The organism is Brevibacterium sp. UCMA 11754, from assembly GCF_021532275.1.
Lineage (GTDB): Bacteria > Actinomycetota > Actinomycetes > Actinomycetales > Brevibacteriaceae > Brevibacterium.
In genome coordinates, this window is record NZ_JACBOT010000024.1 from 230,686 (window position 1) to 288,356 (window position 57,671).

A 57,671-nucleotide genomic window follows, 5' to 3' on the forward strand; every position below is an offset into this window, starting at 1 on the left:
CAGGACTTCGCCTGCTGCTTCGCGTTCCTGCTTGTCAGCGATCTGGAAATTCTCGGTCTGCTTGGCTTCGGCGAGTTCGCGCACAGCCTCGTAGACGTCGTCCTGGAAGTCCTTGAAGACAGGGAACTCGACGGTGGGCTTGGCTGCACTGTCGGCCAGCTCCTGCTGCGCACGGCAGAGTTCGCTGATGAAGGGCTTCGCGGCTTCGAGTCCCTCGGCCACGACCTCTTCTGTCGGTGCGGTGGCACCGGACTTGATGCGGTCGATGGCGTTGTCGGTGGCTTCTGCCTCGACCATCATGATGGCAACGTCGTCACCGACGACACGGCCGGCGACGACCATGTTGAAGACGGCGTCATCGAGCTGCGAGTGGTTCGGGAAGGCAACCCACTGGCCGTCGATGAGTGCGATGCGCACGCCGCCGATGGGGCCGGAGAAGGGCAGTCCGGAGAGCTGAGTCGACATCGAGGCCGCGTTGATGGCCAGTGCATCGTAGATGTGGTCGGGGTGGATCGACATCACTGTGACGACGACCTGCACCTCGTTGCGCAGTCCCTTCACGAAGGAGGGGCGCAGAGGGCGGTCGATGAGGCGGCAGGTGAGGACCGCGTCGGTCGAGGGGCGTCCTTCACGGCGGAAGAACGAACCGGGGATGCGACCCGCGGCGTACATGCGCTCTTCGACGTCGACGGTCAAAGGGAAGAAATCGAAGCCCTCACGGGGGTTCTTGCCCGCCGAGGTGGCCGAGAACAGCATGGTTTCGTCGTCGAGGTAGGCGACGGCAGAACCGGCGGCCTGCTGTGCAAGCCGTCCTGTTTCGAAGCGGATGGTGTGTGAACCATAGCTGCCATTGTCAATGTGCGCTACGGCGGATTCAGGGTTGAGTCCCACGTATTCTCCTTGTTTGTAACCGGCACGCGGACACCTTCGAAGAATGAAGGCGAAAGAAGCCCGCGTCGATCCGGTGGATATTGGCTCGGACAACCCCATGGATCCAAGCCGGTCATCGATCGGGGCCCACGGAAACAGCATGCACATGCGTGCTGTTCCGGAAGCCACTACCGAGGACCGAAACGTCCATGACATGGTTGTCCACGTTGAAGTCTACCGCAGTTGCCTCTGTGAGCCATTGCCTCGCATTCCACCCGGGCATGCCGGGGATTGAGCTCCCGGAGAACTGAGCCGCCGGGGACGACGAAGAAGCGCCCTGCATGATGCAGGACGCTTCATTTCGTCTGAGGTGTCTCGTTCGAGTCTGTGTCAGTTCGTCCGAGTCGCGCTCAATGTCATGGGGCTGGTCTCAGCGACGCAGGCCCAGGCGCTTGATGAGCGAGCGGTAGCGCTCGATCTCGACGCGCTGCAAGTACTTGAGCATCCGGCGGCGCTGGCCGACGAGGAGCAGCAGGCCACGACGCGAGTGGTGGTCGTGCTTGTGATCCTTGAAGTGTTCGGTGAGCTCGGTGATCCGGCGAGTCAGCAGCGCAACCTGAACCTCGGGAGAACCGGTGTCGCCCTCGTGAGTTGCATATTCCTTGATGACTTCTTGCTTTTCAGCAGTACTGAGAGCCATGGACTTCTCCTTTTGATCGTTGCGCGGCGCCGAAACCTGTCAGTCTCAGCACTATCGAACCGCGGCCGGTGAAAACGGCAAGGTTCAGTTTATCAGGTGTGGAGCACCTCGCGCACATCAGCAATGTCCTCGTGCATCTTCACGACGAGCTCGTCCATGCCGGTGAACGTCACCTGTCCACGGATTCGTGAGACGAACTCGAGAGTCATGTGCCTGCCGTAGACGTCGAATTCGCCGAACTCCTTGTCGAGGACATGCGCCTCGACCCGTCGGACGCTGCCTTCGAACGTGGGGTTGGTACCCACCGAGATGGCTGCGGGGTACGCCTGATCCTCATCGGAGAATGTCGCCCACCCGGCATAGACACCATCGGCGGGAATGAGGCCCTCGGCATCTTCGGACAGGTTCGCAGTCGGGAATCCGAGGTCGCGACCGCGGGCGTCGCCGTGGACGACGGCCCCTTCGACCCGGTGATAGCGACCCAGCTGATCGGCAGCCTCGGCGACATCTCCGCCGATGATCTGCTCCCGGATCCGCGAGGAGGAGTACCGTCCCCCACGTCCGACTTCTTCGATCGTCTCGGTCCGGAATCCGTATTTCTCGCCGAGGTGGCGCAGAGTCTCGATGGTGCCTTCGTTGTCCTTGCCGAACCTCACGTCATCACCGACGACGACGATCTCACAGCCCAGGGCCTCAACGAAGTAGGTGCGCACGAACTCCTCGGGACTCTGGGCCGCGAAGTCGAGATCGTAGTGCTGGACGAACAGGGCGTCGATGCCGGTGTCCGCGATGAAGTCGGCCTTCTGCTCGGTGCTCGTGATCATCAGCGTCGGCTCATCAGAGCGGTGGACCGTGCGAGGGTGCGGGTCGAAGGTCATGGCCACGGAGCGCAGAGAGCGCTCCCTGGCCAGTGCCGCTACGGCTTGGAGAACAGTCTGGTGACCGCGGTGGACCCCATCGAAGTTGCCCAGGGTCACGACGGTGCCGACATCGTCGGTCCCGACCTCATTCAGTCCGTGATAAAGCTCCACTCGACGTTTGCTCCTTCCGTGCACCGACTCAGGTTATCGCAGAGATGTTCTCACGTGCTAACCCACGCACGCCTCAGGAGATGACGGCCCAGCCGATCACGCCGACCAGGGATGCGATCGCGATGGAGAGGAACGTTCCGATGATGAATCGCTCGCCCGCCGCCGCCGAGGATTTGATCTCCGCGAAGCGCCCGAGCCCCTTGACTGCGACGACGACGGCCATGAGTTCGGGCCTGCCCAGCACGATGGCTCCGGCGATGAGGGCGCGCTCGACGATCCCGATCCACATTCCGCCGCGCAGGACTTCGATGTCCTCACTGCCGGTGCGTCTCGGCTTCGAGCCGGGCCCGTCGTGGGTCATCCGCAGGAACAGCGGAACGAGCAGGTAGCCGCCCGCCGCGGACACGATCGCCGCAATGACAGCGATGAGTACGTCAAACCACATGGTCACCTGCCTGAGAGTCGCTGTCCCCGGTCTCTCCTACATGGGCCAGCTCTCCTACATGGGCCAGGTGGAAGGTCGACAGTGCGCAGGCACCCTCGATGAGTTCCACACCGCCCGGGGAGAGCACCCTGGACACAGCCTGTTGGGAGACGTCGAAGTGTTCAGCGATGTCGTGCTGAGTGGAGTCGGGGTGGTCGAGCCTGCGGTCGATGTAGCGCCGAGACTGGGACCGGATGTTCTCGAACGTCCAGACCACCAGGCGCAGAGCGCTTTCAGCCAGGCTCGAATGCACTGTCTCCGGGTCGACGACAAGATGAGCGGGGGCACCCTTTGCGGCCTCGACCGCGCGCCTGGCTGCATAGAAGGCCTCCCCCCTGCCCTCGGCGGTGGAAGCTGGCAATGGGGTGTCGACCGGGCCGACTCCGATTCCGATATGCCACCCGGTCCGTGCGGCCAGCAGACGGACGGCCAGAGTCACCTGCTCGGGTGAGTCGAGAACGCCCTGCACCTCATCGCCGATCGTACGCTCGAAGCCCCGCTGGGTCTCAACGCGGGCCAGAACGTCGAGCAGCCCGGGCACCTCATCAGTGCGCTCACGAGACCCTCGCTGGTCGATGGTCATGACGTACATGACTCAAGTACACCAAAGTCCACCACGATAGACAACCGTTTCAGTTGTATCTATCGAATACAAGCGATTACGTTGTATTTCCCGCATCGTCGTTGCGCTCTTAGGCGAGGTCGATGGCGAAGGCCGTCTGGGATTTCAGCACTCCCCCGGCACGCACCTCGGCGATCGAGACGAGCTCCTCGCCGACGATCACGGCCACCTCATCACCCTGATCCGGGCTCCGATCGGTGCCGATCGTCTTGCCCTGCATCAGGGCCTTGGCCTCCGCGGAATCGACGTGCACGGCCGGAAGCAGGGTCCGGGCCACCTCGGCGAGCGAGGTCAGCGCGGGTGCTTCGGTGTCGAGATCATCGGGGATCGTCACCGCTTCGTCGAGGCTGAAGGCTCCCACTCGAGTGCGCCGCAGAGCGGTGAGATGCCCATAGACGCTGAGGCTGCTCCCGAGGTCTCGCGCCAGTGCACGGACGTAGGTGCCCGACGAGCAGTCGACTTCGACGTCGACATCGATGTGGCCCTGTGCAACGGAGTACCGGGTGGCGAGGATGGTGAAGTCTGAGATCTCGACTCGGCGCGCCTTGAGCTCAACGTCTTCACCGGCACGGACGCGGGCGTAGGAACGTTGGCCGTTGACCTTGATCGCGGAGACCGCGCTGGGAACCTGGTCGATGGAGCCCCTCAAAGCTGAGACGCCGTGGGCGATCCCGTCATCGGTGACTGCCGACAGTGCCGCAGGATCGGCGAAGAGGTCCGGCTCGGAGTCCGCGTCATCGGTCGGCGTGGCCGAGCCGAGACGGATCGTGGCCAGATAGGTCTTGGACACACCGGTGATGTAGCCCAGGAGTTTGGTCCCGCGGCCCAGCCCGAGGACGAGCACGCCCGTGGCCATAGGGTCGAGGGTTCCGGCATGCCCGACCTTGCGGGTGCCGTACCAGCGCCGAATCCGAGAGACGACGCCATGGGAGGTCAGGCCTTGGGGCTTGTCACAGACAAGGACACCCTGTGGGGAAGTATCACTCACGTGTCAGGTTCGATCAGTTGAACGAGGCGTGCACGTGGTCGAAGTGGTTGTCCGTGGGTGAACCACGGTCTTCCATGCTGCTCCAACCGCTGCCTGGGTTCCAGATGCGCTGCTTCCAGATCACGTACTTGACGTTGAGTGCTCCGGAGTTCTGGATCAGGTACTCGGCGATGCGGTCGCCGGTGGCGCCGGTAATCATGATGTCGACGGCCTCGCCGGTGTAGTGGTCCGAGGTGCCGGAGCCCGGCCGAACGCCGCCGTAGGTCTTGACTTCGGGGAACTTCGCACACACGGCGCGGTAGCCGTTGACGGCGTTGGGCTGCAGTCCGGATTCGATCGAGGACGAGACCGAGCACGGTTCGTTCGAGATGCCCTCTGGAGTGTCTCCACCCTCAGACGACTTCTCATCCGAATCGGAGGACTTCTCGTCAGATGACTTCGCACCGCCGGACTCCGTCTGCGCCTTCTCCGTCGTCGGGGACGGCTTGGGCTTGGGAGTCTTGACGTCGAGTGTCGTCTTCGAGGTCTTGTTCTTGTACTTGGGATCGTCCTTGACGTCTTTGAGGTACTCTTCGCCGGCCTTCTCGCGCTGGGCGTCGATCTCATCCTGGCTGACGGCCGAGGGGCTCGACTTCGCCTGCTGCGCAGAGGTGTCAGCGGCCTCGGTCGTGACATTGCCGGCCTCGGGCGGGCTCATGACGACAGTCGAGCCGACGACAGCAGCGGTGGCTGCGGCCGGAACCGCGATCGCGGCAACGACGGGACGCTGCCTGACAGTTGCCAGCACGGAGGTGGCGGTCGACGGTGCTTCCGAGGAGTGCCGACCGGAAGAGCGCTTGCTGGCGGGGGTCAGATCCCGGACCAGCTGCTTAGCAAAGCCAGGCTTTGGCGAAGAGTGCTTACCCAATGCAGAAATCCCTTAACAGAGTCGTAATCATTTCGTTACCAGAAAAAGTCTAAACCAGAAGTGAAAGATTACAAAACTGTTACGTGATGTTTTTCGCGAGAGTGACAGAGATCGCGGTTGCGCGCACGAGGCCCACTGTACTCAGCCGAGCGGACACAGCCGGAGCACTGTCGCATCGGTGCTTCGTTATAGCGCTGTGACCAGTCAGTCTTCCTCGTCGGCCTTCTTGTAGGGGTCTTCGTCTCCCGCGGGCTTCGCGTCCTTGGCCAGTCCGGCAACCCGTGCGTCATCTGCTGCGGCTTTGGCGAGGAGACCGTCCAGGTGAGCGGCGGCCTCCGGCACGGCGTCGGCAATGAATTCGAGGCTGGGAGTCAGTCGGATCGTCAGGCCCTTGCCGACCTCTGACCGGATGAAGCCCTTCGCGGACTCCAGTGCTTTGCCTGTGGCTTCGAGATCCTGCCCGTCGCCGAAGACAGTGTAGAAGATCGAGGCATGCTGCAGATCTCCGGTCACGCGCACATCGGTGACCGTGACGAAACCGAGACGGGGGTCCTTGAGTCTGCGTTCGATCGTGCTGGCGACGATGACCTTGATCTGGTCGGCGATCTTACGCGCCCGAGTTGCATCTGCCATGGTGACTTCCTTCTTCGTCTGAACTGTGACAGTGACTGAGTTCTGTTGGAACTGCCACTTGAGTATCTGTATCTGTGTGTCTGGGGTGTACCTGTGTCTGGGTGAAGCTGCAGCCGTGTGTGTGTATCTGGGTGGAGCTGCGTCCGTGGAGAACTCCCCCGGCACATTCTCTCATCGCCGGGGACGCCAGTGCGCAACAGCGCAGAGGCCTGCGAACCGCAGACCGGGTCCTGCCCGGGAAGTGCGCGGGCGAGTGGACTCATGCCACCCGCTCGCACATTCCCCGTTCAGAACCCGGTATGGGAGAGCGACGTGTCGATCAGTCGCGAGGCTTCTCACGCATCTCGACGGTCTCGATGATGTCGCCGACGCGCAGATCGTTGAAGCTGCCCAGGCCGATGCCGCACTCGAATCCTTCGCGGACCTCGGTGGCATCGTCCTTGAAACGACGCAGGGATTCGATCTTGACCTTGTCCCCGACGACCACTCCATCACGGGTGACGCGAGCAGACGCGTTCCTGGTGATGTGACCATCGCGAACGATGGAGCCGGCGATGTTGCCGAACTTGGAGGACCGGAAGACTTCGCGGATCTCCGCGGTGCCTGTCTGGACCTCTTCGTACTCCGGCTTGAGCATGCCCTTGAGCGAGCTCTCGATGTCGTCGATCGCCTGGTAGATGACCGAGTAGTAGCGGACATCGACGCCTTCGCGCTCGGCCAGGTCGCGAGCCTTCGCCTCCGGACGGACGTTGAAGCCCAGGACGATCGCGTTGTCGACCGTGGCCAGGTTGATGTCGTTCTCCGTGATCGCACCCACACCGCGGTGGATGATGCGCAGGTCGACGTCGTCGCCCACATCGATCTTGAGGAGCGAATCCTCCAGCGCCTCGACAGCACCGGACACGTCGCCCTTGAGGATGAGGTTGAGCATGTCGACCTTGCCCTCGGCCAGTGCCTTGGTGAAGTCCTCGAGGCTGATGCGCTTGCGACCGCGAGCCTGAGCAGCATTGCGCTCGATGGCGTCACGCTTCTCAGCGATCTGACGGGCGGTGCGATCATCATCAGTGGAGATGAAGGTATCGCCTGCACGAGGCACCGACGACAGACCCAGCACCTGGACGGGACGGGACGGTCCCGCCTCCTCGACGAGGTTGCCGTTCTCATCGAACATCGCACGCACACGTCCGTAGGCGGTGCCACACACGATGGCATCTCCCTGACGCAGGGTGCCGGAGTCGACGAGCACGGTCGCAACCGCGCCACGGCCCTTGTCCAGCTTGGCTTCGATCGCGATGCCGCGAGCGGACTTGTCCGGATTGGCCCTCAGGTCCAGCGCAGCATCAGTGGTCAGCAGCACGGATTCGAGCAGCTGGTCGATGCCCTCGCGCTTGAGCGCGGAGATCGGCACGAACATGGTCTCGCCGCCGTATTCCTCGGCAACCAAGTTGTACTCGGTCAGCTGCTGCATGACCTTGGCGGGGTTAGCGCCTTCCTTATCGGTCTTGTTCACTGCGACAACGATCGGAATGTTCGCCGCCTGAGCGTGGTTGAGTGCTTCAACGGTCTGCGGCATCACGCCGTCATCGGCCGCGACCACGAGGATCGCAAGGTCGGTCGACTTCGCACCACGGGCACGCATAGCGGTGAACGCCTCGTGACCTGGGGTATCGAGGAAGGTGATCTTGCGTTCGATGCCTTCGTGTTCGACCTCGGCCTGGTAAGCACCGATGTGCTGGGTGATTCCGCCGGCTTCGCGGGCAGCGACGTTCGCAGAGCGAATGGCGTCGAGCAGCTTGGTCTTACCGTGGTCGACGTGACCCATGACCGTGACGACCGGTGGACGTGCTGCGAGATCCTCGTCGCCCTCATCCGCGGCTTCCGCGTCGAGGTCGAGCCCGAAGGTCCCGAGCAGCTCACGGTCTTCGTCCTCGGGTGAGACGATCTCGATCTTGTAGCCGAGCTCCTCGCCGAGGACCTCGAATGTGCCCTCATCCAGAGACTGGGTGATGGTCGCCATCTCGCCGAGGTGGAAGAGCACCGTCACGAGGTTCGTCGGATCGGTGTTGATCTTCTCAGCGAAATCGGCCAGCGAGGATCCGCGACGCAGACGCAGAGGAGTGTTGCCGTCGCCGCGTGGAACAGAGACGCCACCGACCGACGGTGTCTGCATCTGCTCGAACTCGGCGCGCTTGGCCCGCTTCGACTTGCGTCCCTTCTGACGGGGACCGCCTCCACGGCCGAATGCACCCTGGGTGCTTCCGCGACCGCGACCTGAACCACGACCGCCTGGACCGCCGCCGGGTCCGCGACGACCTGCAGGTGCGCCGCCTGGAGCTGCACCTGGCGCACCGGGTGCACCGCCGCCGGCGGGCGCGTTGCCGCGTCCCCCGCCGCGACCGCGGCCTGGAGCCGGCTTGTTCAGCGCAGAGTTCTTCATCATCGATGGGTTGGGGCGAGGTGCGCCCGGACGTGGTGCCGGACGTGGACCTGCTGCGCCTTCCTCACCGGATGCACGAGGTGGCTTCTGACCTGGCTTCGGCATCCCCTGCGAGTTTGCGAACGGGTTATTGCCCGGGCGCGCACCTGGACCGCCTTGGCCACCCTGGCCGCCGGGACGATTGCCGGACTTGGGTCCGCCGCGTCCTGCCGGTTTGGGCATACCCTGTGCTGGGGCGAAGGGGTTGTTTCCGGGACGGGCCGGCGAGCGACCGCCCGGTTTCGGAGCAGAGCCAGGCTTGGGTGCCGAACCTGGCTTAGGAGCCGCAGCGGGCTTCGCAGCAGCACCAGGCTTCGGCGCGTTCGAACGCGCCGCAGGCTTGGCCTGCTCAGCAGGGGCATCAGCAGACTTGGTGTCTGCAGCGGACGCGTCCGTGTCAGCAGGCTTGGCATCTGCAGCGGGCTTCGCATCTGCAGCAGGCTTCGCATCTGCAGCAGGCTTCGCACCGGCCGGCGTAGCTGCGGGCTTCGCCTCTGCAGGCGTGGATTCAGCTGCTTCGGTCGGTGCCGAAGCTGGCGCCGCGCCGGGCTTGGCTCCTGGCTTGGCCGAAGTCTTTGCACCGGGCTTGGGAGCTCCGGGCTTCGCGGCAGGCTTGGCGCCTGGCTTAGCAGCCGGCTTCGAGTCGGCGGATGCGCCGGATGTCTTGTCGCCGGAGCCGGCCGGACCGGACTCGGCGAATGCTTCCTTCACCTTGCGCACAACGGGTGCTTCGAGGGTCGAGGAAGCAGAGCGAACGAATTCGCCCAGGCCCTGGAGTTTCTCGAGGACGTTCTTACTTGTAGTGCCGAGCTCTTTTGCGAGCTCATGGACACGGGGCTTTGCCACAGTTCTCCTGTCCGGGTTCTTTCCCGGTCAGGAAAGAACCTCATCAATGAAGAGCAGTTCTCATTTCACTGCTCTCTCGAATTCCGATAGCGGTGTCATCGCACGACACTCACAACTTGTCATCCATTCGGGCTACCCGCTCTTCTTGGGTTCGGTATCCATCCTCGGCAGGTCCGAGGCGGTGACCTTCGTTCGAAAGGCTCGAGCGAAGGATGCGGTCGTCAATGCCCTCTTCAGGCATGTGGCGTCCGGGTGCACCCAGGCTCCTCGTCCCGGAAGTGTCGCTGACACGTCATGGACGATGGCTGGATGCTGATCGGGTCGAATCACAAATCGTGTGAGTTCGTCCCGGTCGGCCTTTTGCCTGCAGGCGATGCACGTCCTTCGAGGTGCCGCGCCCACAATCACAGTACATAATTCTACAGCACTTCCATCCCCACCCGTGCCACACCCCGGGTGGTTCAGATCACGCCCGATGCCTATTCGCCTGGGATGATGTCGATCTTCCAGCCGGTGAGCTTGGCCGCCAGGCGCGCGTTCTGCCCTTCCTTGCCGATGGCCAGGGAGAGCTGGTCACGGGGCACGATGGCGCGTGATTCCTGCAGATCGGCATCGAGGATGTCGACCTTCGTCGCCTTGGCTGGTGAGAGTGCATGGCCGATGAACTTGGCCGGGTCGTCGCTGTAGTCGACGATGTCGATCTTCTCCTGGCCCAGCTCGTTCATCACGGCCCGCACGCGGGAACCGAGTTCACCGATGCATGAGCCCTTCGCATTCACGCCGGGCTTCGTGGCGCGAACTGCCAGTTTGGTTCGGTGACCGGCCTCACGAGCCAGGGAGACGATCTCGACAGTGCCGTCGGCGATCTCCGGTGCTTCGTGCGCGAACAGCCGGCGGACGAGGTTCGGGTGCGTACGCGAAACAGTGACCGACGTTCCCTTTGGCCCCTTGTGGACGTCGGCGATGTAGACGCGCAGGCGGGTTCCGTGACGGTATGACTCGCCGGGAGTCTGCTCGTGCGGCGGCAGGACTGCCTCGACATCACCGAGGTCGACCTGCACCATCTGCGGGTCCCGGCCCTGCTGGATGGTGCCGGAGACGATCTCACCCTCGCGGCCCTTGAAGTTGCCGAGCACCGATTCGTCTGCGACATCGCGCAGACGCTGGTGGATGACCTGCCGAGCCGTCTGCGCAGCGATGCGTCCGAAGCCTGTGGGAGTGTCGTCGAATTCGCCGATCGGATTGTCATCATTGTCGAACTCGACGGCAAGGATGCGGACTTCGCCGGAGGTCTTGTCCAGCTCAGCGCGGGAATCCGGCCACGCGCCCTCGGTCTTCTGATAGGCAAGGAAGAGAGCTTGTTCGATGAGTTCGATCAGCGTATCGAGCGGAATCTCCCGCTCTCGCTCGATAATGCGCAGAACACTGAGGTCGATATCCATGGCCTATATCCTCTCCGGCTCCCTCGAGCATTGAATTGTCGGTCTTCATTTATGCAGGCGTGACATTCTATCTCAGATTGCGCTCACCGAAATTTGAGTTCGACCTGTGCCTTGACGATGTCGCCGATCGAGACTGTCCGCTTCTCACGACTGGCGGGATCGATTCCCGAAATTGAGTTCTCGCCCACATCGTCGAGATCGAGCTTGAAGGAGTCCTTCTTCGTGCTGATTTCGAGTCGGCGACCAAGCACCCGTTTGAAGTGCCGCGGGGACTCGAGCTTCCTCGTTGCTCCTGGGCTCGTGACCTCGAGCTGATAGGGCTTGTCGCGGAAGACCTCGACCTCGTCGAGGGTGTCGCCGACGAGTCGGCTGGATTCGGCGATCTTCTCCATCGACATGGGCTCTGTGCTGGACTCATCAAGGTCGACGACGACCGTCAGCGCCCGACGTTGTCCGGCAGCCACGGCCTTCACCGACTCCAGGTAGAACCCAGAGGTCTGCAACGGCTTCCGCAGAAGTTCCTCTATCTGCACCACGTCCTCGTCCATGTGTCCTCCAGTCCCCGTCCCGCCGACGAAGGTGTGCCCCGCGCGGTGACGTCGTTTCTGCCCTGCTGATTGCCTTAGCACCACCCTAAGCGACTCCCCCGTGTGAGGTTAAGCATCCGCTAGGATTGGCCTATGCGTTTTCCCGTCAGCCGCCGCGCTCTTCTCCTCTACGGTGTGAGCGGTGCGAGTCTGAGCCTGCTGTCGGGATGCGGTGTGAGACTCGATACTCCCCCGGACGTGCCGACCCTCGATGAGTCGAACCAGCTGCGCAACCGCATCGCCAGAATCCTCGCCGCCACCACCGCCGGAGACGGCGACCCGGAGACCGCTGGTGAGGACCTGCAGAAACTCCGGGACGCCATCGGTCCCGTGTGGTCGCCACCAACCGAAATGGCCACCGAGCCCCCACCGTCGGAAGAGCCCCGCACCTACATCGAAGCCGCCGAGGTGGTGTCGGATGCCGTCTTCACCGCCGTGCCGACATTGGGCTCGCCCCTCATTCCGGTCCTCGTGGACGTGGCAACCGGTTTGACGCTGACTGCGGGCACCGAGCGCGCCGAGATCATTCGCAGCGCCGACGCGCTGATCCGTGACTCACGCGAATCCCGCGCTGCAGAGGCTTCCGGCTCATCGGGCGCCGCGAGGGCTTCGAACTCACCCGAGTCGCAGCCGCCGACCGCAGACGATTCGACCTCTCCCCCGATGTGGAATGACATCCTCAACCAGGCCAGGGCAGCGACATATGGCTATGAGCGTCTCGCCGTGAACTTCGACACGAAGTCACGCGAGCGCAGCAGTGCCGTGGCGCGACTGGAGTCCCTGGGCTCACTGGCAGGCGAGATGCTCGAAAAGCTCGGTGAGAAGAACGCTGAACCTGATGCTCCCTCGTGGAAACTCGACCCCATCCCAAGTGACCCGGAGACCGCGAAAGAGCTGGCTCTGGCCCTCGAAGACGGTGTTGCAGCAGCGATCCTTCCCTGGCTGCAGAGGGATTCGGGGGCCGCTCTGCGGCTGTGGGAGTCGGCTCGAACCCGCACGGTCTTCGCCAGCCCGCAGGTGCTCCGGTACTCGTATCCCGGGGATTCGGGAGAGGCAGAGGCGCAGCAGTGAAGGTCCCACCGGTCCTGTACAACTCCACTCGCGACATCATCGGCGAGTACCGCACCTCGTCCTGGGTCGCCGCACTGGATTTCATGGCCAATGAGCTCCTCGACCGGTGGAAGCTGAGCTTCGACGAGGTCCCCGGCTCACCCTGGGCCGGCTGCGAAAGCCTCGTCATCCCGGTTCTGACTCAGGAGAACTATCAGGGGGTGCTGCGCTTCGCAGCCCCCACCTCGGCGGCATCTGCTGCCCATGCGCAGGCTCTGCGGGCGCTGAAGATGTGGAACGGGCACGGCGCTGTCCGGGTGATCAGGGACGATCACAGCTTCAGGGTGACCCTCCAGGAACGGTTGCGAACGAAGGACAATCTCTCCGTGCTGCCCCTGGCCGATGTGCCCCCGGTCTGGGGTGCCCTGCAGAAGTCGCTTGAGATTCCCTCGGATTCCGACTTCCTGCGTGTCCAGGATGTGGCCGCAGGATGGCTGAGCACCTTTGACGCCGATGCGGGTCTGCTCAGCGGCTGGACCGAGGCGGGTCCTGGTGATTCTCTCCTGCTCTCCTTCGCACGCAACTGGATGCGCACTCTTGCCGCATCTGAGGAGAATTGGCTCGTCCACGCCGATCTGCACTACTACAACATCCTCGCCGGCAACCCCGACGCCGCGGGCATCTCGACGTGGAAGGCCATCGATCCGCTGCCGCTCTCGGGGCCCACCGCCTACACCTTGGCGCCGGTGCTGTGGAATCGTCTCGTGGAGATTCCGTCCCAGCATCCGCAGGCCCAGGCCGCGTGGCTGCGCGGTTTCGCCACCGACCTCGCGCTGTGCGCGGGCATGGACCCGCAGTACGGGATGGGTGCCGCCGTCGCTCGGGAGGTCACGAACATGTTCTGGTACCTCAGGTCAGCCCGCAGCGGATCGACCGGGGCGCTGGCCGATGCCGCCCGCTCGCTGTGGGTTGCGCGGGCACTGTCGGGAGCAGACGTCGCCGGCGTCAACGCCCACGCGCTCAAACCCATCGGCTGATCCCCTCCCCAACTACCTGGCGACGGCCCAGCAACCTTGCGCGAGGTTGCTGGGCCGCCGCCAGGTAGCAGTAGGGCGGCACGGGAATGACAGCGGTCAGTGGATGAGGCCGGAGATCACGTCGTAGCCGAGTTTGATGATCATCGCGGAGACCACGACGACGAAGATGACTCGCACGAATCCGGATCCCTTCTTCAGGGCCGTGCGCGCACCGAAGATTCCGCCGGCGACATTGCCCACGGCGACGACGAGACCGAGCGCCCATACGACCTGGCCATCGGGGATGAAGAAGACCAGTGCCCCGAAGTTCGTCGCCCAGTTGATGACCTTCGCGGTGGCTGAGGCCTGGAGGAATGAGAATCCGATGACTGTGACGAACGCGATGACGAGGAAGGATCCGGTGCCCGGGCCGAGCACACCGTCGTAGACGCCGATCGTGAGCCCGATCAGCCACGACAGCCCGTGATGACGTTTCGAGGACTCCCCGAAGCGCAGGCTCGCATCGGCGCCGAGGCTGGGGTTGAGGACCGTGAAGAGTCCGACCCCGATGAGAGCGGCGAGGATGATCGGTGTGAAGAGCTCACCAGGGACCAAGGTCGCGAGTTTGGCGCCGAAGACGGCTCCGAGGAATGCCGTGGCAGCGGCAGGGATCGTCGCCGACCTGTCCGGGGTGATCTTGCGCAGATAGGTCACCGCCGAGGCGGTCGTCCCCGCAATCGAGCCCACCTTGTTCGTGGCGACCGCTTGGACCGGTGTCATTCCCGGCACCAGCAGCAACGCCGGCAGCTGGATCAGACCTCCGCCGCCGACGACGGCATCGATCCATCCGGCCAGGACTCCTGCGGCCAAGAGCCACAGAAGCATGCTGAGGGTGACATCGATACCTGCGGTGAGTGCCTCCATCACCTGCGTCGGTTCACCGTGCGGATGATTCCGCGATTGCGGCGTCTGCCGCAGCGGCGGCCGTGGCGTAGGCGTCACGGATCGTGGCCACGGTGGAGGCGACGACCTCGGCGACGGGCTGTTCTGACTTCTCATCGGTCAGACGGTTGCGGACTTCGACGACTCCGTCGGCCAGGCCACGACCGACGACGATCACGGTCGGGATGCCGATGAGTTCGGCGTCGGCGAACTTGAAGCCGGGTGAGACCTTGAGGCGGTCGTCGAGGAGGACGGTCACGCCTTCGGATTCGAGTTCGGTCGTCAGCTTCTCGGCGGCCGCGGCGATGTCCTCACCCTTGCCTGCGGCGATGATGTGCACATCAGCTGGGGCCAGATGCTGAGGCCAGAGGAGACCGGATTCGCTGTGGTATTCCTCCGCGATGCAGGCCATGACGCGGGTGACGCCGAGGCCGTAGGAGCCCATGGTCACGGTCGTGGCCTTGCCGTTCTGGTCAAGGACCTTGAGGTCGAGGGACTCCGCGTACTTGCGGCCGAGCTTGAAGATCTGACCGATCTCGACACCACGGGCCAGCTCGAGCGGGCCCGAACCGTCGGGTGCGGGGTCACCGACGACCACCTCGGCGGCTTCGATGGTGCCATCAGCGGTGAAGTCGCGTCCGGCGACGAGGTCGAAGACGTGCCGGCCGGGTTCGTTGGCGCCGGTGATCCAGCGGGTGCCCTCGACGACACGTGGGTCGAGGAGGAAGCGGAGCTTCGAGGTGCCCTCGAGGCCGAGAACCTGGTTGTCGAGGTCGAGGCCCGGTCCGATGTAGCCTTTGACGAGCTCCGGGTGAGCGACGAGGTCTTCGGTTGTGGCGGCTTCGAGATCGACTTCGCCGTTGCCCAGCATTCCGGTGCCGGCGGCGCGGTCGAGGTCGACGTCACGGTCACCGGGCAGACCGATGACGATGATCTCGCGGGTGCCGTCGGGGTGGGTGACGGCGCAGACGACGTTCTTGAGCGTATCGGCGGCGGTCCAGGCGCGGTCTTCGCGGGGGTGGTCTGCGTTCGCGGCATCGACGAGGGAGTCGATGGTGGGTGTGTCAGGGGTGTCCTCGACGTGAGCTGCAGGTGAGTTCTCGAACGGGATCGTCTCGGGCACGATCGAGGTCACGGCCTCGACGTTGGCGGCGTACCCTCCGGGTGATCGCACGAAGGTGTCCTCACCGACCTCGGAGGGGTAGATGAATTCCTCGGTGCCCGATCCGCCCATGGCTCCGGGGGTGGCCTTGACCGGCAGGCAGGGCACGCCGAGTCGGGCGAAGGCCCGCAGGTAGGCCACGCGCATCGCTTCATAGGAGGCGTCGAGTCCTGCGTCGTCGATGTCGAAGGAGTAGGCGTCCTTCATGATGAACTCGCGTCCGCGCAACAGGCCTGCACGGGGCCTGGCCTCGTCACGGTATTTGGTCTGGACCTGGTAGATCGAGAGCGGGAGGTCCTTGTAGGAGGAGTAGAGATCCTTGACGAGGAGGGTGAAGACCTCTTCGTGGGTGGGGGCGAGGATGTAGTCGTTGTCCCTGCGGTCCTTGAGGTGGAACAGATCGGGGCCGAAGGCCTCCCAGCGTCCGGACTTCCGGTACGGATCGGCGGGCAGCAGTCCAGGGAAATGGACTTCCTGTGATCCGGCTGTGGCCATCTCCTCGCGCACGATCGCTTCGATCTTGCCCAGGACCTTCAGTCCCAGCGGCAGCCATGTGTAGATCCCCGGGGCCGATCGGCGGATGTATCCCGCACGGTGCAGAAGTCTGTGGCTGGCGACCTCGGCTCCGACCGGGTCCTCCTTCTGGGTTCGCACAAACAGGGACGACATGCGCAGGGCCATGGGTGATACTCCTCAACTTGTCAAGACTCAGATCGAACACTATCGCACGCGAGTATCCGCACGGCAATTATGAGGCAGAACCGATCAGACCGGCGAGCGAGAACAGTCATCTGGCAGGTCCGAATCTGCCGCGAGCCGACCATGGATCCGTCGAGTGATGGGCCCGGATTCGTCAGGTGAAGGGCCTGGATTCGTCAGGTGGTGGAAGCGAATTAGACTGGTGGGCACACACGTCCACCAGGGCCTGAGCGATTCAGGCCGATTCGCTTACCCGACCGACTCGCTGACCGATACGAAGAGCATGCCTGATTCCACTCAACTGACGCAGTTCCCGCGGCCCTCGGTCGCGGTCGACACCGCGGTCCTCTGCCCCGTCCCCCGACGTGGCCTGCACGTGCTCCTCACCCATTCCGGCGACGGCGCGTGGCAGCTGCCGGGGTCGATTCTTCGACCCCAGGAGCGACTCGCCGAGGCGGTTGCCCGGTGCCTGCGCGAAAAGGCGCGGCTCATCGACCGCGCCCCAGTCCAGCTCCATGTCTTCGACCAGCCCGATCGTGACGATCGCGGGTGGGTGATCTCGGTGGCACACCTCGACGTGCTGTCGACGAGAGATGTGGGATTCGGAGACGCGAGTTCCCCGGAGACAGAGCCCGACCCGCAGGACGCGCGCCGGCGCAAGCTGGCACCCGTGCATTCGGTCCGTGAGCTCAGCGCAGAGCATCAGGAGATCGTCCGAGTTGCGGTCCACCGCCTGCGTTCGCTGCATGAACGCACGCCCGACCCGTTCGGGCTGCTTCCGGAGGAGTTCTCGCTGCGGCAGCTGCGTGAGCTGCATGAGATCGTCTCGGGAGAGGACCTGCAGGCAGACACTTTCCGCCGCACGATGCTGCCGCTGCTGGCACCCACCGGTCAGGCCGTGTCCCAGGGACGCGGCCGCCCCGCCCAGACATTCACCCGCCGCGCAGAGATCGCCCTGCGTCGCGATGCAGACATCGTGAGCCCGAGCACCGGCGCTGACGACGGTGGACTCTGAGGTAGTGGAGGCTGACTGTGGAGATTGACCGCTCACCCGGCAAGCACGTTCGCGTGGACGTGTGGCTGTGGACGACAAGGATGTTCAAGACCCGAAACCTGGCTACTCAGGCCTGCCGTGGCGGTCATGTCCAAGTCGAGGGTCAGCGTGTCAAGGCAGCGCAGAAGGTCTCCATCGGCCAAGAGGTGCGCGTACGCAAGGCCAGCACCGAGTTCATCTGGAAGATCACCGGCTTCGTACCCACACGTCCGCAGTCATCGATCGCCGTGCAGTGCTATGAGGATCTCACCCCGCCACCGGATCCTGCTCTGCGCGGATTCGTCCCTCGCAGAGACAAAGGCCTGGGTCGGCCGACGAAGAAGGACCGCCGGGAGATGGAGAAGTTCCTGGGCGACATGGCCAAGCCTCGGAACCGAGATCGCCGAGACCCCTGAGATCCCTGAAGCCGTCGCCGAGATCCCTGAAGCCTTCGCTGCAACTCCTCTCGTCTCGTCGCGGCTCCTGCCGTCGCAGCCGTCACTGCGACTGACGTCGTCGAGAGACGATCGCAGCCTCGAAAGCACACTCCCTGAAGTCGGCTCTCCATCCTGAGCTCTGCCCTCGACGCGAAGCTCTGCTCTCGGCGCGGAGCTCTGCCACGCGTTGTCACAAGCCAGAGGCCGGTCCGTGGCCGGTCCGTGGCCGGTCGGAGGCCGGTCGGAGGCCGGTCCGTGGATGGTCGGAGGCCGCCTTGAAGCCGTCGCTGCGGTGGGTCAGTACATGATCGTGGCGAAGGTGCCGACCTGTTCGAAGCCGACACGTGTGTACATGCGCAGGGCCACCTCGTTGTAATCATTGGCGTAGAGGCTCACAGTGGAGTGCCCGGCCGCCCTGGTCTGCGCCACGACTGCCGCCATTCCTGCAGCACCCAGACCCTGCTGCCGTACGTCGGGATGGACCCAGACGCCCTGCACCTGAACGATGCTCGGTGCCCGGATGCCGATGTCTGCTTTGAACAGCACCTGCTCGGACTGATCCGTCGCAGGCCAGCGTCGCACCGGACCACCTTGGGGCAGTGTGTCCGAGATGCGCGCGAAGCAGTTCTTACCCCTGATGATGTTGCGGACACGAGCCAGGTAGCTCGATTGGCCGCCTTCGATCGGAGAGAAGCCCACCTCGTTGGTGAACATGTCGACACTGGCTGAGAACACCGCGGGCAACTGTTCCACCGTGACCAGATGCACCGCCTCGTCGGGTTCGATGAAGGGGTCGGAGCTGATTGCCAGCAGCGGCTGCCGGTCACGGACGCCGCGGGGGCGTCCCCAGTTCAGGCGGCTGTGCAGATCGAGGATGATCTCACGGGAACCGATGAGGGAGCAGGAGTAGCGCCCATCGGCATTGAGCTTCTGCGCCAGTGCCTGGTTCGTTCCCGGGGTCGCAGCCACGGGAATGATGTTGCCGCCCACCCAGTAGGCTGCCACCGGCCGGTCGCCATCGAAGACACCCAGCAGCGAACCGGCGGGCGAGCCCATCTGCGCTGTCCCCGTGACTTCGAGCAGCGCGATGAGGTAGACGTTCTCACAAGGGTTGAGCGCGAGCAGACTCTTCAGCCAACCGGTGTGCTGATGTCCCAGACGAGCGACTCTCAGCACGAGAGAGCCTCCTTGTTCTGATCCTCACACACCGGGCAGCTTTTCGGATAGGTCTGGTATCAGCCGACGACGACGTCAGGAGATCCGGACGGGGCGTCGGACTCCGCTGCGATGCGGTTGGCCTCTTCGATGAGAGTCTCGACGATCAGGGCCTCGGGCACGGTCTTGATGACCTCGCCCTTGACGAAGATCTGGCCCTTGCCGTTGCCGCTGGCCACACCGAGGTCGGCTTCGCGTGCTTCGCCGGGACCGTTGACGACGCAGCCCATGACAGCGACTCGCAGAGGAACTTCCATGCCTTCGAGGCCAGCTGTGACCTTGTCCGCGAGGGTGTAGACGTCGACCTGGGCGCGTCCACAGGACGGGCACGAGACGATTTCGAGTTTGCGAGGTTTGAGGTTGAGGCTCTCCAGGATCTGGTTGCCGACCTTGATCTCCTCCACTGGTGGCGCGGAGAGCGAGACGCGGATCGTGTCGCCGATGCCCTGCGACAGCAGTGAGCCGAAGGCTGTGGCGGATTTGATCGTGCCCTGGAAAGCAGGTCCGGCCTCGGTCACGCCCAGGTGCAGGGGCCAGTCACCGCGCTCGGCGAGCATCTCGTATGCGCGAACCATGACCACAGGGTCGTTGTGCTTGACGGAGATCTTGAAGTCGTGGAAGTCGTGCTCTTCGAACAGGGATGCCTCCCACACAGCGGACTCGACGAGCGCCTCCGGAGTGGCCTTGCCATACTTCTCCATGATCCGCTTGTCCAAGGATCCGGCGTTGACACCGATCCGGATCGAGGTTCCGGCGTCACTTGCCGCCTTCGCGATCTCCTTGACCTGGTCGTCGAACTTGCGGATGTTGCCGGGGTTGACGCGCACAGCGGCACAGCCGGCGTCGATCGCGGCGTAGACGTACTTCGGCTGGAAGTGGATGTCGGCGATGACCGGAATCTGCGACTTCTGCGCGATCGCCGGCAGTGCCGCAGCATCATCGGGCGACGGGCAGGCCACGCGCACGATGTCACAGCCCGAGGCGGTGAGCTCGGCGATCTGCTGCAGGGTGGCGTTGATGTCTGTGGTCTGAGTCGTCGTCATCGACTGGACGCTGACAGGGAAATCGGAACCGACGCCGACCTTTCCGACCTGGATCTGTCTCGTCTTCCGTCGCGGCGAGAGCACAGGAGGTGGTGGAGCAGGCATTCCGAGGTTGACCGATGTCACGAAGACAATCCCTTCATTGACGACTAGTGACCAGACTGATCGTTCGAGTCAATCATATTGTAGGACTTCAAACCGTGTCCGGGCTCCTCGACCACGGTGTGGTCGCTCACCACAGCATCATTTCGCAGGTATTGTGAAGGAAACTTGCCGTCCGGTCAGTAGATCCGAGTAGATCCGAATAGAGGAGATGTCTGTGAGCCGAGGAGCTTCCGTGCCGTTCACCCACCCCGATGTCCAGGCCATCGTCGGTCGCCTCGAGGCTGCAGCCGATGCCCTCGCAGAGCAGGGCGGAACACTCGCCTGGGGTGTCTTTCGCCGAGGCGAGACGGGGATAGCTGCCAAGGGCGACGTTCCGTACCGGATCGCGTCGATGACGAAGTCGTTCACGGCCGCCGCGACCGGTCTGCTCGCCGCCGATGGCCTGGATCTTGACAGCCCGCTGGACCGGATCATCCCCGAACTCGCAGGCACATCGATTGCCGACCGCACCTGTCGGCAGGCGCTGACGATGGGCACCGGGTTCACGAAGGACGACCCGTGGGCCGATCGGGTGGAGGCGATGACGCGCACCGAACTCATCGACTACATCAAGCGCGGAGCCATCCCCATCGCTCCAGCCGACACCGGATACGAGTATTCCAACCTCGGCTACGCACTCCTCGGCCTCGTCACGGAGTCCGTGACCGGGAAGTCGTTCATCGAATTCGTCACCGCCGAGGTGCTGCATCCTTTCGGTCTCAGCCGCACCGGTTTCGACGTCGCCGACTTCCCAGACCTGATGTCCGGCATCCGCATCGACCGCAGCGGCGAGGGTCACCCGGCCGAACTCACCGGCCCAGGTGTCTTCTCCCCCATCGGCGGAGTCATCTCCACGGTCAACGACATCGGCACTTGGATGAATGCCCATATGGACGCCCTGGATGACCTCGACGGCTATGCGCCAGGAGCACTGCCGCGGATCCTGACGGACAACCAGCAGTCGCACCGACTCGTCGAGGTGCAGAGAAGCGAGCACCATACCGAATCCGTGAACTACGGCTTCGGCCTGCAGCCCCGTCTCGACTCCCGCTTCGGTCGCGTCATCTGCCATTCCGGCGGCTACCCCGGGTACGGCTCGCACATGCGCTGGTTCCCGGACCTGGGACTGAGCATAGTCGTGTTCGGCAATACGACGTACTACCCGGCCGAAAGCACCGTCAGAGACGCCATCGACGCAGGGTGGGCCGCGGCCACCGGCGATCCCGGTCTGCGGCTGACACGCACCTCCACCTCGGTGCCGGCACCTCATCACCCAGTCGCACCCGAACAGTCCGCGACCGTGCTGCGGGCAGCGAACCTGGTCATCGACTTCGACGAGAGCGTCGCCGACGAACTCTTCACCATCAACATGGACCTCGACGAGCCCCGTGCCGAACGGCGTGAACGATTCGACGCGTGGAGAGACGAGCTCCAGCTGACTCAGCCCTTCACACCTGACGATGTCACCATGACGACCCCGCTGAAGGGGACCGTGACGGTTCCTGACTCGCGGACCGGAGGCGAATCCGACTCGGCGAACACGCCTGCGACGAACACGACGGCGACGATCACGGTGAGCTTGGACCACCTCGGCGAGGTGCAGACGATCTCGCTGAGCAGCTGAGGGTGCCTCTCCGGAGTCTATCTACCCGGAGTTGAAGATCGCGTCGAGCGTGACGGGTTTGACGAGGTCGACGTAGACGAGCAGCGCCGTCATGCACAGCATCAGACCGATGACGACGTAGGTCAGGGGCAGCAGCCGGGCCGTGTCGAAGGGGCCGATCCTGCCGCGCCCGCGGATCTTGTTGATCTGCCGGCGGGCGCCCTCGTAGAGGCCCACTGCGATGTGTCCGCCGTCGAGCGGCAGCAGCGGGATCATGTTGAAGGCGAACAGGAAGATGTTGAGTGATCCCAACATGCCCAGCCCCACCTGAGCTTTGTCGACGATCTGGAGCTGGTCCGTCGACACGATCTCGCCGGCTATCCGACCGACTCCGACCATCCCGACCAGCCCCTCGGCGTCACGTTCCTTCGAACCGGTGGCCACCTCGGCGATGTCGACGAGCTTGACCGGCAGGGTCACGATGGCGTGGAAGACGCCGCTGACCTGGTCCCAGACTGCACCGGGGAACTCGTTCAGCGGCAGCGCCTGACGCTCTTGGACGGGTCCCACGCCGAAGAACCCCTCGGTCACGGTCTGCGGTGTGCCGTCGGCGTTCATCACGGGCTGTCCGCTGTCATCGACGCGGGCCTGCTCATGGGCGATGATCGGGACGTTGACGTTCTGAGTGTGACCATCGCGGGTGAACTCCACGTCGACCCGCTGGCCGGCATGGTCCTTGATGACGCCGGAGAGTTCGTCCCAGCTGTCGGTGGAGACACCGGCGACCGAGGTGATGTCATCGCCTGGTTTGATTCCGGCTTCCCATGCGGGGGTGAGCGGATCATCGTCCTGACAGCTCTTCTTCTGGTCCGCAGGACGCTCCGCTGCTTCAGAGGCGGGCACCGCGCATTCGACGACGGTCTGCACTGTGGTCGTCGGGGTCATGATACCGATGCCGATGAGTGAGATCGCCATGATGATGATCCCGAGAACGAGGTTGACCAGGGGGCCTGCGAACATCACGACGAGTCGTTTGGGCACGTTCAGGGCGTAGAAGGTCCGGTGCTCCTCTCCCGGTTCGATCTCCTGGTTCGAGAATTCCCGGGCATCGGCCATCGTGTTCTCGAACAGGCGTCCGCGCCGCTGCTTCCGTGGGCGGCTGGGAACATCGGTGGCGAGGTCGGTGTTGGCGATTCCTTCAGCCGCACCATCGCCGAGGTGGTCATCGCCGAGCGCGTCGTCAGCGTGCTGGGCAGCGGCGTCTGAGGTCGAGCCGGCCCGGCGCGTCGTCGCCTTGAGCGGGGGGTACATTCCCGGCATGGCGATGAATCCGCCCAAAGGAAGTGCCTTGATGCCGTATTCCGTCTCGCCGCGGCGGAAGGAGAAGACCGTTGGGCCGAAGCCGACCATGTAATGGGTGACCTTGACTCCGAACTTCTTCGCCGGTGTCAGGTGGCCGAGCTCGTGGAGTCCGATCGAGATCGAGATCCCGATCAGGAACAGGACGATGCCGATGATGTAGAGGACGACTGTCATATCAGGAGCCGCCGAGGGTCTTGCCGTGTGCGGACGCGGTCTGGGATCTCAGGTCCTGGCGGGCGAACTCGCGAGCCCAGGCGTCGGCGGCGAGGACGGTCTCGACCGTATGCTCGGCGAAGGGTTCGTGGGCCTGCAGCGCCCGTTCGATTCCCTGGTCGATTCCGGTGAATGGGATCTCACCGCCGACGAAGGCCTCGACGAGGACCTCGTTGGCGGCATTGAACACCGCGGGGAAGCTCTTTCGCTTCCGTCCTGCTTCAACGGCCAGGCCCAGTGCCGGGAAGGCGATGTGGTTGACGGGTTCGAAGGACCAGTGCATCGGCTGTCCCCAGTTGTTGGCCACCGCCCCGGATGCCAGCCGCCGAGTCTGACCGTCACTCTGAGTGCCGAGGGCATAGGCGATGGGCAGGCGCATGTCCGGCGGGGAGATCTGCGCAATCGTCGAGGCGTCGCTGAACTCGACCATCGAGTGGATCTGGGACTGCGGGTGGACGACGACTTCGATGTGGTCGAAGTCGATGTCGAAGAGCAGATGGGCCTCGATGACTTCAAGGCCCTTGTTGACCAGGGTCGCGGAGTTGATGGTGATCATCGATCCCATCGACCAGGTGGGGTGTTTGAGTGCCTGAGCCGGGGTGACACGGCGCAGCGCATCGCGGGTCATGCCGCGGAACGGTCCGCCGGAGGCTGTGATGACGAGCTTGCTCACCTCGCCGTGGGTGCCCGAGCGCAGGGCCTGGGCGATCGCGGAGTGCTCACTGTCGACGGGGATCAGGGCGGCTCCGGTGCGGGCCGCAGCATCGAGGACGATCGAGCCGCCGATGATGAGAGATTCCTTGTTCGCCAGCGCGACGTCGGTGCCGCGCTCGAGCGCGGCCAGGGTCGCACCGAGTCCGGCGGCTCCGGTCACCGCGTTGAGGACGATGTCGGCAGCTGCCCCGGCGACCACCTCGGCGGCATCGGGGCCCACGTGGATCTCACGGACGGGATCACTGATCCCGCGTTCACCTGCGGCCTCCTCCAGGCGCTGCCGGATCTCACTCGTGCCGCCCTCGGGTGGGCTGGTGAGACCGATGACAGGGACCGAGAAATCGAGAGCTTGGACGACCAGCGCATCGAGTTGGGTTCCGGCAGCGAGCCCGATGACCTCGAAGTCCGCTGCGTTCTCTGTCAGGACGTCGAGGGCCTGGGTGCCGACCGAACCGGTCGAGCCGACTACAATGATTCTACGTTTGCTCACGCCTACCGATAATGCCAAAGTTCTCTGGGAAATGACTCGACATCGGCGTCATCGGCGACGTGAGATATGCAATGCGAATCAATGGCGAGAGAGGTTTTTATGAGTGCAACGCTGAGCCCCGACGACATTCTGGGATTGGATTCGGTCTTCGAGGAAGATGACCTCGAGTTCGCGTCGATCGTGAAGAAATGGCTTGATGAGAACGTTCGCGACAAGATCGGCGACTACTTCCTCGACGCCACGATTCCTGCCCGAGAGCTCGCGGAAGGACTCGGCGAACTCGGCCTCCTCGGCATGCACCTCGATGGCTACGGCTGCGGCGGATCCACCGCCACCCAGTACGGTCTGGCCTGCCGGGAGCTCGAAGCCGTGGACTCGGGTCTGCGCTCGCTCGTATCGGTCCAGGGATCACTGGCCATGTTCGCCATCCACCACTTCGGCTCCGAGGCGCAGAAGAAAGAATGGCTGCCGAAGATGGCGGCAGGCAAGGCCATCGGCTGCTTCGGTCTGACCGAACCGGATGTCGGCTCCGACCCCTCGGGCATGAAGACGACCGCGAAGAAGGACGGATCTGACTGGATCCTCAACGGCGCGAAGATGTGGATCACGAACTCCCCCGTCTCCGATGTCATGGTCGTCTGGGCCAAGACCGAGGAAACCGATTCCAAGGGCAAGCCCGTCGTCCGAGGATTCGTCGTCCCCAGCGACACCGAGGGCGTCCAGACGCCAGAGATCCACCGCAAGATCTCACTGCGTGCCTCGATCACCGGCGAGATCGTCCTCGACAACGTGCGCCTGCCCGAAGACGCCATGCTGCCCAAGGCCAAGGGTCTGAAAGGTCCGCTGTCGTGCCTGTCCGAGGCCCGCTACGGAATCGTCTTCGGCGTCACCGGCGCTGCCCGGGACGCACTGCAGTCCGCGCTGGAATACACCGGGACCCGCATTCAGTTCGACCGTCCGCTGTCTTCGTTCCAGATCAGCCAGCAGAAGCTCGCGAAGGCCTTCGGCCAGTACTCGCAGATCACCCTGCTCGCTGCTCATCTGGGCAAGCTCAAGGACTCGGAGAAGGGCGTGCGTCCCGAGCAGATCAGCCTGGGCAAGATGGTCAACGTCGACTCCGCGATGAACGTGTGCCGTGATCTGCGCGCACTCTTCGGCGGTTCGGGTATCACAAGCGAATACCCACCGCTGCGCCACGCCGTGAACCTCGAGACCGTGCTCACCTATGAGGGCACCCACGAGGTCCACCAGCTCACGCTGGGCCGCAGCCTCACCGGAATCAACGCCTTCGCCAACTGACGCTCAAGCGCTGGGCGCTGGTGCACCAGCGGGTGCGGCAGCGGCAGCACCAGCGCCAGCAGCTGCAGCTGCAGCTACGACCGCGCCGCGCTTGCTCTTAGCGATGAAACAGCAACCGCTTGCCGGAAGTGTGTACGTACAGCACAAATGCTGTACTCCCTCTTTGGCAAGCGGTTGTCGTCGTTGCGCGGGCGCTACTGCCGGGCGTCAGGCGTCGGGCATTACTGTGAGGCGTCGTTGCGCGGGTACAACTGTCGGGCGCAAGTGTCAGGCATCAGTTGAAGTCGTGTGGCCCGCTGGGCCCAGTCGCCGCAGCTCGAGCACCGTGGTCTGCTCGTCATCGCCGAGGATGCAACTGGCGCTGAATCCCCTGACCTCTGCGAAGTCAGCGGCCGTGTGCCGCTGTTCTCGGCCGAGTTCGATGAGCAGCACACCTCCGGGGGCCAACCACTCGCCTGAATCCCGGATGAGGCTGCGCACGAGATCCAAACCGTCGGCTCCCCCGAACAGCGCTGTCAGTGCCTCATGCTCGATCGCCTCTCTGGGGAGGAACTCCGCGGCAGCGTCGGGAACATAGGGCGGGACTGCAGAGATGACGTCGAAGCTGCCCAGCAGAGACTGCGGCAGACCCAACAGACATGCGAGTCGGTGGCGGTTGACACTTGGTCCGACGTTCCTACGTGCACACTCAAGCGCCGTATCGTCATGATCGCCGAGGTGGATCTGCGTTTCCGGGAGTGCCCGGGACACCATGGTGGCCACCGGCCCGACTCCACAGAAAGCTTCGAGGAACCGTGCCCCCGCCCCGGCTGCCTCCACGGCGCGTATCGTCGCCTTCGCCAGCAGCGCGGTTCTCTGCCGGGGCACGAACACGCCGGGTGCGACGTGTAGTCGCTGCCCTGCGAATTCGACCCATCCGACTATCTGCTCGAGAGGTTCGCCGGCAACTCGGCGGGCGATGAGCTCGGCCAGGAGGCTGTTGCTCCTCTCAGCTGCAAGGCCAGGCGAACTCGCCACCTGCCCAGAGGACGCCGCAGCATCGATGAGGATGCGGGCTTCGTCCTCGGCGAAGACGCACCCTGCCGCGCGCAGTCGGGCCACCGCCGCGGGCTGGTCCAGCTGCGCAGATTCGTCTGGAGCGGAGGCGTCAGGCCTCAGCGAAGATCTCCCGGGACAGCCACTCGAGGCTCGATCGTGCGTCGAGGGACTTCTCGTCGGTGTGGATGAGAGTCTGGTCCGGAGTCAATGCGACCACTTCTGTCGGTTCGACTCGTGAGTCTCTCATCGCCTGGTCGAGATTCGCTGTCTCCCCCGCGATCGCGATTCCCACGCCTTCGAAGCGTGAGCGGATGGCCTTGACCGACGCCCGTCCCGATTCGACGGGTGGTGCTTCGATCGGGTGGACGAACACCGATGTGCTGTCGCCGGCGGGTTCCGAGCGCACATCGATGCTCAGTCCGATGCGGACCGCACCGAGGATGCTCAGCGCCCGCGAGATCGGCGGCACATCCTCGGCGATGAGGATCCGTTCACCATCGCCGCCGGTGATCCCCATGGCACGGAGGACTCCGGCGAACTTCGCGCTCCGGTCGAGCACCTCGGCGCGGTCGAGCTCATCAGGTTTCGCCAGTGCTTTGATCAGCCGCGGATCGGTGACCTCGCGGCCATCGACCATTGGTCTGTCCGGAGTCGGACCGGTCAGGACGATGTCATCGGCACCGCCCATGACGATCGGGTAGTCGAGCAGCTCGAACACAGGGTTGAGAGTGCCCGATGAGGTGTCGCTTGGCTGTTCGAAGTAGTGGAAATCAGTCAACGGAGGCCATCACTTCGACGACGCGGTCAATGAAGGCATCGACTTGGTCCTCGTCGTAGGCCTTGTTGCCCTTGGCCGTCTTGAACAGGACACGGCGAACCTGGTCGACGCTCATCGCGACACCCTGCGTGAAGTAGGCATTGACCTTTTCGCACATGTCATCGACCTGTTCGATGTCGTAGCCGATGACGCCGGGGGCCGGATTGTCGAAGTGCTCACCGGGTTCGCGGACCAGGCGTCCCCGCAGCGACGAGGCCACACGTGTCAGTTCAGATACCCAGGCGTCTTGGCCCGACTGTGCGATGAGGCGGTCACGTGCCTGTTTGGCGAAGGCGTCTTCGAGCCGGTCGAGTGCGGCATCGACGACGGCGACGTGGTATCCCTTGCGCACCAGATCGAAGCCGACAGTGCGCACCGCCCGGGAGTCGAGGTCGCCGGGCTGTGGGGTGGGACGTTCGAAGGATTCACGCGCACGTTTGAAGAAGCTGTCGACCTGTTTCGGGTCGTAGCCGTTCTTCCATCCGGACATTCGGGGGAAAGTCGTGTCCGCCATGTTGCCTCCAGAAGCGAATCGTGCGTATTGGTCATTTCCACCATGATAAATGGCGGATGCGGAAAATGCGTGTTCGCGAGTTCTCAGTCGGCGGCGGCGAGCTGTCCGCAGGCTCCGTCGATGTCCGATCCGCGGGTATCGCGGATCGTCGTGGGGATCCCCTGGTCGATGAGCCGGCGCACGAATTCGTCTGCCACCTCCGGCTCCGACGCGGTCCACACGGAGCCCGGAGTCGGGTTGAGCGGAATCGGATTGACGTGGACCCAGCCGCGACCGCGAGCGTTGAGCTTCTTCGCCAGCAGCTCTGCCCGCCAGGGGTGATCGTTCATGTCCTTGATGAGCGCGTATTCGATGCTCACCCGACGTCCCGTCACCTGGTAGTAGTTGTACGCGGCGTCGATGGCCTCATCGGCCTTCCACCGGGTGTTGACCGGGATCATCTCATCGCGCAGCTCATCATCGGGTGCGTGGAGGCTGAGGGCGAAGGTGACGGGGATGTCCTCGGCCGCGAGCTTGTTGATGCCCGGGACCAGACCGACAGTGGAGATGGTGATCCGGCGGGCCGACATTCCCAATCCCTGCGGTGCGGGTTCGACGAACCGGCGCACCGCGTTCATCACTCGCTTGTAGTTGGCCAGGGGCTCACCCATGCCCATGAAGACGATGTTGGAGACCCGCTCGGGTCCCGTCGCCGAGGTGGTCGTGCCCGATGCGTCGACCGTGGCCTCAGAGGTCTCACCCTGGTCCTCATCGGATTCGGCACCGAGCGCTGTCTCCCCCTCCGCCGGCATGTCGCCTGAGGGCGCCGGTGCGAGTTCGCCGGCGGCGATGACCTGGTTGGCGCGGATGACCTGTTCGACGATCTCGGCCGCGGACATATTGCGTGTCAGACCCTGCTGCCCTGTCGCGCAGAAGGGACAGTTCATACCGCAGCCGCACTGGCTGGAGACGCACAGGGTGACGCGGTTGCGATAGCGCATCAGCACCGACTCGACGAGCGCGCCATCGTAGAGGCGCCACAGGAATTTGATCGTGTCGCCGTTCTCGGTTCGCAGACGACGAACCTCGGTCAGGAGGTGGGGGAAGAACCGTTCCTGCAGGTCCGCCCGCAGATCCTTGGGCAGGTCCGTCATGGACTCGACGTCGGTCTGGTAGTGCGAGAAGTAGTGGGTCGAGATCTGCTTCGCACGGAAGGCGGGCAGTCCCATCTCCTTGACCGCGTCGATGCGTTCGTCCATCGTCATGTCGGCCAGATGCTGCTTCGGCTGACTGGCTCGCGGAGATTTGAAATTGAGCAGCGGACGGCCATCACGCGTCGGTGTCTTCGACGTCGTGCCGTCTGCATGTTCGACGACGGGCCGGGTCTGCCTGTTACCTGCTTGAGAACTCACTCGCCCATTGTCTCATGAGACCAATTCTCGTGGGGTGTGTGCGCCGCCACGGCGGATGAGTGAGAGTCACCGGCCTGTGAGAGGCGCCGGTACGAGCATCGACGTGTGAGTGGCGCCGGTACGAGTCGGACCGCGGCGGATCAGAGATAGCCGGGCAGAACCGAGAACATCACCAGAGCAACCGGGGCGGTGGGCAGGATCGAATCGAGTCGGTCCATGACACCGCCGTGTCCTGGCAGCAGAGTTCCCATGTCCTTGAGGTCGAGATCGCGTTTGATCATCGATTCGCTGAAGTCGCCGAGCGTGGCGAAGGCTGGGATGACGACGCCGAAGACCAGCCCGGTCCAGAACGGAGCATCGAAGAGAGTCAGAGCCAGGGTAGTCGCGACTGCTGCTGCGAAGATCACCGAGCCGATGTACCCCTCCCACGACTTCTTCGGGGAGATCCTCGGTGCGATCGGGTGTTTGCCCCAGAGGACGCCGAAGACGTAGCCGCCGGTGTCCGAGGCCACCACGCTGGCGAGGAACAGGATGACGTAGAGATTGCCGTCGGGTTGGGTCAGCAGATACACGACGAAGCAGGCCATGAGTCCGACATAGGTCAGCGCGAACAGGGACAGCGAAACATCCTTGACCGCGTTCTTGCGTCGCTCGACCATCGTGAAGAGCATGACCGCGCCGGCGCTGGCAGCGAAGGTCACCCACAGTGCCTCGCGGCCGCCGACGAAGGTCGCGAGCACCATGCAGGCGGCTGAGACCATGGTCGGTATCCGCGACACGAGTGATCCAGAACGCGACAGCGCGTTGGCCAGCTCCCACATCGCGGCGACGATGGCGATGAGGATGATGAAGAGGAAGGAGATCGGGAAGACGATGAGGGAGGCCAGGACGACTCCGCCGATGAGCAGCCCGATGCCGATCGCAGCCGGCAGGTTCCGTCCGGCCTTGCCGTAGTCCTTCTCTGCCACCTCGGGGACGTCCTGCCCGGTCTCCGCGGCCGGGTTGGTCTCGGGATCTTCCGGTGAGTAGTCCTTGCCGGAGTTGCGCAGGTCTCTGCGCTTCGGGAACGGGGTATCAGGCCCTGACGTATGCGCAACCGGATCCGGCTCCCCGAGGGGAGCCGGATCTGATGCTGGATTGTCTGGCCCAGTCAACGAAATCATCAGACCTCGAGGAGCTCAGCTTCCTTCTGGGAGAGAAGCTTGTCGACACTGTCGACCTTGCTCTTCGTCAGATCGTCGAGTTCGGAGATTCCGCGTGCGACTTCGTCTTCACCGGCGTCGCCGTCCTTCTTGATGCGCTCCAGGGTCTCCTTGGCGTGACGTCGGATGTTGCGAATCGACACTTTGCCGTCTTCGGCCTTGCCCTTGACGATCTTCACGTATTCCTTGCGGCGTTCCTCGGTGAGTTCCGGGAGCACCACACGGATGACGTTGCCGTCGTTGGCGGGGTTGGCGCCGATGTCCGAGTTGCGCAGAGCAGTCTCTATGTCGCCCAGCGCTCCACGGTCGTAGGGAGTCACGAGGATCGTGCGGGCTTCCGGGGTCTGGAATGAGGCCAGCTGCTGCAGCGGCGTCGGCGCGCCGTAGTATTCGATCTCGATGGAAGCGAACAGCGCGGGATTGGCGCGGCCTGTGCGGATGGACGAGAAGTCCTCCTGTGTGAATTCCACGGCCTTGTCCATCTTCTCTCTGGCCTCTGCCAGTGTTTCTTCAATCACGACTCACTCTTTCCGTCGATGGGAGCTTTGGGTTCATTCTATGGGTCATAGCTCGCGAATGCCGCACTCGATTGATCCAGGGAGAGTCCTGGATTTCGTCTGAGGAGGTGTTTCGAGGCGCTGAGTGCCCGGGCAATGCGCCCTGGGGCTCTATTTGACTACGGTGCCGATCTTGTCGCCGACAATTGCCTTGCGCAGATTGCCTTCGCCTTCCATGCCGAAGACGTGCATCGGCAGCTTATTGTCCATGCACAGGGAGAATGCGGTTGCGTCAACGACCTTGAGGCCCTTCTGGAGTGCTTCCTGGTAGGTGATCTCGCTGATCTTCTCTGCGGTGGGGTCGATGTTGGGGTCGGCGGTGTAGACGCCGTCGACGCCGTTCTTGGCGATGAGGACTTCGTCGGCGTGGATTTCCAGCGCACGCTGCGCGGCAACGGTGTCGGTGGAGAAGTACGGCAGTCCGGCTCCGGCGCCGAAGATGACGACTCTGTTCTTCTCCATGTGGCGCATGGCCCGGCGCGGAATGTAGGACTCGGCGACCTGGGACATGGGGATCGCGGTCTGAACTCGGGTATCGACGCCGGTCTGTTCGAGGAAGTCCTGCAGCGCCAGACAGTTCATCACGGTACCGAGCATGCCCATGTAGTCGGCGCGCGTGCGGTCCATGCCCCGCTGGGACAGCTCTGCTCCACGGAAGAAGTTTCCGCCGCCGACGACGATGCTGACCTCCACCTCGTCGACGGTGGGGGCGACTTCTCTGGCGACAGCGGCGACGACATCGGGATCGACCCCGATCTTGCCTCCGCCGAACACCTCACCCGAGAGTTTGAGGAGCACACGGCGGCGATGAGTGCGGACTGGTCTGCTGGCGTAGCCGGATTCGTGAACCGGGGTGGATGTCATTTAGTCCTTCTTCCGTCTGGGCAGGTAGGAGCCCGGATGAGTCGTCGGTGTCAGTGTAGCGAAAACGGGGCCGGACCGAATGGTCCGACCCCGTCAGCCGCTTATGAGTTCACTCTCAAGCGAGACGACTGTTGCGCGGGTCGGAAAACGACTCGCTCAACGGTCAATGGTGCTTCAGGCTCCGACGCGGAAACGCAGGAAACCGGTGGCCTTGACGCCGGCAGCTTCGAGGACCTTGCCCACGGACTGCTTGGGATCCTTGGCGAATCCCTGGTCGAGCAGGCAGTTCTCCTTGAAGAAGCCGTTGACGCGGCCTTCGATGATCTTGGGCAGAGCCTTCTCAGGCTTGCCTTCGTTCTTCGCTGTGTCCTCAGCGATGCGACGTTCGTTCTCCACGAGGTCGGCGGGGACCTCGTCACGGGAGAAGTACTTCGGGCTCATCGCTGCGATGTGCACGGCGACATCGTGTGCGACAGATGCGTCGTCACCTTCGTATGCCAGCAGAACGCCCACCTGAGGGGGCAGATCCTTGTTCGTGCGGTGCAGGTAGGACTCGACGCTTGCGCCTTCGAGACGTCCGACGCGACGAAGGGCAACCTTCTCGCCCAGAGTGGCACCGCTTTCGGTGATGAACTCCGAGACGGGCTTGCCGTCCTTCGTGGACTCGAGAACAGCCTCGGCCGAACCAGCGTTTTCGGCAACGGCCAGGGCCAGAACTTCCTCGGCGAGGGCAACGAAGGGATCGGACTTCGCGACGAAGTCGGTCTCCGAGTTGAGCTCGATCATCGTTCCGACGCCGCCGTCGATCTGTGTGGCCACGAGACCGTCGGAGGTGGAGCGACCTTCACGCTTGGTGGCACCCTTGAGGCCCTTCACACGGAGGAACTCAATGGCCTTCGACTGATCGCCGTCAGCTTCGTCAAGAGCCTTCTTGACATCCATCATTCCGGCGCCGGTCTTCTCGCGCAATGCCTTGATATCAGCGGCAGTGTAGTTTGCCATTCTTTCTCCTAAAAGTTGGTGGAGTTAAAGGAAATCAGGACTCTGTGGACTCGGTGGAGTCTGCAGCAGCTTCTGCGGCAGGTGCTTCGGTCGCCTTGTCAGCGGCCTCGGCAGCAGCCTCAACTGGAGGCTCGTCGGTCGCCTCTTCAGCCGCAGCAGCGGCGTCAGCGGCAGGCTTCTCAGCAGCGGCGTCTGCGGCCGGAGCGGCAGCGTCGGCAGCTGGTGCGGCGGCTTCCTCGGAGGCTGGAGCGTTGCCCTCGAGCAGTTCGCGTTCCCACTCAGGCATCGGTTCGACGGCGGAGACGTTCTTCTCTCCGCTGTCGTCGTCCGAGGAGTGGCGGGCGATGAGGCCCTCTGCCACTGCGTCGGCGATCACGCGGGTCAGCAGGGACACCGAGCGGATGGCGTCGTCGTTGCCCGGGATCGGGTAGTTGACGTCGTCAGGGTCGCAGTTGGTGTCGAGGATCGCGATGACCGGGATGCCCAGCTTGCGTGCTTCGTCGACAGCAAGGTGTTCCTTCTTGGTGTCAACGATCCAGACAGCCGAAGGGGTCCGCTGCATGTCGCGGATACCGCCGAGGGTCTTTTCCAGCTTGTCCTTCTCGCGACGGAGAATGAGCAGTTCCTTCTTGGTGTGCGAAGAACCTGCAACATCATCGAAGTCGATCTCTTCGAGTTCCTTCAGGCGGCGCAGGCGCAGCGAGATGGTCTGGAAGTTGGTGAGCATACCGCCGAGCCAACGCTGGTTGACGTAGGGCTGTCCCACGCGCTTGGCCTGTTCGGCGATCGATTCCTGAGCCTGCTTCTTGGTGCCGACGAAGAGGATCGAGCCACCGTGAGTCACGGTTTCCTTGACGAATTCGAATGCAGAGTCGATGTAGCCCAGCGACTTCTGCAGGTCGATGATGTAGATGCCGTTGCGCTCGGTGAAGATGAAACGCTTCATCTTCGGGTTCCAACGACGGGTCTGGTGTCCAAAGTGAACGCCGCTGTCGAGCAGCTGGCGGATGGTGACGACGGCCATGCCGACGCCCTCCTTTCTCTCGCGCCCGAAGGCGCTTTTACGTCAGTGTCATCCGTCGGCTTTGAGCCGTCGGCAACAGTGACCTTTTCGGTTGATTCCTAGTATTCGGTTCATCCGCCCCACAAATTCGCCCTCGCGGACTATTTGCACCATGGGATGGAGAAGAAATCGAATACGCGTAGTCAGAAGACACGCTTCTGCTGAGGCCATCCTATCCCTGTTGCCCAAGGCTTTTCCAATCGATCCGGCACCTGAGCAATGGGCTGCATCACACCCTGCGCGGCATTTGACCCGCTCTGCGGAGGAGATCTTGTTCGACTCATGTCCGCCGAGGTGTGGATATCTTGATCCCACCTTGGTTCATCTGCGCTGAAGCTGGGCCCGGCTGTTCAGGTTCAGCACCTCAGCACCTGTCTGATCACGCGCTTCGCTCGGGCACTCTCTCGTTGTCTTCTGTGGATCGTCACGCCACTTGTGTGCGTTTCACCTGTGCACGTCAGCGGGTCGTCCACAGGCGCTGTCCGTGCGCCTGACATCTCGAAGCGACCCGGCTTCCATGGGGTCATGGACTTCTTCGTCGATTCTCCTCACACCGCCCGTTCCACCTCAGGCCGATCCGGGCCGGCATCGTCGCGGCTGCGTCTCATTGCGGCAATGACTCTGATGGTCTTCGCCCTCACCTTCGCCGAGGTGGGGGCACCGGTCCAGACGGCAGCTGCCGAACCAGCGTCCGACGCTCAGCCGACGTGGGTCTCGCCCGTCCCGGCGATGGAGATCACTGAGGCTTTCGATCCGCCTTCAGAGGCATGGCTGAAGGGACACCGTGGCATCGATGTGCTCACGGTCAGTGGTGAACCGGTGCGCGCGCCGGCTGCAGGCACAATTCGCTTCCGCGGCTCTGTAGCCGGCACCGCGACCATGAGCATCGAGACGGACTCCGGATACGTCATCTCCCTCCAACCGGCTGAGTCGACGCTGGAGACAGGTGAGACGTTTCCCGCCGGTGCGGAGATAGCAACAGTTGCCGACGGCGGTCATTGCGACGAATCCTGCCTGCATATCGGTGTCTGGAAGTCCGCAGGTGTGAAGAAGTACATCGACCCTGCAGGCTTCTTCGGGCAGGAACAGTCGATCCTCCTGCCGCTGTCACGCAAGCCGGCAGAGGAACACACCGGAGATTCCACGACATCAGGGGCAGGTGCCTGGGGTGGACATCGCAATGGTCGAATCCCCGCCGCTGCAATGTGCGCGTTGAAGTCGGCACCCGGACAGATGCTGCGCTGTGATGCCCAAGCGGCGTTCGACCGTATGTCCCACGCCTATGAAGCCAGATTCTCGACTCCGATCTCCGTGACAGATGCCTACCGTGACTATGACACCCAGGTCATCCTGAAGAGGCGCAAGGGTCGGATGGCAGCGACTCCCGGAACCTCGAATCACGGTTGGGCGCTGGCCGTCGACCTAGGAGGCGGAATCAACTCGTTCGGCACCGCCGAGCACCAGTGGATGCGTGCCAACGCACCGAAGTTCGGATGGATCCATCCCGGTTGGGCCCGCCAGAGCGGTTCGCTGCCTGAGCCGTGGCACTGGGAATTCCGAAAGTGAAGTCCCCAGTGAGTGAGATCAGGCCCGGGGGTGTGCCTGCCGATAGGTCTCCTGCAACCGCTGCATCGAGACATGGGTGTAGATCTGCGTGCTGCTCATCGTCGAGTGCCCCAGCAGCTCCTGGATCTGTCGCAGGTCCGCTCCCCCATCGAGCATGTGCGTAGCCGCCGAGTGCCGCAGCCCGTGCGGGCCGATATCGGGCGCGCTGGGATCATCGGAGCCGTACCGATGAACGAGTTCCCTGACCTGTCTGGCTCCGATTCGTCCGCCTCTCACGCCGAGGAAGAGCGCATCACCGCTGGCGTTCGAGACCAAGGTCTCCCGCAGTGTCAGCCATCGTCGCAATGCCGACTGGGCGGGTTTGCCGAAGGGGACGCGTCGTTCCTTGTTCCCCTTGCCCAGGACAGTGATCATCGAGCGCTGATGGTCAACGTCGCTGCGGTTCAGCCCGGTCAGCTCAGACACGCGCACTGCCGTGGCATAGAGCATCTCCAGGATGGCTGCGTCCCTGGCCCACTTGGCTGCGTCTATGGGATCGCTGCTGTCAGCCTCCGTGTGAGCAGTACGTTCCCGGGACACAAGATCGGCAGCCTGCTGAGGTTTGAGGACGGTGGGAAGACGAGAGTCCTTCTTGGGAGTCCGCAGCCGCGCCGCCGGATTGTTCGTCAGTCCCTGGTGGTTCACGCAGTAGGCGAAGAAGGACTTCACGGCTGCAATCTTCCGGGCCACGGTCGACTTCGCCGCTCCGGCATCGTCGAGGGTGATCAGCCACGAACGCAGATCGTTGAGATCGATGTCGCCAACACTGGGCTCGGAGGTGTCCGCCCGGGTGCGGGCAGCCGTCGAGTGGGCCGCGTGGTCGAAGAAGTCTGTGACATCTGAGACGTAAGCCCGCGAGGTGTGGGCGGAGACGTCGCGTGATCTCAGGTGGTCGGCATAGCCGGATACCACCTCGGCGATGGTCATCGGTTGGGTCACAGCCCCAGGTTACGCGATCGCCCGGGTTGCGCGTTGGACCTTCACTCAGCGGCGACTCCTTATCGACGTCTCATCACTGTCTGCCTCAAAAAGTCATTTCTGTCTGCGCAGTTTGACCCAGCCGGAATCGCGGCGAGCGCTCAAGCCGGCAAGCTCAAGGAGGGCGAGCGCGGAGAGTGTGTTCGGCACTGTCAGTCCGGCCCGAGCCGCCACGGTTCCGACATCCAGCGCCTTGGTCGCCGAGAGCACATTGACGCAGATCTTCTCTCGTTCGGCGAGGTCATCGATCGGATCTGCCGGCGACTGGCTCGGCCCCTCGGAACGGAGGCGCGGTCCCTCGGAACGAAGGGTTGGGCCTTGGGATGGAAGGCGGCCGTCGTTGAACAGCATCGGCTGGGCACCACCGATGAGTTCGATGACGTCTTCGCAGCTGGTCACCAACTCCGCTTCATGGTGTCGGATGAGTCTGTGGGTGCCCGTCGACGACGCCGAATACACGGATCCAGGGAATGCCGCGACTTCACGTGAAAGCTCGAGTGCGTGTCGGGCGGTATTGAGTGCTCCGCTGCGCCAACCTGCCTCGACGATGACGGTGACTTGGGACGAGGCGGCGATCAGACGGTTGCGGAGCAGGAAGCGGTGTCGCATCGGAGTCATCCCGGGAGCGGTTTCGGACACGATCGCGCCACACTCAAGTACTTGGTGGAACAGTTCGGTGTTGGCCGCCGGATAGAACCGGTCGACTCCCCCAGCCATGAAGGCAATCGTGGTGCCGTCGCGGGCGATGGCTGCCCGATGGGCGGCGGCATCGATCCCGAATGCTCCGCCGGAGACGATGGTCAGTCCCCTCGCTGCCAGATCCCAGGCCAGGTCTGAGGCACATTTGGTGCCGTAGTTGCTGGCCGCTCGTGCTCCGACGATAGCGGCTGCCCGTTGCAGCGCCGCGTTCAGTCGCGCCTTGCCCCTGACCCACAGTCCCAGTGGTGCCGCCGGTCCGAGGTCTCTCAGAGCAGGCGGCCATTCGTCGTCGCTGGGGATGACGAGCCGCCCTCCCAGTCTCTGCATTGCCTCGAGGTCACGTTGTCCGTGCGCATCCTCGCCTCGCACGGCCCACCGGTCGAGGGCCTCTCCGAGCTGTCCGCTGCCCGCGAGCGCGTTCACGATCGGCGTCAGGCTGTCGGCGGCCTCGGCTGCTGATGATGTTCCTGCTGCCACTGCCCGGATCAGTGCGAGCACTGCAATCGGACCGACTTCGTCAACGAGTCCAGTGAGCAGTCCGTCGCCGGGTTCGCCGATCCTCAGCAGGGCGGCCACAGCCGCTCGGATGTCTCCGCTCTCGTCGCTCCTTCTGTCGTCGTTCATGAGTCCTGTGTCCTCAGAGCCAGCGCCGTCGTGATCTTGTCCGGTGTCGGCACCTTGGCCCCTTCCAAGTCGGCCAGGGTCGTTGCCACCCTCAGCACCCGGTCGTATCCACGCATGGTGATCCTTCCTGTGTCGAGTGCGCGGTCCAGGTCGCGCAGGCTGTTCGGACTCAGGGAGAAGTGCTCACGCAGCCAGGCCCCGGGCGCGTTCGAGTTCAGCGTCCACTCACAGTCGACGTATCGGTCAGCCTGTCGCTGCCGGGCGAGTCTGACCCGTGCGGCGACGGCAGCGCTGTCCTCCTGTGCCCCACCGAGGCGGATGTCGGCCGGTGAGACTGGAAACAGTTCGAGTTGCAGGTCAACGCGATCCAGCAGAGGACCGGAGAGTCTGTTGCGGTAGCGGCGCTTGTCCATCGGAGTGCATCGGCACGTGGAGTCGGCTCCGCGCATTCCAGCTCCACAGGGGCATGGGTTCGCCGCCATCACCAATTGGAACGATGCTGGAAGCACCATGGAGCCCCAGGCACGATGGATGTGAACCTGTCGAGCTTCCATCGGCTGACGCAGTGCTTCGAGTACATCCCGTGAGAACTCGGGCGCCTCGTCCATGAAGAGGACGCCGCGGTGGGCTCTGCTGAGAATTCCTATCGACCCGGGTCTGCGCCCACCGATGAGCGCCGAGGCGGTGCTGCGGTGGTGGGGCGCTTCGAAAGGAGGTCGATGATCGAGCCCTTCGCCGCTGTGCAGCTCTCCTCGCAGCGAGCGCACCGCCGCCACTTCGACCGCCTGCGGGTCGTCCAACGGTGGAAGGATCCCCGGCAGGCACTGGGCCAGCAGCGTCTTCCCGGCCCCCGGTGTGCCTCGCATCAGCAGATTGTGCCCACCGGCCGCCGCGACTTCGAGTCCGAATCGTGCTTCAGCCTGCCCTTGGACTTCGGAGAGGTCGTGGCGTTCGGAAATCTCCGGGTCGGCAGTTTCGGCGTCAATGACCGGTGGGAGCATCGGGACGTTGAGATCTCCGCCGTAGATGTTGATCAGTTCGGCCAGCGAGGCGATGGCACGGACCCTGGTTCCCCCGAGCAGTGCTGATTCCTGACTGTTGCCCACGGGAACGACGAATCGTTCGAAGCCGGCCTGCAGGCCGCTGTGCAGGCTCGGCAGCACACCGTTGACGGGGCGGATGCGCCCGTCAAGGCCCAGTTCACCGCAGTGGATGATCGATTCTGTGTCGGCTTCGTCGATGATGCCTTGCGCTTTGAGTACGGCCACGGCGATTCCCAGGTCGAATCCGGTGCCGATCTTCGGCACCGTGCCTGGGGTGAGGTTGATCGTCAGATGCTGCGTGGCCACGGGGATTCCCAGATAGGCGAGTGCGGCGCGAAGTCGTTTCCGGGATTCGCTCACGGAGGCGTCGGGCAGACCGACGATGTCGATGCCCGGCAGGCCCGCGCTGACGCAGGCTTCGATGGACACGATCTTCCCCGCCAGCCCCCAGAGAGCCACGGCGGAGGCGCGCCCGATCACGTTGAGCTTCGCTTCTTCGCTCACGAGTCGACCTGCAGGTTGCGGCGATGAGAGTAGTCGGGTTCGGGTTCCATGACGATGCCGAGGGCATCGATGCGGATGGCGGCGAAGAAGTCGCGCTGCCCGCGCAGCCAGATTGCCGACAGCATTCTGATCCGCTTCAGCTTCGCACTGGTCACGGCCTCGAGGGGAGATCCGAGGGCGAGCGTTCTGCGGGTCTTCACCTCAACGAAGACGATGGTCTCACCGTCTCGGGCGATGATGTCGATCTCTCCCCGTGGGCATCTGAAGTTGCGTTCAATGATGACCATGCCCTGTCGCTGCAGGAACTCTGCTGCCAGGTCCTCCCCTGTCTGTCCCAGAGCGCGCTGACGCATTCCCGGTGTGGTTGTGCTGCGTCTGCCAGATGTCGGTCCCATGAGTGACAGACCACCACCGGCGGGGCAGAAGCGACAAGAGCAGACGATCGGCCTGTGGACGGCGCTTCGTCGTCCACAGGCCGATCACGTGCAAGTCAAGGTCCAGTCCACAGGCCTAAGCGTGCGAGTGCCTCTCCAACATCATCCGCTGGCCGCCGTCAGCCCCTGATCGACGTCGGCGGTTCCAGATCGCTCTTGGCGATCTCCTCGATGTTGACGTCTTTGAAGGTCAGCACATGCACTGTCTTGATGAAGCGTGCCGATCGGTAGCTGTCCCACACCCAAGCGTCTCGCAGCGTCAGTTCGAAGTAGACATCTCCGGCGTCGTTGTGGGCCTTGAGATCAACGTGGTTGGCCAAGTAGAAACGACGTTCGGTCTCGACAACGTAGGCGAAGAGTCCCACGACATCGCGATACTCCTTGTAGAGCTGAAGCTCCAGTTGCGCTTCGTAATCGTCCAGATCATCAGTGCTCATGACGATCCCTCCTTCGCATCGTGCGCCGTTAGCAGGCGGAAGCTTCTCCGGTGGTGAATGCTGGGGCCGAAGTCGGCGATGCCCCGACGGTGTCTGATGGTTCCGTACCCGACATTCGACTCCCAACCATACTGGGGATGAGCCTCGGCGAGTGCGATCATCGCCTCATCTCGGTGCACTTTTGCCACAATACTTGCCGCGGCGATGACGGGAACGCTGCCGTCACCTTTGATCACGGTCCGCACTTGGGGCAGTTCCAGGTCTGCTGCGGGCCCGAATATCCCCAGGCAGTCGAGCGTGAGTGGGGCTGAAAGCCAGTCGTGTTTGCCGTCGAGAAGCACCATCGTCGATGGTGGAAGAACCGCTGAGCCGACGAGAGGTATCAGCATGTCAGACAGTGCCCGACGACCGGCCAGGTTCAGTGCCATGGTCATCCCAAGCTCGTCGAGTTCGCTCGGCGTCGTCGACCCTACTGCCGTGGCTCGCGCCCACCCGTTGACGCGATCGGTCGCGGTCTGACGCGACAGCGCGCTCAGCTGCTTCGAATCATGGATGCCCGCCGGCACCTCGACGTCGGTGAGCTCTCTGAGGTCGAAAAGGGCCACGCCCACGCTGACCGGCCCTGCCAGTGCTCCACGACCGACCTCGTCGATGCCGATGACGAACTCGTAGCCTTCTGCGAGCAGAGCGCGCTCACAGCTGAGGTCGTGCAATCCGATCTGTGCCATCAGCTGCCGGTGATTCCTTCAGAATCGGGGACGTCGGCGAAGACTGACTCGGGGGTGGACATCCAACTGAAATGTTTGAAGGGCCAGTTGATGAGGAAGACGGTGCCCACCACGTTGTCCTCGGGCACATAGGGCTGCGTGTCGACGTGGTACCGCGAGTCTGCGGAGTTACTGCGATTATCACCCATCACCCAATAGTGGCCCTCTGGGACGGTGACTTTGAAGTCCACCTCCGACGGTGCGGTGCCGTCGTCGAGGTATGTCTCATCGATGGGTTGGCCGTTGACGAGGATGTGTCCCTGCGCATCGCAGCATTCGACGGTGTCTCCGCCGACGCCGATGACGCGTTTGATCAGCTGCTGGCCCCCGTCAGCGGGAGCCAGTCCGACGAACTCGAGGAGGGGGTTGGGCTCATACTCCGAAACCTCTTCAGGACTGAGCCAATGGTCTGGGTCGTCGAAGACGATGATGTCGCCGCGGTTGGCCGGCCCGAAGTTCGGTGCCAGCTGATTGACAAGGACCCTGTCATCAATCTGCAGGGTCTCCATCATCGATCCCGAAGGGATGTAGAACGAGCGGACGACCCAGGTCTTGAGTGCGGTGGAAATGAGGATGGCGACGAGAATGATCGCTGCGGTCTCGAGCAGGCCACGGAGGAATCTCTTCGAGGCTGAAGGTGGGGAAGCTTCTGATTCGGTTGACATTCGTTCGCTTTCGCATCGGACCACAGGTTCCGCAATGGGACTGAAATGAGCGTACCAGCACCCCGCCGCGACATCTTTCAGGCGGCGATCATCTCAGTCGACCGAGGAACCATGCCCGATCACGGGCCCGATGACACGGTCGAGCGGAATGAATCCGCCTCCTGGCTTGCCCATCAGCGCGCGCGAGTCTGCAGACTTGTTCCGGTTGTCCCCCATCACCCACATGGTGTCGGCGGGGATTTCGATCGAGAATTCAGTGGATGAGGCCGGGTGCGTCGCATAGTCCTCCTCCAGGGGTTCGTCGTTGAGCAGCAGCCGTCCCTGCGCGTCGCAGCATCGGAGTGTGTCACCGCCGACAGCGATGACACGTTTGACGTAGTAGACGTCACGGTTCCCGAGCCCAACCCATGAACCCACCTTCTGCAGCGGGGTCGGCAGAGCATCGTCGACGAAGGAGCCACGGCCGTCGAAGACGACGATGTCTCCGCGTTGGATGTCTGAACTCAGCGCATCGGGACGCCACACGGTGATGTCATCTCCGACGTCGAGAGTCGGCTCCATCGATTCGCTGGGGATCGTGAACCGTTGGATGACGAACCCGCGAACCGATCCGCCGATGACGATGATGAGAATCGCGATGACAGCCACGATCTTCCAGAGGCGGCCCGAATAAAGAAAACGCGACCCGAAGGTCGCGTTTTCTTGGTTATTCGGCACAGCGTGATCATTACCCACAGTGCCAGGCAATAATCAGGCCTTTTCGCGGATGCGTGCAGCCTTGCCGCGCAGTTCGCGCAGGTAGTACAGCTTGGCGCGACGAACGTCACCGCGCGCGAGGACTTCGAGCTTCTCGACGATGGGCGAGTGCACTGGGAAGGTGCGCTCGACTCCGACGCCGAAGCTGATCTTACGAGCGGTGAAGGTCTCGCGGACTCCGTCGCCCTGGCGACGGATGACGATTCCCTTGAACACCTGGATACGCGAACGCGATCCTTCGATCACGCGCACGTGAACGTTGAGGGTGTCGCCTGGGCGGAACTCAGGAACGTCAGACTTCAACGAGGCTGCATCAACAACATCAAGCTTCTGCATTGTGTTTCTCCATGTGTCCCCAGCTTCAGGTCGAGGACACGCATATCGGACCGGTTGAACCGGTGATTGGATCGTCTGTCGGGATCACTCCCCGAAATTCTCCGATGCTGACATCTGAGAACGGTTTTGGGCATCCATCCCCCTGAAGCAGGTGAATGCCAACAAACGCGACGACCTATTCTTTCACGGAATCGTCCCCGGACTCAAACCGTTCCAGAACGGCGCGATCATGCTTGTCGAGACCGTTGAGTCCGGCCAGCAGATCCGGCCTGACTTCGGCTGTGCGTTCGAGCCTGCGGTCTCTGCGCCACCGTGCGATCGCACCGTGGTTTCCGCTGAGCAGGATCTCCGGCACATCCCGGTCTCTCCAGCTGGCGGGCTTGGTGTAGATCGGGTATTCGAGGAGTCCGTCCTCATGGCTTTCCTCTGTCAGCGACTCGGGGTTGCCGATGACTCCGGGGATGAGGCGGCTGACTGCCTCGATCATCACCATAGAGGCGACCTCTCCCCCGTTGAGCACATAGTCTCCGATGCTCATGGGGCGAAGATCGAAATGTTCGCCCGACCAGTCGATGACTCGCTGGTCGATCCCCTCATAACGTCCGCACGCGAACACGAGGTGGTCGGCGTCGGAGAGTTCCTCTGCGATGCGCTGGTTGAACACGGGGCCGGCCGGGCTGGGCACGATGAGGATCGGTCTGCCCGCTGCGGCAGGTTCTTCGTCGCCGGTGTCTGCACCGACCGTGCGCTCGACGCTGGTTGCCCCAACAAGAGATTCCCCGCCGAGGATGTGCTCGAGTGCCAGCGCCCAGGGCTCGGCCTTCATCACCATTCCGGCGCCCCCACCGTACGGTGAGTCGTCGACGGTGTTGTGCCGGTCGAAGGTGAAGTCACGCAGGTCGTGCACGTTCAGGTCGAGCACCCCCTGATCCACGGCCTTGCCGATGAGGGAGAGCTGAAGCCCGGCGAGATACTCCGGGAAGATGGAGACGACGTCGATCTTCATGGCTGGACTCACGAGGCGTCGAAGAGACCAGCCGGCGGCGTGACTCTGACCCATCCGCCTTCGACGTCGACCTCGGGGACGATCTCAGTGACGAAGGGAATGAGCGCCTGGTGTCCGTCGATGTGCTTCATGTGGAGCAGATCCTGTGCGGTGCCGTTGGTGACGTCGACGATCTCCCCGACCTGTGTCTCCCCCTCCAGGACGCGAAGCCCGATGAGGTCTTCGAGGTACCAGGCGTCATCCTCGACCTCGTCCTCGACCTGATCGCTGAGGATGAGGGTGTTGCGGATCTCCTCTGCCCGATTCCGATCGGGGACTTCATCGAAACTCAGCAGCAGACGGTCCCGGTGCCACCTCGCCGATGTCAGAGTCAGCTCACCGATATCGGGATCGGTGGAGTAGGTCTGACCGGGGACGAATCGCTCGTCCGGCCGGTCGGTGCGCACCTCGACGGTGAATTCGCCTTTGATGCCGTGCGGTTTGCCCAACCGGGCGATCACCGTGTCCATACTGCTCCTCGTGTTCATGAAAGCGCTCATTCATGAAAGCGCTCAGATTCGTGCGTGTGAAGATGCGTGTGACCGCAACGATGCCGGTACGCAGTCACTTCCAGCACACAGTTTAGTCCGCTGGCTTCGTCATATCTGCGCCGCATCCGGATTGCAGCGACCATCGTCGCCGACAGCAGTGCGGTGAATAGTCGACACGGTGCAGTGAATACAGGAAAGGGGGACGCGGCGATGACACGCCGCGTCCCCCTTTCCCGATGAAGGTGTTACGCCTCGATGAGGTCCACTCGCACCGACTCACGGCCGGCAAGAGAGTTGATCACGGTGCGCAGAGCCTTTGCGGTTCTCCCCGCGCGACCGATGACACGACCGAGGTCTTCCGGGTGAACCCGGACCTCGAGCGTGGTCCCGCGCTGTGACGAGCGGGATCGAACAGCAACATCGTCGGGATGATCGACGATGCCGCGGACCAGGTGTTCGAGCGAATCAGCCAACATGTCAGGCTTCAGCGCTCTCTTCGGAAGCAGCAGGTGCTGCTTCTTCAGCAGGTGCTTCCGCAGCCTTGTCCGAACCCTTAGGAGTGATAGCCTCCTTGATCACCGATCCGGCAGCGGGAGCCACGTAGGCTTCCTTCTCCGGCTGTGGCTTCACAGTGTTCACTGCTTCGCCGATGCCGGTGTGCTTCTGCCAGTCTCCGGTGAGCTTGAGCAGGGTGCGAACCTGATCGGTCGGCTGAGCGCCGACGGAGAGCCAGTGCTGCGCACGCTCCGAATCGATCTCGATGACCGAAGGGTTGCGTGTCGGGTGGTAGATGCCGATCTGTTCGATGGCCTTACCATCGCGACGTGTGCGCGAATCGGCCACGACGACGCGGTAGTGCGGTGCACGGATTTTGCCCATGCGGGTCAAGCGAATTTTGACTGCCACTTTAGTGGTGTCTCCTTTTGTGTTTTTGTTGCACAGAGGTTCCAGAAGAATCGTGGGGTTGACCTGTTGGAGTCTGTGACCTGGACTATCACCTCAACGTGGAAGAGAGGGCCCACGTCGGAAGCAAAAGTACAAGACTCAATTGTGCCAGAAAGCCCTATTACTTTCCACCTGGGAACATCCCGCCGAAGCCCTTCGGCAGATTCTTCATATCGAAGTCTTCGTCACCGTCGAGATCGACGCCGCCGAAGGCCGAACCGACCGGGTCCTTCGTCTTGCCGGACTTCTTGTCCTCAAGCGCCTGAGCCTGCTGGGCACGCTTGGCGGGGTTGCCCGACTGGCCGCCCTTGCGACCCTTCTTCTTCCCCACAGCCTTCTTCTTGCGATTCGCTCCGCCGCCGGGCATTCCGCCCATTCCAGGCATTCCACCCATACCCGGCATGCCGCCGCCTCCGCCCATTCCGGGCATACCGCCGCCGCGAGTCATCCCGCGCATCATCTTCTGCGCCTGAGTGAATCGTTCCATCAGCTGGTTGACTGCGGTCACTGTGGTGCCGGCACCCTTGGCGATGCGCGCGCGGCGTGACCCGTTGAGGATCTTCGGGTTCGTGCGCTCTGCCGGAGTCATCGACCGAACGATGGCTTCGACGCGATCGACTTCGCGTTCGTCGAAGTTCTCCAGCTGATCTTTGTACTGGCTCATGCCGGGCATCATGCCCAGCATCTTCTTCATCGAGCCCATCTTCTTCAGGCCCGACATCTGCGTCAGGAAGTCATTGAGGTCGAAGTCTTCACCGGCTTCGACCTTCTTCTGGAGCTTCGCAGTCTCCTTCTCATCGAAGTTCTTCTCGGCCTGCTCGATCAGGGTCATGATGTCACCCATATCGAGGATCCGGTCAGCCATCCGATCAGGATGGAACTGTTCGAACTCCTTCATCGACTCACCGGTCGACGCGAACATGATCGGCTTTCCGGTCACCTCGGCGACGGACAGCGCGGCACCGCCGCGTGAGTCACCATCGAGCTTCGAGAGCACGACACCCGTGAAGTCGACGCCTTCGAGGAAGGCCTCGGCCGTCTTCACCGCGTCCTGACCGATCATCGCGTCGATGACGAACAGAACCTCATCCGGGTTGACTGCCGAGCGGATGTCGGCGGCCTGCTGCATGAGCTCCTCGTCGATGCCGAGACGACCGGCGGTGTCGACGATGACGACATCGTGGAGCTTCGACTTAGCGACTTCAAGGGAGTCTGTGGCCACCTGCACCGGGTCACCGACGCCGTTGCCGGGCTCTGGTGCGTAGACGAAGGCGCCCGCACGCTCGCCGACGATCTCGAGCTGGTTGACCGCGTTCGGCCGCTGCAGATCGGCGGCGACGAGCATCGGACGGTGACCTTCGGACTTCAGCCAATAGGCGAGCTTACCGGCCAGGGTGGTCTTACCCGCACCCTGCAGTCCGGCGAGCATGATGACCGTGGGCGGGCGCTTCGCGTAGTTCAGGCGACGAGTCTCCCCGCCGAGGATGCCGACCAGCTCATCGTTGACGACCTTGACGACCTGCTGGCCCGGATTCAGCGCACCCGAGACCTCTTCGGACAGCGCCCGCTCGCGAATGCGTCCGGTGAATGCACGAACGACCGGCAGTGCGACGTCGGCGTCCAAAAGAGCGCGCCGGATCTCGCGGATGGTGCCATCCACATCGGCTTCGGACAGCCGGCCCTTGCCGCGCAGGTTCTTGAACGTCGCGGTGAGCCTGTCGGAGAGAGAATTAAACACGTACAAGCCTTCTTCACGATAATTGGTCGACTCCCTAGCCTAACAACTCACCGGTGTCCGACTGAAACCGAGAAAGCTGGGAAAGCGCCCACAACCGCCTCATCCCAGAATCTGTCGCTGGGCCTCAGATGACCGATCGCCTCGGTGGGGTGGCTGCTTCCACCCCACCGAGGCGATCGGTGAGTACGCTCACGCACTCCCCCTCACCGAGGCGGCCGGTGAGACCGACCGGCCCCCTGGCGGGAGTTTTCGGGATTCATCGGAACGAGTAGGCCTGCTCCGCGTGTTCGAAGGCATCGATGCCCGCCAGCTCGTCTCTGGGGTCGATGCGCAGCCCCATGGTCTTCCGCAGGGCGAGGGCGATCACCAGGGTCACGCCTCCGGCGTAGATCAGGGCCACGACCGTGGCCACGATCTGCGACACGAGGAGCCCGAGTCCTCCACCGTGGAAGAGCCCGGCGGCCGAGTCTGCACTCGGGACCGCGAAGAGTCCGATCATCACAGTGCCGATGACACCGGCGACGAGGTGGACGCCGACGACGTCGAGAGCATCGTCGTAGCGGAGGCGGTTCTTCGCCTCCACAGCGAGCACAGCTCCTGCGCCTGCCGCGATTCCGATGATGATCGCCGCGTACGGTTCGACGTTCGCACAGGCGGGGGTGATGGCGACGAGACCGGCGATCGCGCCGGAGACGCTGCCGATGCTGCTGGGGCGAGTCGCCCGTATCCGCTCGATTGCGATCCAGGTGATCATTCCGGCGGCAGGGGCGGCCAGGGTGTTGACCCAGATCAGTCCGGCCTGCTCGATCGTCGAGGCGGCTCCACCGTTGAATCCGAACCAGCCGAACCACAGCAGCGCGGCACCGAGAACGGTGATCGGAATGTTGTGGGGTTTGTGCGGTGTCGAATAGCGGGCCCGGCGGCCCATGACGACGACGAGCACGAGAGCGGAGATTCCCGCGTTGATATGCACGACCGTTCCGCCCGCGAAGTCGATCGCTGGCCCGAAGGCGCTGCCGATCACACCCGACTCGCTGAGCAGTCCGTCACCCCAGACCATGAAGGCCAGAGGGCAGTACACCACGGTGACCCACAGTCCGGCGAAGACCAGCCAGGTGGAGAACTTCGCCCGATCAGCGACGGCACCGGCGATGAGTGCGATCGCGATCATCGCGAAGGTGGAGCCGTAGCCGATGGAGATGAGCGCTTCGGGTTCGTTGGCGACTGCGTCGGCGAGGCCGATCTGGGACAGCGGGTTGCCGAAGATCCCCAGCACGGAGTCGCCTGAGCTCAGTCCGTATCCGAAGAGGACCCAGACGAGCCCTCCCATCGCCATTGCCGAGAACACCATCATCATCATGTTGATGCTCGAGGTGATTCGGGTCATACCTCCGTAGAAGAAGGCCACACCGGGGGTCATGAGCAGAACCAGGCCGGCCGCGACCATCATCCAAACATTCACTGCGTCGAGTTCCATGTCGTCTCTTTCACGTCTCTGTCGGCTCCGATTAGAACCGAACAATGACAGTGTCCATGACGGATGTCACACCAGTGAGTCGATCATGTTTCCAGCATGTGACACAGGCGCTCTCACGCTGGAGGATACGGTCAGTCGAGCAGTGCGTCGACGAATCCTTCGGCAGTGAATGGCGCCAGATCGTCGGCACCCTCACCGAGGCCGATGAGCTTGACCGGAACCCCGAGCTCACGCTGTACGGCCACGACGATTCCGCCCTTGGCGGTGCCGTCGAGTTTGGTCAGCACGATGCCGGTGATGTTGACCGCCTCGGCGAAGACCTTGGCCTGCTGCATTCCGTTCTGCCCGGTCGTGGCGTCGAGGACGAGGAGCACCTCGTCGATCTCGTGTCCCTCGCCCAGAGGGCGTGTGGCCACTCGCTTGACCTTGCCGAGTTCGTCCATCAGGCCGATCTTGTTCTGCAGGCGTCCGGCCGTATCGATGAGTACGACGTCGGTGCCGTCTTCCTTGCCGCGTTCGACGGCGGAGTAGGCCACGGAGGCAGGGTCGGCCCCCTCCTCGCCGCGGACGGTCTCCACGCCGACGCGACCGCCCCAGGTGGACAGCTGCTCGGCGGCCGCGGCACGGAACGTATCGGCAGCACCCAGCAGCACGCTCTGATCTTCAGCCACGAGCACACGGGCGATCTTGCCCACGGTCGTCGTCTTGCCGGCACCGTTGACTCCGACGACGAGCATCACGGCTGGGTCGCCGTCGGTGCCCGCGGTGGCAAGCCCACGATCCATGGAGGGATCGACGAGTTTGATGAGTTCTTCCCGAAGCAGTCCCCTGACCTCTTCCGGTTCACGGGTGCCGAGGACCTTGACGCGTTCGCGCAGTCTGTCGACGAGTTCGGTGGTCGGATCGACTCCGACATCGGCGAGGATGAGAGTGTCTTCGATCTCTTCCCAGGTCGATTCGTCGAGGTTGTCACGCGAGAGCAGGCTGAGCAGACCGCGGCCCAGTCCGGAGTTGGACTTCGCGAGGCGTTCGCGCAGGCGAACGAGCCGGTTCCCTGGCTCGGTGGGAACCTCGGATCCGCGTGTGGCGGCCTTCTCCTTAGCGACCGCCTCGGAGATGTCGTCGATCTTGAGTTCGCCGGTGACATCGGCGTCGATGCTGCGCTCATCGCGCAGCCCCTTCTTCTTGGCGTTGACGCGCAGGGTGAAGCCCAGCCCGACGACCAGAATGAAGACGATGGCTGCGACGATGAGCAATATGATCGGCTGATCCATTGACGTACGTCCTCCTTTGATTACCTTCCCTGGCCCCACGTTCTCGCGCGGTGACCGCCGGTCAAGGGTGCTGTGCCGGTCGTGTTGTGCACATCGGCGCGAGGCCGTTGTGCGTTCCGGTGGCCCGCACCCCAGCGCCCCGCTGTCTCGGGGCGCGTGTGATGATGTCGTTTGGTCCGGTCAGGAACCTCGACTGCCGAAGAGCAGTCCGGCTGTGGTTCTCCACCCTGTGCCGGATTCAGGGATCTTCCAATGACGGGTGCGCGGCCTCACCGTCAGCAGTGAGGGTGCGGCGTGCCGGCGCGGCTGGGGCCGCAGGACGTAGGAATGGTCCCGGATCGCGGTGACCGCAGCCTGTTCCCGAGTCGCCAGGTGAGAGGTGCCGTCGTCATGACCGAAGAATTCGTGGACCTCGTCGTCGTACCCGGTCCATTGCCCCGGCAGTCGAAACCGCTGCACATCGGAAGAGTACTTCAGGCGACCTTCAGCCCTCAGTCCCGGCAGTGCGACGAGGAGCACGACGATGAGGGCCAGCGCGAACGATACGGCGAGTCCGACAATGACGACGAGTACTGCATTCATGCTCGCGAGTCACCTCGTGATTCAGCCGACTCGGCCATGGACGTCCCGCTCCTCAAGCTTTTCGACAATGCTTCCCTGCGCTCAAGTCTATCGCCCAAATCCACGACATTCGTGTTCGGGGGCCGTGAGCCTGTTGGAGAATTCCCTGGGACTCCCCTGGACATCTCTGCCGAATCGACCTCCCGCGAACGGCTGCCGCTCATGGGATCCGCTGCGAGATGACCTTCGACACGCCATCTCCGTGCATCGTCACCCCGTAGAGTGCATCGGCGATCTCCATCGTTCGCTTCTGGTGGGTGATGACGATGAGCTGAGACGAGTCCTGCAGCTCTTCGAACACGGTCAGCAGGCGGGACAGGTTGAGATCGTCGAGTGCAGCCTCGACCTCGTCCATGACGTAGAACGGGCTGGGCCGGGCCTTGAAGATCGCCACCAGCATGGCCACGGCGACCAGTGACCGTTCACCGCCGGAGAGCAGGGACAGTCGCTTGACCTTCTTGCCCGCGGGCCGGGCGTGGACGTCGACGCCGGTGGTCAGCATGTCGTTGGGGTCGGTCAGGCTCAGGGATCCCTCACCGCCGGGGAACAGGCGGGAGAAGATGTCTTCGAACTCCCGTGCGGTGTCCGCATAGGCCTCGGCGAATACTCGTTCGACGTGCCGATCGACCTCGTCGACGAGCTTCATCAGGTCCTTCCTCGAGGACTCGATGTCGGTGATCTGCTTTTCGAGGAACTGGTGCCTCTCCTTGAGTGCCTCGTATTCCTCGAGTGCCAGGGGGTTGACCGTTCCGATGCGTTTGAGGGCGGCGGTCGCCTGCTTGTGTCGTTTCTCGACCTCGGTCCGCACGTAGGGACGCCCCTCCTCACCTTCGTCGAAGGCAGGGACCGGAATATGAGGGCCATAGAGCTCGACCAGCCGTTCGAGGCCGAGTCCGGTCTCCTCCCCCGCCCGGTTCTCGATCTCTTCGAGTTTGAGGCGGAATCGTTCCTTGGCGAGTTCGGCTTCGGCGGCAGCGTCCTTGAGTCGCTGCAGTTCTGTGCGCGTGGTGCCCAGTTCCTCACCGAGGCGGCTCTTCTCCTCTCGCAGCTGGCCGCGCTCTTCGACGAGGACCTGAATCTGGGAGCCGAGTTCGGACACCGTCGTCTCTGCGGCTGAAGTCGCGTTCTGTGCAATCTCGACGATGAGCAGCGCCGAGGCGGCCGATCTGCTCTTGCGTGCGATCGTCCTCTGGGTCTGCTCGCGTGCGGTCTCCTCTGCTGTGGCCTGGCGCAGCAGGGAGTCGACCCGCTCGGAGAGGAATCGTGCCCGATCCGTGGCCGCCTTGTGGCTGATTCGGGTCTCGATGACGTCTTCGGAGGACTGGGTCACCTTCCGGCTCAGTTCATCGCGTTCGGTGGTGTCGACGACCTCTTCGACGTCGTCTGCCCCGGCGAGTGCGGATTCGGCGGTGCGGGCCTCGCGTTCGGCCGACTCCAGGCGTGTCGCGAGCTCCGCTTCGTTGTCCTTGGACCGCTGCAGGCGAGTCTGGGCTGCAGTGATGTCGCCCGCGATTCGGGAGACCTCTTCCCCGGCGGCCATGATCGCCGCGTCCGAGGAGTGCAGTTTCTCAAGAGCCTCAGCAGCTGCTGCCTTCGCCTCGGCCAGCTTCGCCTCGACCCGGGCGATGTCCGCATCGATTCGGGTCCGGGCCTGCTGCAGTTCGGTGATGGAGGAGCGAGTCTCCTCGAGCGCGGTCTGTGAGGCCAGGCGGGTGCCCGAAGCGGTGCGTGCCCGGCTGACACGCGTTGCGGTGAGGATCTCACCGCCGAGGGTGACCACCGTGAGTTCGGGGCGGGACTCGATGATGGACAGCGCGCTGGCAACATCGTCAACGCACACGACTCTCTCCAGCGCGGAGTTGAGCAGTTCGGTCAGTTCGGGCACGTCGCTGCTGACCACATCGCCTAACCACCGGACCGACGGTGCGCCGTCGCCGGTCCCGCTGAGTTCGGGCAATGTGGTCGCAGAGCTCGCGCTGCTCGCCTGGTTCGCGCCCTTGCCGGCACTTGCACCGGCGTCTGCACCGGCGCCCGCCCTGGCCGTCGCCCCTGCCGGGATCGTGAGGTGGACATTGGTGTCCTCGCCGAGGTGGTCGAGCACTTTCAGTGCCACCTGAGGCGAGTCGACGAGCACACCGGAGACCGTGTTCGACAGGGCTGCCGCCACGGCCATCTCGAACCCGTTGGCCACGGACAGCCGCTCGGTCACGGCCGAGCCGACTCCCGGCAGATCCGCGTTCACGATGTCCTCGAGGTCGGCCTCCAAGGCTGTGCCCAGGGACAGCGCCTCTGCTCGGGCCTCCGCCGAGGCCAGTTCCGATGCGGTCTTCGCCTTCTGCGCCCGGAGTCCCTCGAGGTCGGTCTCCAGCGTGGTCTTGGCCTCCTTGGCCGATTCGTACTCCGTGTCGAGTTCGCTCTCTCCTGCTTCGACCCCTTCGACGGCCGCCTCAGCGGTGCTCAGTTCTTCGCGGCGTTCGGTGATGCGGGTCGACGCGGTGTCGATCTCTGCCCGATTGGATTCGATCCGAGCCGTGAGGTCGCTGATGCGCTCACGCGCCTGGGAGCTCTTCGACTGCAGTGCAGACCTGTTCTTGATCGCCTCGGTGATGGCCAGCTGTGTGGCTTTGACCTCGTCTTCGGCCTTCTTCAGTGCCAGTGCGAGCTCTTCTTTGCGCATCTGACTGCGATCCAGTGCTGCCGCGGATTCCTCCACCGCCTCCTCCGCGGTGCGAAGCTCCTCCTTGTGGTGCTCGGCTTGGGACCTCAGCTCGTCCGGCGACTTCGTCTCCCGACGGCCCAGGCTCGCCACCTCGGAGAGCAGGTGTGAGCGTTTGTCCTCGGCACGCTGGGCTATTCCTTTGGCACGCACGATCTGGGTCTGTGTCCGTGATTCGGCGGTGCGCAGGTCCTCGAGCTCAACATCAAGAGTGCCAAGACGTGCCTCGATCTCCTGCAGTCGCTGCTCAGTGCGGGATCGGCGATGCTCGAGGTCGCCGATGCGGTCGCGGCCGTCCTCGCCCTCAGCGCTCGAGGTGGAGGCCAAGGAAGCCTGCAGCCGCACGGTGTCATCGGCCAGCAGTCGTGCAGCGGAATCGCGCAGGGTGGCTTGGACGGTGGCGGCCTTCTGCGCGGCCTCGGCCTGACGCCCCAGCGGCCCCAGCTGGCGGTTGAGTTCGGTCCGCAGATCGGAGAGGCGATCAAGGTTCGTCTGCAGGCCGGTGAGTTTGCGCACGGCCTTGTCCTTGCGCCTGCGGTGCTTGAGGACGCCCGCTGCCTCTTCGATGAAGCTGCGACGTTCGATCGGATCGGCGTGCAGAATCGCGTCGAGACGCCCCTGCCCCACGATGACATGCATCTCTTTGCCCAGTCCCGAGTCGTTGAGCAGCTCCTGGATGTCAAGGAGTCGTGCCGGCGTCCCGTTGACGGCGTATTCGCTTCCCCCGGTGCGGAAGAGTGTGCGGGAGATGGTGACTTCGGTGTAGTCGACGGGAATGGCTCCGTCGGTGTTGTCGATGGTCAGGGCCACCTCGGCGCGGCCCAATGCCTGACGCTTCGAGGTTCCGGCGAAGATCACGTCGTCCATCTTGCCGCCGCGCAGATTCTTCGCACCCTGTTCGCCCATCACCCAGGACAGCGCGTCGACGACGTTGGACTTGCCGGAGCCGTTGGGGCCGACAACGCAGGTGATGCCCGGCTCGAATCTGAGAGTCGTCGCCGAGGCAAAGGACTTGAATCCTCGCAGGGTCAGGCTTTTGAGATGCATTGTCATCCCAGCATATCCCGAAGGAGTTCCAACAATTCTCGAATCTTTTGATAGAGTATCTCCTCGTGCGCCGAATCCGGTGCCTTTCCTCCGTAGCTCAGTTGGCAGAGCATTCGACTGTTAATCGAAGGGTCGCTGGTTCGAGCCCAGCCGGGGGAGCTGATCTGGGCCCCGTCGTTCGCGGCGGGGCCTTGACCATGCCCGGGAGGAAACTGACAGATCGGGCTAATTTGGAGTGAGCGCCCCACGTCGCCCGATGACAATCAATGCCGTCCATGAACAGGAAGGAGCGCCGATCACGACCGCCTGCAGGACACCTGCGACGCTGCTGACCGGCAAGCATCCCTATGAGCAGTGAAACGACAAAGACTCAGGACCTGATACGGCGCCTGAAGAATCCGACCACGAAACAGAGACCGCTCATCCGCAAGGGCGTCGACAAAGTGGTGTTCTTCTCGGCCGGAGTGCTCGCAGTTGCCTTCGTCATTTGGGGCTTCTTCTCTCCCGAGAGCCTAGGGGCTGTCGCAGGAACCCTGCTGACCGGCGTCATGGACAACTTCGGCTGGCTCTTCGTCATCGCCGCCACGATCTTCACGATCTTCGTCATCATCGTCGCCCTGTCCAAGTTCGGACGCATCCCGCTGGGCAGGGACGATGAGAAGCCTCAGTTCAAGACCTCATCGTGGATCTCGATGATGTTCGCCACCGGCATGGGCATCGGGCTGGTGTTCTCCGCCGTCGGTGAGCCCCTGTTCTTCTACATGTCTCCCCCGCCGAACACGGTCGATGGTTCCACTGCCGAGGCAATGGGCACCTCGATGGGCACCACTCTCTTCCACTGGACCCTCTACCCCTGGGCCATGTACGCGATCGTCGGCCTCGGCGTCGCCTACGGTTCCTTCCGTCTCGGTCGCTCCCAGCTGTTCTCGTCGATGTTCACCCCGCTGTTCGGCGAACGTGCGGTCAACGGTGCCGGCGGCAAGGTCATCAACATCCTCGCGATCCTCGCGACGCTCTTCGGCTCGGCCTGCTCGCTGGGCCTCGGTGCGATCCAGATCGGCGGCGGCATCGAATCAGCGGGCGTCATGTCCGATGTCTCCTCTCCGATTCTCGTCATCATCATCGCGATCCTCACCGCAGCCTTCGTCGCTTCGGCCGTGTCCGGTGTCGAGAAGGGCATCCAGTGGCTGTCGAACATCAACATGGTGCTGGCGATCATCGTCGCACTCATCGTGTTCATCGGCGGGCCGACGCTGTTCATCCTCAACGTCATTCCGTCCTCACTCGGTTCGTTCATCCAAGATCTGCCGCAGATGGCATCCCGGACCGCGGCCAATGGCCAGGACGTCAACACCTGGCTGTCCTCGTGGACCGTCTTCTATTGGGCTTGGTGGGTCTCATGGTCGCCCTTCGTCGGCCTCTTCATCGCCCGCATCTCGCGCGGCCGCACCGTGCGTCAGTTCGTCCTCGGCGTCCTCATCGTTCCTTCGGTCGTCTCGACCATCTGGTTTGCGATCTTCGGTGGCGGAGCCATCGGCATCCAGGAACGCGCCGAGAGCGGCGAAGGCACAGTCAAGGCCCTGGCAAAGATCGTCGACGGTGAACCGGACATCAACATGGATACGATCCTGTTCGATCTCCTCGGCGCTCTGCCTCTGCCCAACGCCATCGCCATCATCTTGATGGTCGTCACGGTCATCCTCATTGCGATCTTCTTCGTCACGGGCGCCGACTCCGCGTCGATCGTCATGGGCACGCTGTCGGCCAACGGTCGAGAAGAGCCCGGCAAGGGCCTCGTCCTCTTCTGGGGTGTGGCTACCGGTGCAGTGGCAGCGGTGATGCTCCTGGCCGGAGGTTCTGATCCCGCCGAGGCCCTCGAAGGTCTGAAGAACATCACGATCGTGGCGGCATTGCCCTTCGTCATCGTCATGCTGCTTCTCTGCGTGGCCGTGTGGAAGGACCTCTCGCGAGATCCGCTGATCATTCAGGGACAGCTGGCCAATCACGTCCTCGAGCAGTCTGTCGCCACGGCCGTCAACGAGTACGACGGAGAGGTCTTCGGTCTCGAGACTTCCGAACTGCCTGTCGAGGACGTCGAAGACGACAAGGAAGACGCCGAGGCGGGTTCGTCGGAGTCGTCTGATCTCAACGATGCAGATCATGAGCACGGCGACACCGTCAAGTAATTCCTTATCGCGGTGCTGACCGCGCGACATCGGTGGAATGCGAGAGGCGGCCGGTGAGACTCGATCAGAGTGTCACCAGCCGCCTCTCGCCTGCCGCATCGGTGTGGAATGCCGACACGGGCCCAGGCGACAGCGTTGCGCAGTCTCGGCGGTGCCCGATCTACCGATACCGCGGCGGGCGCTGGCAGTTCGGGCAGAAGTGGCTGCCTCGTCCGCCGATCGTCATCTTCTCGATCTCGGTGCCGCAGCGCACGCACTCCTGGCCGCCGCGCCCGTAGACGAGCAGGGCACGGTCGAAGTAGCCGGACTCCCCGTTGACGTTGACGTAGAGGGCGTCGAAGCTGGTCCCACCCACGGCCAGCGCATCGCCCATCACCCGCGACGCAGAGTCGAGGACGGTAGCAAGGCGGGACTTGCGAGTGCGAGCGGGGATCGCCAACGGGTGGATACCTGCCCTGAAGAGTGCTTCATCAGCATAGATGTTGCCGATGCCGCTGACCAGGGACTGGTCGAGCAGCGCTGATTTGACCACCGTCCGCTTGCGGGAGAGCTGTTCGAGAGCGAGGCCGGGTTCGAAGGCCGGTTCCAGAGGATCGGCTGCAATGTGATTCGCCGAGGCGGGCACAAGCCGACCATAGGCGTGCACCAGGGGCTGTACGCCGAGATGGCCGAAGATCCGTTGGTCGACGAAACGCAGTTGGAGGCTCTCGCTCCCCCGCTCAAGGCGGAGGATCGCCCGGGTGTGCTTATGGATCTCGTCAACGCCGTTGTGCACGCGCAGCTGTCCGCTCATGCCGAGGTGGACGAGCAGGCTGAGCTCGGGTGCA

At 63.5% G+C, this 57,671-nt stretch carries 54 protein-coding genes and 1 tRNA gene (2 of these 55 only partly in view); 9 read left to right on the forward strand and 46 right to left on the reverse strand.

Features of this window, described 5'->3' with window-relative positions; genetic code table 11:
* From HX613_RS13055 to rimP, 12 genes are all read right to left on the reverse strand, one after another.
* A protein-coding gene (locus HX613_RS13055) for a polyribonucleotide nucleotidyltransferase (RefSeq protein ID WP_235345724.1) crosses the window boundary here: on the reverse strand, positions 1 to 891 show its beginning. Its footprint begins 1,329 nt before the window's first position; only the first 891 of its 2,220 coding nucleotides appear in the window; it begins with the start codon at positions 889 to 891; the stop codon falls past the left edge of the window.
* 409 nt (positions 892 to 1,300) lie between these two features.
* Positions 1,301 to 1,570: a 30S ribosomal protein S15 gene (gene rpsO / locus HX613_RS13060; RefSeq protein WP_009882989.1), complete on the reverse strand. Its 270-nt coding sequence runs from the start codon at positions 1,568 to 1,570 to the stop codon at positions 1,301 to 1,303.
* Positions 1,571 to 1,662: 92 nt separating this feature from the next.
* Complete coding sequence (locus tag HX613_RS13065) at positions 1,663 to 2,601, reverse strand: bifunctional riboflavin kinase/FAD synthetase (RefSeq protein ID WP_235345725.1); 939 nt, start codon at positions 2,599 to 2,601, stop codon at positions 1,663 to 1,665.
* Positions 2,602 to 2,674: 73 nt separating this feature from the next.
* Positions 2,675 to 3,046, reverse strand: a complete 372-nt coding sequence (locus HX613_RS13070) for a hypothetical protein (protein ID WP_235345726.1) — start codon at positions 3,044 to 3,046, stop codon at positions 2,675 to 2,677.
* Complete coding sequence (locus tag HX613_RS13075; RefSeq protein WP_235345727.1) at positions 3,036 to 3,677, reverse strand: hypothetical protein; 642 nt, start codon at positions 3,675 to 3,677, stop codon at positions 3,036 to 3,038. Before HX613_RS13075 ends, HX613_RS13070 begins: the two co-directional genes overlap by 11 nt.
* Positions 3,678 to 3,777: 100 nt before the next feature.
* On the reverse strand, positions 3,778 to 4,695 hold the full coding sequence (truB, locus tag HX613_RS13080) for a tRNA pseudouridine(55) synthase TruB (RefSeq protein ID WP_235345728.1): 918 nt from the start codon (positions 4,693 to 4,695) through the stop codon (positions 3,778 to 3,780).
* A 13-nt stretch (positions 4,696 to 4,708) separates the two neighbouring features.
* Positions 4,709 to 5,602, reverse strand: coding sequence for a ligand-binding protein SH3 (locus tag HX613_RS13085; RefSeq protein WP_235345729.1), 894 nt, complete (start codon positions 5,600 to 5,602; stop codon positions 4,709 to 4,711).
* Between the two features lie 204 nt (positions 5,603 to 5,806).
* On the reverse strand, positions 5,807 to 6,235 hold the full coding sequence (gene rbfA / locus HX613_RS13090) for a 30S ribosome-binding factor RbfA (protein ID WP_235345730.1): 429 nt from the start codon (positions 6,233 to 6,235) through the stop codon (positions 5,807 to 5,809).
* Between the two features lie 319 nt (positions 6,236 to 6,554).
* Positions 6,555 to 9,557 (reverse strand): translation initiation factor IF-2, encoded by a 3,003-nt coding sequence (gene infB / locus HX613_RS22720; RefSeq protein ID WP_235345731.1) that lies wholly within the window; start codon positions 9,555 to 9,557, stop codon positions 6,555 to 6,557.
* Between the two features lie 132 nt (positions 9,558 to 9,689).
* Positions 9,690 to 9,965 carry a YlxR family protein gene (locus HX613_RS22240; protein ID WP_143922523.1) on the reverse strand — a complete coding sequence of 92 codons (276 nt, stop codon included), beginning with the start codon at positions 9,963 to 9,965 and terminating at the stop codon, positions 9,690 to 9,692.
* Between the two features lie 71 nt (positions 9,966 to 10,036).
* Positions 10,037 to 10,999 (reverse strand): transcription termination factor NusA, encoded by a 963-nt coding sequence (gene nusA, locus HX613_RS13105; RefSeq protein WP_235345733.1) that lies wholly within the window; start codon positions 10,997 to 10,999, stop codon positions 10,037 to 10,039.
* 83 nt (positions 11,000 to 11,082) lie between these two features.
* Positions 11,083 to 11,547: a ribosome maturation factor RimP gene (gene rimP / locus HX613_RS13110; RefSeq protein WP_235345734.1), complete on the reverse strand. Its 465-nt coding sequence runs from the start codon at positions 11,545 to 11,547 to the stop codon at positions 11,083 to 11,085.
* 132 nt (positions 11,548 to 11,679) lie between these two features.
* Here rimP and HX613_RS13115 point away from each other — a divergent pair, with 132 nt between their 5' ends.
* Together HX613_RS13115 and HX613_RS13120 are read left to right on the forward strand one after the other, a co-directional pair.
* On the forward strand, positions 11,680 to 12,657 hold the full coding sequence (locus HX613_RS13115; RefSeq protein WP_235345735.1) for a hypothetical protein: 978 nt from the start codon (positions 11,680 to 11,682) through the stop codon (positions 12,655 to 12,657).
* Positions 12,654 to 13,673, forward strand: a complete 1,020-nt coding sequence (locus HX613_RS13120) for an aminoglycoside phosphotransferase family protein (protein ID WP_235345736.1) — start codon at positions 12,654 to 12,656, stop codon at positions 13,671 to 13,673. The genes HX613_RS13115 and HX613_RS13120 overlap by 4 nt, the downstream gene beginning before the upstream one ends.
* Positions 13,674 to 13,769: 96 nt before the next feature.
* Here the strand turns inward: HX613_RS13120 and HX613_RS13125 are convergent, their stop codons facing one another.
* Complete coding sequence (locus HX613_RS13125; protein WP_235345737.1) at positions 13,770 to 14,576, reverse strand: TSUP family transporter; 807 nt, start codon at positions 14,574 to 14,576, stop codon at positions 13,770 to 13,772.
* Positions 14,577 to 14,589: 13 nt separating this feature from the next.
* The gene (locus HX613_RS13130; protein ID WP_235345738.1) at positions 14,590 to 16,437 is read right to left on the reverse strand and encodes a proline--tRNA ligase; all 1,848 of its coding nucleotides are present in this window, start codon (positions 16,435 to 16,437) and stop codon (positions 14,590 to 14,592) included.
* Positions 16,438 to 16,738: 301 nt separating this feature from the next.
* Between HX613_RS13130 and HX613_RS13135 the strand changes: the two genes are divergently transcribed.
* Complete coding sequence (locus HX613_RS13135; protein WP_235345739.1) at positions 16,739 to 17,470, forward strand: NUDIX hydrolase; 732 nt, start codon at positions 16,739 to 16,741, stop codon at positions 17,468 to 17,470.
* Between the two features lie 17 nt (positions 17,471 to 17,487).
* Entirely contained in the window at positions 17,488 to 17,904 is a 417-nt protein-coding gene (locus HX613_RS13140) for an RNA-binding S4 domain-containing protein (RefSeq protein ID WP_143922516.1), read from the forward strand.
* Between the two features lie 318 nt (positions 17,905 to 18,222).
* Here HX613_RS13140 and HX613_RS13145 read toward each other — a convergent pair whose 3' ends face one another.
* Together HX613_RS13145 and ispG are read right to left on the reverse strand one after the other, a co-directional pair.
* Positions 18,223 to 19,101: a GNAT family N-acetyltransferase gene (locus HX613_RS13145; RefSeq protein ID WP_235345740.1), complete on the reverse strand. Its 879-nt coding sequence runs from the start codon at positions 19,099 to 19,101 to the stop codon at positions 18,223 to 18,225.
* 59 nt (positions 19,102 to 19,160) lie between these two features.
* A complete protein-coding gene (gene ispG, locus HX613_RS13150) occupies positions 19,161 to 20,309 on the reverse strand; it encodes a flavodoxin-dependent (E)-4-hydroxy-3-methylbut-2-enyl-diphosphate synthase (RefSeq protein WP_235345741.1) in 1,149 nt (382 codons plus the stop codon).
* Positions 20,310 to 20,502: 193 nt separating this feature from the next.
* Here ispG and HX613_RS13155 point away from each other — a divergent pair, with 193 nt between their 5' ends.
* Complete coding sequence (locus tag HX613_RS13155) at positions 20,503 to 21,951, forward strand: serine hydrolase domain-containing protein (protein ID WP_235345742.1); 1,449 nt, start codon at positions 20,503 to 20,505, stop codon at positions 21,949 to 21,951.
* Between the two features lie 21 nt (positions 21,952 to 21,972).
* Here HX613_RS13155 and HX613_RS13160 read toward each other — a convergent pair whose 3' ends face one another.
* Both HX613_RS13160 and dxr read right to left on the reverse strand, forming a co-directional pair.
* Entirely contained in the window at positions 21,973 to 23,466 is a 1,494-nt protein-coding gene (locus HX613_RS13160) for a M50 family metallopeptidase (protein WP_235345743.1), read from the reverse strand.
* Between the two features lies 1 nt (position 23,467).
* Positions 23,468 to 24,709 carry a 1-deoxy-D-xylulose-5-phosphate reductoisomerase gene (dxr, locus tag HX613_RS13165; RefSeq protein ID WP_235345744.1) on the reverse strand — a complete coding sequence of 414 codons (1,242 nt, stop codon included), beginning with the start codon at positions 24,707 to 24,709 and terminating at the stop codon, positions 23,468 to 23,470.
* A gap of 99 nt (positions 24,710 to 24,808) precedes the next feature.
* Here dxr and HX613_RS13170 point away from each other — a divergent pair, with 99 nt between their 5' ends.
* Positions 24,809 to 26,008, forward strand: coding sequence for an acyl-CoA dehydrogenase family protein (locus tag HX613_RS13170; RefSeq protein ID WP_235345745.1), 1,200 nt, complete (start codon positions 24,809 to 24,811; stop codon positions 26,006 to 26,008).
* Positions 26,009 to 26,275: 267 nt separating this feature from the next.
* On the opposite strand, the gene HX613_RS13175 is transcribed toward HX613_RS13170, so the two are convergent.
* The 9 genes from HX613_RS13175 to rpsB all read right to left on the reverse strand — a co-directional run bounded on the left by HX613_RS13175 (position 26,276) and on the right by rpsB (position 34,417).
* On the reverse strand, positions 26,276 to 27,109 hold the full coding sequence (locus tag HX613_RS13175) for a N5-glutamine methyltransferase family protein (RefSeq protein WP_235345746.1): 834 nt from the start codon (positions 27,107 to 27,109) through the stop codon (positions 26,276 to 26,278).
* 46 nt (positions 27,110 to 27,155) lie between these two features.
* Positions 27,156 to 27,824, reverse strand: coding sequence for a hypothetical protein (locus HX613_RS13180; protein WP_235345747.1), 669 nt, complete (start codon positions 27,822 to 27,824; stop codon positions 27,156 to 27,158).
* Positions 27,817 to 28,377, reverse strand: coding sequence for a DivIVA domain-containing protein (locus HX613_RS13185; RefSeq protein ID WP_143922508.1), 561 nt, complete (start codon positions 28,375 to 28,377; stop codon positions 27,817 to 27,819). Before HX613_RS13185 ends, HX613_RS13180 begins: the two co-directional genes overlap by 8 nt.
* A gap of 83 nt (positions 28,378 to 28,460) precedes the next feature.
* Positions 28,461 to 29,768, reverse strand: a complete 1,308-nt coding sequence (gene rlmN, locus HX613_RS13190) for a 23S rRNA (adenine(2503)-C(2))-methyltransferase RlmN (protein WP_143922507.1) — start codon at positions 29,766 to 29,768, stop codon at positions 28,461 to 28,463.
* Positions 29,769 to 29,908: 140 nt separating this feature from the next.
* Entirely contained in the window at positions 29,909 to 30,931 is a 1,023-nt protein-coding gene (locus HX613_RS13195; protein ID WP_235345748.1) for a phosphatidate cytidylyltransferase, read from the reverse strand.
* A complete protein-coding gene (gene frr, locus HX613_RS13200) occupies positions 30,931 to 31,488 on the reverse strand; it encodes a ribosome recycling factor (RefSeq protein WP_143922505.1) in 558 nt (185 codons plus the stop codon). The genes HX613_RS13195 and frr overlap by 1 nt, the downstream gene beginning before the upstream one ends.
* Before the next feature lie 150 nt (positions 31,489 to 31,638).
* The gene (gene pyrH / locus HX613_RS13205) at positions 31,639 to 32,391 is read right to left on the reverse strand and encodes a UMP kinase (RefSeq protein ID WP_235345749.1); all 753 of its coding nucleotides are present in this window, start codon (positions 32,389 to 32,391) and stop codon (positions 31,639 to 31,641) included.
* 174 nt (positions 32,392 to 32,565) lie between these two features.
* Positions 32,566 to 33,393 carry a translation elongation factor Ts gene (gene tsf, locus HX613_RS13210; protein WP_235345750.1) on the reverse strand — a complete coding sequence of 276 codons (828 nt, stop codon included), beginning with the start codon at positions 33,391 to 33,393 and terminating at the stop codon, positions 32,566 to 32,568.
* A gap of 34 nt (positions 33,394 to 33,427) precedes the next feature.
* Positions 33,428 to 34,417 (reverse strand): 30S ribosomal protein S2, encoded by a 990-nt coding sequence (rpsB, locus tag HX613_RS13215; RefSeq protein WP_235345751.1) that lies wholly within the window; start codon positions 34,415 to 34,417, stop codon positions 33,428 to 33,430.
* Between the two features lie 564 nt (positions 34,418 to 34,981).
* Between rpsB and HX613_RS13220 the strand changes: the two genes are divergently transcribed.
* The gene (locus HX613_RS13220) at positions 34,982 to 36,022 is read left to right on the forward strand and encodes a D-alanyl-D-alanine carboxypeptidase family protein (protein WP_235345752.1); all 1,041 of its coding nucleotides are present in this window, start codon (positions 34,982 to 34,984) and stop codon (positions 36,020 to 36,022) included.
* 18 nt (positions 36,023 to 36,040) lie between these two features.
* Here the strand turns inward: HX613_RS13220 and HX613_RS13225 are convergent, their stop codons facing one another.
* The 18 genes from HX613_RS13225 to smc form a co-directional block, all read right to left on the reverse strand.
* Positions 36,041 to 37,000 (reverse strand): tyrosine recombinase XerC, encoded by a 960-nt coding sequence (locus tag HX613_RS13225; protein ID WP_235345753.1) that lies wholly within the window; start codon positions 36,998 to 37,000, stop codon positions 36,041 to 36,043.
* A gap of 93 nt (positions 37,001 to 37,093) precedes the next feature.
* Positions 37,094 to 38,362: a DNA-processing protein DprA gene (dprA, locus tag HX613_RS13230; RefSeq protein ID WP_235345754.1), complete on the reverse strand. Its 1,269-nt coding sequence runs from the start codon at positions 38,360 to 38,362 to the stop codon at positions 37,094 to 37,096.
* On the reverse strand, positions 38,359 to 39,909 hold the full coding sequence (locus HX613_RS13235) for a YifB family Mg chelatase-like AAA ATPase (RefSeq protein ID WP_235345755.1): 1,551 nt from the start codon (positions 39,907 to 39,909) through the stop codon (positions 38,359 to 38,361). Before HX613_RS13235 ends, dprA begins: the two co-directional genes overlap by 4 nt.
* Positions 39,906 to 40,304 (reverse strand): YraN family protein, encoded by a 399-nt coding sequence (locus HX613_RS13240; protein WP_235345756.1) that lies wholly within the window; start codon positions 40,302 to 40,304, stop codon positions 39,906 to 39,908. Before HX613_RS13240 ends, HX613_RS13235 begins: the two co-directional genes overlap by 4 nt.
* A gap of 158 nt (positions 40,305 to 40,462) precedes the next feature.
* Complete coding sequence (locus tag HX613_RS13245) at positions 40,463 to 40,780, reverse strand: DUF2469 domain-containing protein (RefSeq protein WP_092107263.1); 318 nt, start codon at positions 40,778 to 40,780, stop codon at positions 40,463 to 40,465.
* On the reverse strand, positions 40,777 to 41,508 hold the full coding sequence (locus HX613_RS13250) for a ribonuclease HII (protein WP_235345757.1): 732 nt from the start codon (positions 41,506 to 41,508) through the stop codon (positions 40,777 to 40,779). Before HX613_RS13250 ends, HX613_RS13245 begins: the two co-directional genes overlap by 4 nt.
* Complete coding sequence (gene lepB, locus HX613_RS13255) at positions 41,508 to 42,212, reverse strand: signal peptidase I (protein ID WP_235345758.1); 705 nt, start codon at positions 42,210 to 42,212, stop codon at positions 41,508 to 41,510. The genes HX613_RS13250 and lepB (HX613_RS13255) overlap by 1 nt, the downstream gene beginning before the upstream one ends.
* Positions 42,213 to 42,305: 93 nt before the next feature.
* On the reverse strand, positions 42,306 to 42,929 hold the full coding sequence (lepB, locus tag HX613_RS13260) for a signal peptidase I (RefSeq protein ID WP_235345759.1): 624 nt from the start codon (positions 42,927 to 42,929) through the stop codon (positions 42,306 to 42,308).
* Between the two features lie 33 nt (positions 42,930 to 42,962).
* Positions 42,963 to 43,304, reverse strand: coding sequence for a 50S ribosomal protein L19 (gene rplS / locus HX613_RS13265; protein ID WP_235345760.1), 342 nt, complete (start codon positions 43,302 to 43,304; stop codon positions 42,963 to 42,965).
* A gap of 175 nt (positions 43,305 to 43,479) precedes the next feature.
* Positions 43,480 to 44,310, reverse strand: a complete 831-nt coding sequence (gene trmD, locus HX613_RS13270; RefSeq protein WP_235345761.1) for a tRNA (guanosine(37)-N1)-methyltransferase TrmD — start codon at positions 44,308 to 44,310, stop codon at positions 43,480 to 43,482.
* An 8-nt stretch (positions 44,311 to 44,318) separates the two neighbouring features.
* Complete coding sequence (rimM, locus tag HX613_RS13275; protein ID WP_143922491.1) at positions 44,319 to 44,819, reverse strand: ribosome maturation factor RimM; 501 nt, start codon at positions 44,817 to 44,819, stop codon at positions 44,319 to 44,321.
* 266 nt (positions 44,820 to 45,085) lie between these two features.
* A complete protein-coding gene (locus HX613_RS13280) occupies positions 45,086 to 45,316 on the reverse strand; it encodes an RNA-binding protein (RefSeq protein WP_009885102.1) in 231 nt (76 codons plus the stop codon).
* Position 45,317: 1 nt separating this feature from the next.
* Positions 45,318 to 45,746 carry a 30S ribosomal protein S16 gene (gene rpsP / locus HX613_RS13285; protein WP_235345762.1) on the reverse strand — a complete coding sequence of 143 codons (429 nt, stop codon included), beginning with the start codon at positions 45,744 to 45,746 and terminating at the stop codon, positions 45,318 to 45,320.
* Between the two features lie 160 nt (positions 45,747 to 45,906).
* Positions 45,907 to 47,523, reverse strand: coding sequence for a signal recognition particle protein (gene ffh, locus HX613_RS13290; protein ID WP_198397071.1), 1,617 nt, complete (start codon positions 47,521 to 47,523; stop codon positions 45,907 to 45,909).
* A gap of 256 nt (positions 47,524 to 47,779) precedes the next feature.
* Positions 47,780 to 49,000 (reverse strand): ammonium transporter, encoded by a 1,221-nt coding sequence (locus HX613_RS13295; RefSeq protein ID WP_235345763.1) that lies wholly within the window; start codon positions 48,998 to 49,000, stop codon positions 47,780 to 47,782.
* A 131-nt stretch (positions 49,001 to 49,131) separates the two neighbouring features.
* Complete coding sequence (gene ftsY / locus HX613_RS13300; RefSeq protein ID WP_235345764.1) at positions 49,132 to 50,274, reverse strand: signal recognition particle-docking protein FtsY; 1,143 nt, start codon at positions 50,272 to 50,274, stop codon at positions 49,132 to 49,134.
* A 180-nt stretch (positions 50,275 to 50,454) separates the two neighbouring features.
* The gene (locus tag HX613_RS13305; protein ID WP_009885107.1) at positions 50,455 to 50,856 is read right to left on the reverse strand and encodes a hypothetical protein; all 402 of its coding nucleotides are present in this window, start codon (positions 50,854 to 50,856) and stop codon (positions 50,455 to 50,457) included.
* Positions 50,857 to 51,055: 199 nt separating this feature from the next.
* Complete coding sequence (gene smc / locus HX613_RS13310; RefSeq protein ID WP_235345765.1) at positions 51,056 to 54,658, reverse strand: chromosome segregation protein SMC; 3,603 nt, start codon at positions 54,656 to 54,658, stop codon at positions 51,056 to 51,058.
* Positions 54,659 to 54,744: 86 nt separating this feature from the next.
* Here smc and HX613_RS13315 point away from each other — a divergent pair.
* A tRNA-Asn gene (locus tag HX613_RS13315) sits at positions 54,745 to 54,817 on the forward strand.
* A 188-nt stretch (positions 54,818 to 55,005) separates the two neighbouring features.
* The gene (locus HX613_RS13320; RefSeq protein ID WP_235345766.1) at positions 55,006 to 56,844 is read left to right on the forward strand and encodes a BCCT family transporter; all 1,839 of its coding nucleotides are present in this window, start codon (positions 55,006 to 55,008) and stop codon (positions 56,842 to 56,844) included.
* A gap of 160 nt (positions 56,845 to 57,004) precedes the next feature.
* Here HX613_RS13320 and mutM read toward each other — a convergent pair whose 3' ends face one another.
* A protein-coding gene (gene mutM, locus HX613_RS13325; RefSeq protein WP_235345767.1) for a bifunctional DNA-formamidopyrimidine glycosylase/DNA-(apurinic or apyrimidinic site) lyase crosses the window boundary here: on the reverse strand, positions 57,005 to 57,671 show its 3' portion. 257 nt of this gene lie beyond the right edge of the window; 667 of the gene's 924 nt are visible here — the last part of the coding sequence; its start codon lies off the right edge, out of view; its stop codon occupies positions 57,005 to 57,007.

Coding starts and splice junctions, on each gene's coding strand:
- rpsO (WP_009882989.1), bottom strand. CDS start 1,570: ATGGCTCTCAGTACTGCTGAAAAGCAAGAAGTCATCAAGGAATATGCA.
- HX613_RS13070 (WP_235345726.1), bottom strand. CDS start 3,046: ATGTGGTTTGACGTACTCATCGCTGTCATTGCGGCGATCGTGTCCGCG.
- HX613_RS13075 (WP_235345727.1), bottom strand. CDS start 3,677: ATGTACGTCATGACCATCGACCAGCGAGGGTCTCGTGAGCGCACTGAT.
- rbfA (WP_235345730.1), bottom strand. CDS start 6,235: ATGGCAGATGCAACTCGGGCGCGTAAGATCGCCGACCAGATCAAGGTC.
- nusA (WP_235345733.1), bottom strand. CDS start 10,999: ATGGATATCGACCTCAGTGTTCTGCGCATTATCGAGCGAGAGCGGGAG.
- rimP (WP_235345734.1), bottom strand. CDS start 11,547: ATGGACGAGGACGTGGTGCAGATAGAGGAACTTCTGCGGAAGCCGTTG.
- HX613_RS13115 (WP_235345735.1), top strand. CDS start 11,680: ATGCGTTTTCCCGTCAGCCGCCGCGCTCTTCTCCTCTACGGTGTGAGC.
- HX613_RS13125 (WP_235345737.1), bottom strand. CDS start 14,576: ATGGAGGCACTCACCGCAGGTATCGATGTCACCCTCAGCATGCTTCTG.
- HX613_RS13130 (WP_235345738.1), bottom strand. CDS start 16,437: ATGGCCCTGCGCATGTCGTCCCTGTTTGTGCGAACCCAGAAGGAGGAC.
- HX613_RS13135 (WP_235345739.1), top strand. CDS start 16,739: ATGCCTGATTCCACTCAACTGACGCAGTTCCCGCGGCCCTCGGTCGCG.
- HX613_RS13160 (WP_235345743.1), bottom strand. CDS start 23,466: ATGACAGTCGTCCTCTACATCATCGGCATCGTCCTGTTCCTGATCGGG.
- HX613_RS13170 (WP_235345745.1), top strand. CDS start 24,809: ATGAGTGCAACGCTGAGCCCCGACGACATTCTGGGATTGGATTCGGTC.
- HX613_RS13185 (WP_143922508.1), bottom strand. CDS start 28,377: ATGGCGGACACGACTTTCCCCCGAATGTCCGGATGGAAGAACGGCTAC.
- HX613_RS13195 (WP_235345748.1), bottom strand. CDS start 30,931: ATGATTTCGTTGACTGGGCCAGACAATCCAGCATCAGATCCGGCTCCC.
- pyrH (WP_235345749.1), bottom strand. CDS start 32,391: ATGACATCCACCCCGGTTCACGAATCCGGCTACGCCAGCAGACCAGTC.
- tsf (WP_235345750.1), bottom strand. CDS start 33,393: ATGGCAAACTACACTGCCGCTGATATCAAGGCATTGCGCGAGAAGACC.
- rpsB (WP_235345751.1), bottom strand. CDS start 34,417: ATGGCCGTCGTCACCATCCGCCAGCTGCTCGACAGCGGCGTTCACTTT.
- HX613_RS13220 (WP_235345752.1), top strand. CDS start 34,982: ATGGACTTCTTCGTCGATTCTCCTCACACCGCCCGTTCCACCTCAGGC.
- dprA (WP_235345754.1), bottom strand. CDS start 38,362: ATGAACGACGACAGAAGGAGCGACGAGAGCGGAGACATCCGAGCGGCT.
- HX613_RS13240 (WP_235345756.1), bottom strand. CDS start 40,304: ATGGGACCGACATCTGGCAGACGCAGCACAACCACACCGGGAATGCGT.
- HX613_RS13245 (WP_092107263.1), bottom strand. CDS start 40,780: ATGAGCACTGATGATCTGGACGATTACGAAGCGCAACTGGAGCTTCAG.
- HX613_RS13250 (WP_235345757.1), bottom strand. CDS start 41,508: ATGGCACAGATCGGATTGCACGACCTCAGCTGTGAGCGCGCTCTGCTC.
- lepB (WP_235345758.1), bottom strand. CDS start 42,212: ATGTCAACCGAATCAGAAGCTTCCCCACCTTCAGCCTCGAAGAGATTC.
- rplS (WP_235345760.1), bottom strand. CDS start 43,304: ATGCAGAAGCTTGATGTTGTTGATGCAGCCTCGTTGAAGTCTGACGTT.
- trmD (WP_235345761.1), bottom strand. CDS start 44,310: ATGAAGATCGACGTCGTCTCCATCTTCCCGGAGTATCTCGCCGGGCTT.
- rimM (WP_143922491.1), bottom strand. CDS start 44,819: ATGGACACGGTGATCGCCCGGTTGGGCAAACCGCACGGCATCAAAGGC.
- HX613_RS13280 (WP_009885102.1), bottom strand. CDS start 45,316: ATGTTGGCTGATTCGCTCGAACACCTGGTCCGCGGCATCGTCGATCAT.
- HX613_RS13295 (WP_235345763.1), bottom strand. CDS start 49,000: ATGGAACTCGACGCAGTGAATGTTTGGATGATGGTCGCGGCCGGCCTG.
- ftsY (WP_235345764.1), bottom strand. CDS start 50,274: ATGGATCAGCCGATCATATTGCTCATCGTCGCAGCCATCGTCTTCATT.
- HX613_RS13305 (WP_009885107.1), bottom strand. CDS start 50,856: ATGAATGCAGTACTCGTCGTCATTGTCGGACTCGCCGTATCGTTCGCG.
- smc (WP_235345765.1), bottom strand. CDS start 54,658: ATGCATCTCAAAAGCCTGACCCTGCGAGGATTCAAGTCCTTTGCCTCG.
- HX613_RS13320 (WP_235345766.1), top strand. CDS start 55,006: ATGAGCAGTGAAACGACAAAGACTCAGGACCTGATACGGCGCCTGAAG.